General features: G+C 72.6%; 50 protein-coding genes, 1 tRNA gene and 1 riboswitch. Of the genes, 23 read left to right on the forward strand and 28 right to left on the reverse strand.

From position 1 onward, the window contains the following. From AB0G11_RS36240 to AB0G11_RS36280, 9 genes are all read right to left on the reverse strand, one after another. Positions 1-1,658: [protein-PII] uridylyltransferase (locus AB0G11_RS36240; RefSeq protein ID WP_357591246.1), on the reverse strand; the 1,658-nt coding region annotated here is incomplete at its 3' end. Beyond that, complete coding sequence (locus tag AB0G11_RS36245; RefSeq protein ID WP_093259464.1) at positions 1,655-1,993, reverse strand: P-II family nitrogen regulator; 339 nt, start codon at positions 1,991-1,993, stop codon at positions 1,655-1,657. The genes AB0G11_RS36240 and AB0G11_RS36245, both read right to left, overlap by 4 nt. Next, positions 1,990-3,324, reverse strand: coding sequence for an ammonium transporter (locus AB0G11_RS36250; protein WP_357591247.1), 1,335 nt, complete (start codon positions 3,322-3,324; stop codon positions 1,990-1,992). The genes AB0G11_RS36245 and AB0G11_RS36250 overlap by 4 nt, the downstream gene beginning before the upstream one ends. A gap of 169 nt (positions 3,325-3,493) precedes the next feature. Continuing rightward, positions 3,494-4,267 carry an MOSC domain-containing protein gene (locus AB0G11_RS36255; RefSeq protein WP_246647119.1) on the reverse strand — a complete coding sequence of 258 codons (774 nt, stop codon included), beginning with the start codon at positions 4,265-4,267 and terminating at the stop codon, positions 3,494-3,496. A gap of 32 nt (positions 4,268-4,299) precedes the next feature. Continuing rightward, entirely contained in the window at positions 4,300-5,241 is a 942-nt protein-coding gene (locus AB0G11_RS36260; RefSeq protein WP_219519642.1) for a sigma-70 family RNA polymerase sigma factor, read from the reverse strand. Between the two features lie 106 nt (positions 5,242-5,347). Next, positions 5,348-6,493, reverse strand: a complete 1,146-nt coding sequence (gene hutI, locus AB0G11_RS36265) for an imidazolonepropionase (RefSeq protein WP_219519645.1) — start codon at positions 6,491-6,493, stop codon at positions 5,348-5,350. Positions 6,494-6,587: 94 nt separating this feature from the next. After that, on the reverse strand, positions 6,588-7,910 hold the full coding sequence (locus AB0G11_RS36270) for a formimidoylglutamate deiminase (RefSeq protein ID WP_357591248.1): 1,323 nt from the start codon (positions 7,908-7,910) through the stop codon (positions 6,588-6,590). Further along, on the reverse strand, positions 7,901-9,385 hold the full coding sequence (locus AB0G11_RS36275) for an allantoate amidohydrolase (RefSeq protein WP_357591249.1): 1,485 nt from the start codon (positions 9,383-9,385) through the stop codon (positions 7,901-7,903). Before AB0G11_RS36275 ends, AB0G11_RS36270 begins: the two co-directional genes overlap by 10 nt. Before the next feature lie 34 nt (positions 9,386-9,419). After that, on the reverse strand, positions 9,420-10,106 hold the full coding sequence (locus AB0G11_RS36280) for an SDR family oxidoreductase (RefSeq protein WP_219510419.1): 687 nt from the start codon (positions 10,104-10,106) through the stop codon (positions 9,420-9,422). Positions 10,107-10,160: 54 nt separating this feature from the next. Here AB0G11_RS36280 and AB0G11_RS36285 point away from each other — a divergent pair, with 54 nt between their 5' ends. Genes AB0G11_RS36285 through AB0G11_RS36295 form a run of 3 tightly spaced genes read left to right on the forward strand, consistent with a single transcriptional unit; the run spans position 10,161 to position 12,408 of the window. Continuing rightward, positions 10,161-10,700 carry a PadR family transcriptional regulator gene (locus tag AB0G11_RS36285; protein WP_219510418.1) on the forward strand — a complete coding sequence of 180 codons (540 nt, stop codon included), beginning with the start codon at positions 10,161-10,163 and terminating at the stop codon, positions 10,698-10,700. Between the two features lie 8 nt (positions 10,701-10,708). Next, entirely contained in the window at positions 10,709-11,662 is a 954-nt protein-coding gene (locus AB0G11_RS36290) for an ATP-binding cassette domain-containing protein (protein WP_357591250.1), read from the forward strand. Beyond that, on the forward strand, positions 11,659-12,408 hold the full coding sequence (locus tag AB0G11_RS36295; protein WP_357591251.1) for an ABC transporter permease: 750 nt from the start codon (positions 11,659-11,661) through the stop codon (positions 12,406-12,408). The genes AB0G11_RS36290 and AB0G11_RS36295 overlap by 4 nt, the downstream gene beginning before the upstream one ends. Here AB0G11_RS36295 and AB0G11_RS36300 read toward each other — a convergent pair. The 6 genes from AB0G11_RS36300 to AB0G11_RS36325 form a co-directional block, all read right to left on the reverse strand. After that, positions 12,388-13,221 carry a MurR/RpiR family transcriptional regulator gene (locus AB0G11_RS36300; protein ID WP_357591252.1) on the reverse strand — a complete coding sequence of 278 codons (834 nt, stop codon included), beginning with the start codon at positions 13,219-13,221 and terminating at the stop codon, positions 12,388-12,390. The genes AB0G11_RS36295 and AB0G11_RS36300 overlap by 21 nt on opposite strands. Positions 13,222-13,271: 50 nt before the next feature. Next, complete coding sequence (gene hutU, locus AB0G11_RS36305) at positions 13,272-14,936, reverse strand: urocanate hydratase (protein WP_357591253.1); 1,665 nt, start codon at positions 14,934-14,936, stop codon at positions 13,272-13,274. A 54-nt stretch (positions 14,937-14,990) separates the two neighbouring features. Then, positions 14,991-16,697, reverse strand: coding sequence for an ABC transporter ATP-binding protein (locus tag AB0G11_RS36310; RefSeq protein WP_357591254.1), 1,707 nt, complete (start codon positions 16,695-16,697; stop codon positions 14,991-14,993). A gap of 250 nt (positions 16,698-16,947) precedes the next feature. Then, positions 16,948-17,262: a hypothetical protein gene (locus tag AB0G11_RS36315; protein ID WP_357591255.1), complete on the reverse strand. Its 315-nt coding sequence runs from the start codon at positions 17,260-17,262 to the stop codon at positions 16,948-16,950. A gap of 11 nt (positions 17,263-17,273) precedes the next feature. Then, positions 17,274-18,029: a hypothetical protein gene (locus tag AB0G11_RS36320; protein WP_219510412.1), complete on the reverse strand. Its 756-nt coding sequence runs from the start codon at positions 18,027-18,029 to the stop codon at positions 17,274-17,276. A gap of 45 nt (positions 18,030-18,074) precedes the next feature. Continuing rightward, positions 18,075-18,803, reverse strand: coding sequence for an FCD domain-containing protein (locus AB0G11_RS36325; protein ID WP_246646142.1), 729 nt, complete (start codon positions 18,801-18,803; stop codon positions 18,075-18,077). A gap of 75 nt (positions 18,804-18,878) precedes the next feature. Here AB0G11_RS36325 and AB0G11_RS36330 point away from each other — a divergent pair, with 75 nt between their 5' ends. The 7 genes from AB0G11_RS36330 (at position 18,879) to AB0G11_RS36360 (ending at position 27,917) form a co-directional block, all read left to right on the forward strand. Next, positions 18,879-20,249 (forward strand): glutamine synthetase family protein, encoded by a 1,371-nt coding sequence (locus tag AB0G11_RS36330; protein ID WP_357591256.1) that lies wholly within the window; start codon positions 18,879-18,881, stop codon positions 20,247-20,249. 2 nt (positions 20,250-20,251) lie between these two features. Continuing rightward, a complete protein-coding gene (locus AB0G11_RS36335; RefSeq protein ID WP_357591257.1) occupies positions 20,252-21,595 on the forward strand; it encodes an aldehyde dehydrogenase family protein in 1,344 nt (447 codons plus the stop codon). A 3-nt stretch (positions 21,596-21,598) separates the two neighbouring features. Continuing rightward, a complete protein-coding gene (locus tag AB0G11_RS36340; protein ID WP_219510409.1) occupies positions 21,599-22,363 on the forward strand; it encodes a 3-oxoacyl-ACP reductase in 765 nt (254 codons plus the stop codon). Beyond that, a complete protein-coding gene (locus tag AB0G11_RS36345) occupies positions 22,360-23,052 on the forward strand; it encodes a gamma-glutamyl-gamma-aminobutyrate hydrolase family protein (protein ID WP_357591258.1) in 693 nt (230 codons plus the stop codon). Before AB0G11_RS36340 ends, AB0G11_RS36345 begins: the two co-directional genes overlap by 4 nt. A 42-nt stretch (positions 23,053-23,094) precedes the next feature. Further along, the gene (locus tag AB0G11_RS36350) at positions 23,095-24,066 is read left to right on the forward strand and encodes a LysR family transcriptional regulator (RefSeq protein ID WP_308126019.1); all 972 of its coding nucleotides are present in this window, start codon (positions 23,095-23,097) and stop codon (positions 24,064-24,066) included. A 100-nt stretch (positions 24,067-24,166) separates the two neighbouring features. Then, positions 24,167-26,479 (forward strand): M4 family metallopeptidase, encoded by a 2,313-nt coding sequence (locus tag AB0G11_RS36355; protein ID WP_357591259.1) that lies wholly within the window; start codon positions 24,167-24,169, stop codon positions 26,477-26,479. Between the two features lie 76 nt (positions 26,480-26,555). Next, a complete protein-coding gene (locus tag AB0G11_RS36360; RefSeq protein WP_357591260.1) occupies positions 26,556-27,917 on the forward strand; it encodes a M28 family peptidase in 1,362 nt (453 codons plus the stop codon). Positions 27,918-27,978: 61 nt separating this feature from the next. Here the strand turns inward: AB0G11_RS36360 and AB0G11_RS36365 are convergent, their stop codons facing one another. Next, positions 27,979-28,812, reverse strand: a complete 834-nt coding sequence (locus AB0G11_RS36365) for a hypothetical protein (protein WP_357591261.1) — start codon at positions 28,810-28,812, stop codon at positions 27,979-27,981. Positions 28,813-28,904: 92 nt separating this feature from the next. Continuing rightward, positions 28,905-29,002: riboswitch (glycine riboswitch) on the forward strand. Positions 29,003-29,132: 130 nt separating this feature from the next. Between AB0G11_RS36365 and gcvT the strand changes: the two genes are divergently transcribed. Genes gcvT through AB0G11_RS36380 form a run of 3 tightly spaced genes read left to right on the forward strand, consistent with a single transcriptional unit; the run spans position 29,133 to position 32,033 of the window. Next, positions 29,133-30,218 (forward strand): glycine cleavage system aminomethyltransferase GcvT, encoded by a 1,086-nt coding sequence (gene gcvT, locus AB0G11_RS36370; RefSeq protein WP_357591262.1) that lies wholly within the window; start codon positions 29,133-29,135, stop codon positions 30,216-30,218. Next, positions 30,215-30,604: a glycine cleavage system protein GcvH gene (gene gcvH, locus AB0G11_RS36375; RefSeq protein ID WP_219510403.1), complete on the forward strand. Its 390-nt coding sequence runs from the start codon at positions 30,215-30,217 to the stop codon at positions 30,602-30,604. Before gcvT ends, gcvH begins: the two co-directional genes overlap by 4 nt. A 52-nt stretch (positions 30,605-30,656) precedes the next feature. Next, positions 30,657-32,033, forward strand: a complete 1,377-nt coding sequence (locus tag AB0G11_RS36380) for an L-serine ammonia-lyase (RefSeq protein WP_219510402.1) — start codon at positions 30,657-30,659, stop codon at positions 32,031-32,033. A gap of 24 nt (positions 32,034-32,057) precedes the next feature. Here the strand turns inward: AB0G11_RS36380 and AB0G11_RS36385 are convergent, their stop codons facing one another. After that, on the reverse strand, positions 32,058-32,561 hold the full coding sequence (locus AB0G11_RS36385; RefSeq protein WP_219510401.1) for a hypothetical protein: 504 nt from the start codon (positions 32,559-32,561) through the stop codon (positions 32,058-32,060). Next, on the reverse strand, positions 32,558-33,157 hold the full coding sequence (locus AB0G11_RS36390) for a DUF6286 domain-containing protein (protein ID WP_219510400.1): 600 nt from the start codon (positions 33,155-33,157) through the stop codon (positions 32,558-32,560). Before AB0G11_RS36390 ends, AB0G11_RS36385 begins: the two co-directional genes overlap by 4 nt. Before the next feature lie 165 nt (positions 33,158-33,322). Here AB0G11_RS36390 and AB0G11_RS36395 point away from each other — a divergent pair, with 165 nt between their 5' ends. Then, positions 33,323-34,516, forward strand: coding sequence for an amino acid deaminase/aldolase (locus AB0G11_RS36395; RefSeq protein ID WP_357591263.1), 1,194 nt, complete (start codon positions 33,323-33,325; stop codon positions 34,514-34,516). Positions 34,517-34,568: 52 nt separating this feature from the next. Here the strand turns inward: AB0G11_RS36395 and AB0G11_RS36400 are convergent, their stop codons facing one another. Continuing rightward, a complete protein-coding gene (locus AB0G11_RS36400; RefSeq protein WP_219510398.1) occupies positions 34,569-34,895 on the reverse strand; it encodes a DUF3618 domain-containing protein in 327 nt (108 codons plus the stop codon). Between the two features lie 125 nt (positions 34,896-35,020). Between AB0G11_RS36400 and bcp the strand changes: the two genes are divergently transcribed. After that, positions 35,021-35,494 carry a thioredoxin-dependent thiol peroxidase gene (gene bcp, locus AB0G11_RS36405; RefSeq protein ID WP_219510397.1) on the forward strand — a complete coding sequence of 158 codons (474 nt, stop codon included), beginning with the start codon at positions 35,021-35,023 and terminating at the stop codon, positions 35,492-35,494. 141 nt (positions 35,495-35,635) lie between these two features. Continuing rightward, positions 35,636-35,720 (forward strand) — tRNA-Leu (locus AB0G11_RS36410). 119 nt (positions 35,721-35,839) lie between these two features. Here AB0G11_RS36410 and AB0G11_RS36415 read toward each other — a convergent pair. Next, a complete protein-coding gene (locus AB0G11_RS36415) occupies positions 35,840-36,769 on the reverse strand; it encodes a 2-hydroxyacid dehydrogenase (protein ID WP_357591264.1) in 930 nt (309 codons plus the stop codon). 334 nt (positions 36,770-37,103) lie between these two features. On the opposite strand from AB0G11_RS36415, the gene AB0G11_RS36420 reads away from it, so the two are divergent. The 4 genes from AB0G11_RS36420 (at position 37,104) to AB0G11_RS36435 (ending at position 42,248) form a co-directional block, all read left to right on the forward strand. Next, positions 37,104-38,234 (forward strand): histidine kinase, encoded by a 1,131-nt coding sequence (locus AB0G11_RS36420; protein ID WP_219510426.1) that lies wholly within the window; start codon positions 37,104-37,106, stop codon positions 38,232-38,234. A gap of 12 nt (positions 38,235-38,246) precedes the next feature. After that, positions 38,247-38,897 (forward strand): response regulator transcription factor, encoded by a 651-nt coding sequence (locus tag AB0G11_RS36425; RefSeq protein ID WP_219510395.1) that lies wholly within the window; start codon positions 38,247-38,249, stop codon positions 38,895-38,897. Between the two features lie 107 nt (positions 38,898-39,004). Further along, positions 39,005-39,757 carry an ABC transporter ATP-binding protein gene (locus AB0G11_RS36430; protein ID WP_308126017.1) on the forward strand — a complete coding sequence of 251 codons (753 nt, stop codon included), beginning with the start codon at positions 39,005-39,007 and terminating at the stop codon, positions 39,755-39,757. Position 39,758: 1 nt separating this feature from the next. Next, positions 39,759-42,248 (forward strand): FtsX-like permease family protein, encoded by a 2,490-nt coding sequence (locus tag AB0G11_RS36435; protein WP_357591265.1) that lies wholly within the window; start codon positions 39,759-39,761, stop codon positions 42,246-42,248. Between the two features lie 153 nt (positions 42,249-42,401). On the opposite strand, the gene AB0G11_RS36440 is transcribed toward AB0G11_RS36435, so the two are convergent. The 5 genes from AB0G11_RS36440 to rph form a co-directional block, all read right to left on the reverse strand. Beyond that, a complete protein-coding gene (locus AB0G11_RS36440; RefSeq protein ID WP_357591305.1) occupies positions 42,402-42,665 on the reverse strand; it encodes a hypothetical protein in 264 nt (87 codons plus the stop codon). A gap of 2 nt (positions 42,666-42,667) precedes the next feature. Continuing rightward, the gene (locus tag AB0G11_RS36445) at positions 42,668-43,249 is read right to left on the reverse strand and encodes a toxin glutamine deamidase domain-containing protein (RefSeq protein WP_219510390.1); all 582 of its coding nucleotides are present in this window, start codon (positions 43,247-43,249) and stop codon (positions 42,668-42,670) included. A gap of 2,040 nt (positions 43,250-45,289) precedes the next feature. Beyond that, positions 45,290-46,876, reverse strand: coding sequence for a molybdopterin-dependent oxidoreductase (locus AB0G11_RS36450; RefSeq protein WP_357591266.1), 1,587 nt, complete (start codon positions 46,874-46,876; stop codon positions 45,290-45,292). 47 nt (positions 46,877-46,923) lie between these two features. Continuing rightward, a complete protein-coding gene (gene rdgB, locus AB0G11_RS36455; protein WP_219510388.1) occupies positions 46,924-47,514 on the reverse strand; it encodes an RdgB/HAM1 family non-canonical purine NTP pyrophosphatase in 591 nt (196 codons plus the stop codon). Further along, complete coding sequence (rph, locus tag AB0G11_RS36460) at positions 47,511-48,230, reverse strand: ribonuclease PH (protein ID WP_219510387.1); 720 nt, start codon at positions 48,228-48,230, stop codon at positions 47,511-47,513. The genes rdgB and rph overlap by 4 nt, the downstream gene beginning before the upstream one ends. A 68-nt stretch (positions 48,231-48,298) precedes the next feature. On the opposite strand from rph, the gene AB0G11_RS36465 reads away from it, so the two are divergent. Further along, a complete protein-coding gene (locus AB0G11_RS36465) occupies positions 48,299-49,537 on the forward strand; it encodes an MFS transporter (RefSeq protein WP_281427275.1) in 1,239 nt (412 codons plus the stop codon). On the opposite strand, the gene AB0G11_RS36470 is transcribed toward AB0G11_RS36465, so the two are convergent. The 3 genes from AB0G11_RS36470 to AB0G11_RS36480 are packed head-to-tail and all read right to left on the reverse strand — an operon-like array spanning position 49,522 to position 51,946. Then, entirely contained in the window at positions 49,522-50,274 is a 753-nt protein-coding gene (locus AB0G11_RS36470; RefSeq protein ID WP_219510385.1) for an MBL fold metallo-hydrolase, read from the reverse strand. The genes AB0G11_RS36465 and AB0G11_RS36470 overlap by 16 nt on opposite strands. Continuing rightward, positions 50,228-51,094, reverse strand: a complete 867-nt coding sequence (gene murI, locus AB0G11_RS36475) for a glutamate racemase (RefSeq protein ID WP_219510422.1) — start codon at positions 51,092-51,094, stop codon at positions 50,228-50,230. Before murI ends, AB0G11_RS36470 begins: the two co-directional genes overlap by 47 nt. Positions 51,095-51,154: 60 nt before the next feature. Further along, the gene (locus tag AB0G11_RS36480) at positions 51,155-51,946 is read right to left on the reverse strand and encodes a thioesterase family protein (RefSeq protein ID WP_357591267.1); all 792 of its coding nucleotides are present in this window, start codon (positions 51,944-51,946) and stop codon (positions 51,155-51,157) included. 109 nt (positions 51,947-52,055) lie between these two features. On the opposite strand from AB0G11_RS36480, the gene AB0G11_RS36485 reads away from it, so the two are divergent. Next, positions 52,056-52,382: a hypothetical protein gene (locus tag AB0G11_RS36485; protein WP_219510383.1), complete on the forward strand. Its 327-nt coding sequence runs from the start codon at positions 52,056-52,058 to the stop codon at positions 52,380-52,382. A gap of 86 nt (positions 52,383-52,468) precedes the next feature. Continuing rightward, positions 52,469-54,391 carry a DUF3352 domain-containing protein gene (locus tag AB0G11_RS36490; RefSeq protein WP_357591268.1) on the forward strand — a complete coding sequence of 641 codons (1,923 nt, stop codon included), beginning with the start codon at positions 52,469-52,471 and terminating at the stop codon, positions 54,389-54,391. The last annotated feature ends 80 nt before the right edge of the window (positions 54,392-54,471 follow it).

The raw sequence follows: 54,471 nt of genomic DNA on the forward strand, positions 1-54,471 counted from the left end.
GCCAGCGCCGCCTGCTCGGGCGAGAGCGTGGGCGGCTGCGGCGGCGGCGAGCCCGCCAGCACCGAGCGCACCCGGCGCACGAGGTCGGCGACGAGCCCGGCCTTCCAGGCGTTCCAGGCGGCGGGGCCGGTCGCGGCGCCGTCGGCGACGGCCAGCGCGGCCAGCAGGTCCAGCACGTCGCGCGAGCCGACGGTGGCGGCGACCTTTTCGATCGTGACCGGGTCGTCCAGGTCGCGGCGGGTGGCCGTCTCGGGCAGCAGCAGGTGGTGGCGCACCACGGTGGCCAGCACGTCCACGTCGGCCGGGGGCAGGCCGATGCGCGCGCCGAGGTCGCGCACCACGACCTCGCCCGTGACCGAGTGGTCGCCCGGCCAGCCCTTGCCGATGTCGTGGAAGAGCGCGGAGATCAGCAACAGGTCGGGCCGCGAGACCTCGCGGGTGTGGCCGGCCGCGTTCGCGGCGGCCTCGATCAGGTGCCGGTCGACGGTGAAACGGTGGATCGGATGGCGCTGCGGCCGGTGCCGTACGCGCTCCCAGTCAGGAAGCAGTCTGACAAGGATGCCCGCCTGGTCGAGCTCCTCCCACACGGGCACGGCGGCGCGCCCGGCGCCGAGGATCGACACCAGCGCGTCACGCGCCTCCTCCGGCCACGGCACCGGCATCGGAGGCGACTGAGCTGCGAGAACGGACACCGTGGCGGGCGCCAGCGGCAGCCCCGCCCCGGCCGCCGCGGCGGCGGCCCGCAGCACCAGCACCGGGTCCTTGCGCGGCGACACCCCCCGGGCGAGCACCACCTCCCCACCGTGCTCCACCACCCCGTCGGCCAGCGGACGCCGCCCGCGCGGCACCGGGCCTGACAGCAGCCTGTCAACGGAACGCCAGGTGCCGTCGAAGGCGTGCGAGATCGTCCGGCCCGCCTCCGCGAGCCTGCGCATGAGCGCCTCCGCGTCGAGCAGGCCCAGCAGCCCCGCCACCGCGTCCTGCTCCTGCAGCACCAGCCGGTCCGCGCCGCGCGCGGTGACCACGTGCAGCGCGTGCCTGACGTCCAGGATGAACTCGTACGCCTCCCGCGCCCGCGGGCCGGGGGCCGAGGCCACCCACGCCGCCGCCACCGCCTGCATCGCCTGCACGTCGCGCAGCCCGCCCCGGCCGTCCTTGAGATCGGGTTCGAGGAGGAAGGCCAGCTCGCCGCTGACCTTGGCCCGCTGGTCGGCCGACTCGCGCAGCTCGGCGAGCCGCCGCCGCGAGTCGGCCCGCCACTCGGCCAGCACGCCCTCCCTGGCCCGGCGCGTCAGCTCCGGGTCGCCGGCCACGTGCCGGGCCTGGATGAGGCCCAGCACGGCCTTGAGGTCCTGCCTGGCCACCGAGACGGCCTCGTCCACCGTGCGCACCGAGTGGTCGAGCCCGGCGGCCGAGTCCCAGATCGGGTACCAGATCCGGTCGGCGATCCTGGCCACGTCCGGCCGGCCGTCGTGCAGCAGGACCAGGTCGAGGTCGCTGCCCGGGGCCAGCTCGCCGCGGCCCAGACTGCCGACGGCGACGAGGGAGACGCGCTCCCCGTCGCTCGCCGTGCGGAAGAGATCCCTGAGCCAGCGGTCGGTGTCCGCGGCCCGCTCCTTGCGGGCCGCGGCGTAGGACCGCGCCTCTCCCCTCGTCACAGGGCTTCCGGCCCCCGCTCCCCGGTGCGCACCCGGACCACCGTGTCCACCGGGACGGACCAGACCTTGCCGTCGCCGATCTTGCCCGTCTGGGCCGCCTTGACGATGACGTCGATGACGTCCTCGGCGTCGTCCTCCTCGGCCAGCACCTCCAGCCGGACCTTGGGCACCAGGTCGACCTGGTACTCGGCGCCCCGGTAGACCTCGGTGTGGCCGCGCTGGCGGCCGTAGCCGCTCGCCTCGCTGACCGTCATGCCCTTGATGCCGAACTGCTCCAGGGCCGCTTTCACGTCATCGAGCTTGAAGGGCTTGATGACGGCTGTGATGAGCCTCATGCTTCCACCTTCTTGGGGGCCGGCTTATTGGGGGCAGGGGTGACGGTGACGGGGCCGTTGGGGGAGGTCACGCCCGAGGCGTAGACGGTGCCGAGGTCGTAGCCGGTCTCGGCGTGGCTGGTGACGTCGATGCCGGTCACCTCGTCCTCGGGCTTGACGCGGAAGCCCATCGTCTTGTCGATGACCTTGGCGATGACCCAGGTGACGGCGAACGAGTAGGCGCCGACCACGACCGGGCCGAGCACCTGCAGCCCGAGCTGGCCGAGGCCGCCGCCGTAGAACAGGCCCTTGCTCTGCTGCGGCAGGAACGGGTAGGCGGCCACGAAGCCGAGCGCCACCGCGCCCACGACGCCGCCCACGAGGTGCACGCCGACCACGTCGAGCGAGTCGTCGAAGCCGAGCCGGTACTTCAGGCCGACCGCGTAGGCGCAGGCCGCGCCGGCGAGCAGGCCGATGAGCATGGCCGCCCACGGGTCGACGAAGCCGCACGCCGGGGTGATGGCGACGAGCCCGGCGACCGCGCCGGAGGCGACGCCCAGGCTGGTGGCGTGGCCGTCGCGCAGCTTCTCCACCACGAGCCAGGCGCCCGCCGCGACGGCGGTGGCGATCTGCGTGTTCATGAACGCCAGCGCGGCCGTGCCGTCGACCGCCAGCTCCGAGCCCGCGTTGAAGCCGAACCAGCCGAACCACAGCAGGCCCGCGCCGAGCAGCACCAGCGTCAGGTTGTGCGGCCGCATCGGCTCCTTGCGCCAGCCCTGCCGCTTGCCGATCACCAGGGCGAGCGCGAGCGCGGCGGCTCCGGCGTTGATGTGGACGACGGTGCCGCCCGCGAAGTCCTCGATGCCCATCGCGTTGAGCCAGCCGCCGGTGCCCCACACCCAGTGCGCGACCGGGACGTACACGATCGTCGCCCACACCACGGTGAACAGCACCCAGGCGCCGAACTTGGCCCGGTCCGCGATCGCGCCGCTGATCAGGGCGACCGTGATGATGGCGAACGTCAGCTGGAAGGCCGCGAACAGCAGGCTCGGCATGCCCGTGCCGTCGTCCTTGGTCGCGGTGTCGACCAGGCTCTGCAGGCCGAGCGCGTCGAACCCGCCGACGAGGTTGTTGAGCGCGGGGCTCGGGTTCTCGGTGAAGGCCAGCGAGTAGCCGAACAGCACCCAGATGACGGTGACGGTGATGATCGCGGCGAACGACATCATCATCATGTTCAGGACGCTCTTGGCCCTGGTCATACCACCGTAGAAGAACGCGAGGCCGGGAGTCATCAACAGCACCAGCGCGGTGGCCGCGAGCATCCAGGCCGTGGTGCCGGTATCGATCTGCACGGCGACCCTCCTTAAATGTGACGTGTCGCCACAGCGTGTTCGCCGCCGGTTTCGGCCCTCCACCTGGTGTGTTTCGCATGGGTGAATCTCGCCGCGCCGGTGTTTCACCCGCGTTTCGGACAGTTCACGCGGCCCGTTGCGGTCCTATGAGCCCCGCCCGCAAGGGGCTTCAGCGGGCCAGGCGCACCGGATCGCCCTGCGCGATCGTGCCGGGGCGCAGCACGCGCGCGTACACGCCCGCGCACGGCTGGGGGCCGGTGCCGAGCACGTCCACCCGGTTGTGCCGGGCCGGGGTGCGCAGCGCGTCGGTGTCGCGCCCCAGCTCGCCGTGGGCCAGCGTCGGCACCGCGCAGCGCGGCGTCGGCGCGATGACGCCGAGCACCAGCTCGTCGCCCACCGCCAGCTCCGCGCCCACCCAGGCGTTCTCCGGGAACCCGGGCTCGGGCGTCGTGATCACCAGGTTCGGCCGGTAGCGGGCCGCCTCGACCACCCCGCGGGGCCCCAGCTCGCCGATCCTGGCCAGCGCCGACGTGGTGATCAGATGGACGGGCGCGAAGTCGAAGAACGTGCCCTCGGGCGCCGCCCCGCCCAGCCCGCCGACCGTGAACGGCACCTCCGCGTCGACGCCCCGGTCCAGCACCTCGTCCGGCACCGACCGCTCCAGCTCGGCGCCCTCGGGCGGCGTGTCCACCAGCCGGACCTCGCGGCCCAGCAGCTCCGACAGCTCCGCGTCACCGGGCGCCGCGCCGCCGCACAGCGTCAGCAGCCCGCGCCACAGCCTCGGGTTCTTGGCACTGGCGATCTTCCCGGTCGCCACGTCGAGCACGGCCTTCACCCGGTCACCGGCCAGCCCGCGCTCGCTCACGCTGCTGGCCGCGACCTCCTCGCCCAGCATCGACTTGACCGGATAACGGAACAGGGACGCGATCTCACCAATCTGCATGCCCGGAATCCTAGGTACCCGGTGCGGCGAGCTCAGGCGGCGGCGTCGGCCATCCGCCGCAGCCGCGCCAGCGCGTCACGCTCGATGCGCCGCGCCCGGTCACGGCCGATGCCGTAGCGCTCCCCCACCTCGGTCAGCGTGTGCTCGCGCCCGTCGACCAGCCCGTAACGCCACCGCAGCATCTCGCTCGCGTCACCCTCCAGCCCGGTCAGCCACTGGTCCAGCCGCTCGCGCTCCAGGATGTCGATCGCCTGCTGCTCCGGATCCGCCCACGTCTCGTCGGCGATCATGTCGCCCAGCTCGGTCTCGTCCTCGTCACCCACGCCGAGCTGCAACGACACCGGGTCGGACGCCCAGCGGCGCAGCTCGCGCACCCGCTCGATGGGCAGCTCCAGCACCGCCGCGAGATCCTCGTCGGTCGGCTCCACGTCGAACTCGGCCAGCATGTCGCGCCGCACCCGCATCAGCCGCGTCATCTGCTCACCGGCGTGCGTCGGCAGCCGCACCGGCCGCGCCTGCTCGTGAATCGCCCGGCCCACCGACTGCCGGATCCACCACGTGGCATAGGTGGAGAACTTGTAACCCCGCTTGTAGTCGAACTTCTCCACCGCCCGGACCAGCCCGAGGTTGCCCTCCTGGACCAGGTCGATGAGCGGCATCCCGCGCCCCGAATACTTGCGGGCCACCGCCACCACCAGGCGCAGGTTCGCCTGGATGAACTCGTCCTTCGCCCGCTGGCCGGAGACGGCCAGCCGCTCCAGCTCCTCGTCCGCCGCGTCCCCGATCCGCGGCTCCGCGCCCCCGCTGTCGAGCAGCACCTCGGCGAAGAGGCCCGCCTCGATCCGCTTGGCGAGCTCCACCTCTTGCTCCGCCGTGAGCAGCGGGACCCTGCCGATCTCCGCCAGGTAGGTCCCCAGCAGATCGCGGTCGGCGACCGCCTGCTCCTGCGCGCGACTCCCCGTAGGCCTTGCCATCCCCAGGCACCTCGTTCCGCAGCTGCGTTCTATATCCGGCCAACGTCCGGCCAGGGGCAAAGATTCCCTAAAGGACTACGACCAGCGGACGGTTCTGGATGTCCTCCTAAAGGAGGAGGCCGTCCTGGAACACCTGGTGAACAAGGGGAACGCCGGGCCGGTAAGCCAGATGAACGTAGGAGGGCGCGTCGAGGATGACGAGGTCGGCACGCGCGCCGGGACCCAGCCAGCCTACGTCCGTCCGCCGCAGCGCGCGCGCCCCGCCCACCGTCGCGGCCCGCACCGCCTCCAGCGGCGTCATCCCCATCTCCCGCACCGCCAGCGCCACGCAGAACGGCATCGACGAGGTGAACGACGAGCCCGGGTTGCAGTCGGTCGCCAGCGCCACCGTCACCCCCGCGTCGATCAGCCGCCTGGCGTCCGGGTACGGCGAGCGCGTGGAGAACTCCGCCCCCGGCAGCAGCGTCGCCACCGTCTCCGAGGCGGCGAGCGCGTCGACGTCGGCGGCGCTCAGATGCGTGCAGTGGTCGGCCGAGGCCGCGCCCAGCTCGCACGCCAGCCGCACCCCCGGCCCCTCGCCGAGCTGGTTGGCGTGCACCCTGGCCTGCAGCCCCGCCTTCAGTCCGGCCCTGAGGATCTCCGCCGACTGCTCGCCGTCGAAGGCGCCGCGCTCGCAGAAGACGTCCACCCACTTCGCGTACGGGGCGCAGGCCGCCAGCATGTCACCCGTGACCAGCCGGACGTAGTCGTCGGCGTCCACGCCCGCCGGCACCACGTGCGCGCCGAGGAACGTGGTCTCGTCGGTCAGCGACGTGGCGATCTCCAGCGAGCGCCGCTCGTCCTCCACGGACAGGCCGTAACCGCTCTTGATCTCCACGGTCGTCGTGCCCTGCGCCAGCATCTCGGCGACCAGCGCGGCGGCCCGCGTGGCCAGCTCCGCGTCGCCCGCCGCCCGGGTGGCCTCGACCGTCGTCCTGATGCCGCCGCCCGTGTAGCGCTCCCCCGACATGCGGGCCCGGAACTCGGCGGTGCGGTCGCCTCCGAACACCAGATGCGCGTGACTGTCCACGAACCCCGGAATCACCGCCCTGCCCCCGGCGTCCACCCGCCGATCGGCCGCCGGGGCCCGCCCCGCCGGTCCCGCCCAGGCGACCAGGCCGTCCTCCAGCACGAGCGCCGCCCCGGCGACCTCCTCCCGCTCCGGATCCCCCGTGTAGAGCAACCCGATCCCGTCGATCACCGTCGTCGTCATCGCACCCGTCCCGCCCTCGTCGCCGTCATCGTCACCGTCATGCCGTCATGCCGTCATGCCGTCATCGCCGTCCCGCGCGGGTCGTCCCGCGCGGTCATCTCACGCGGCCGATCGCGTCGGCCAGCATCGCGCCGACGTCCCCCAGCTCGTGGCGGCCATCGGACACCACCCGGCGGCCCCCGGAGATCACCGAGCGCACGTCCGCCGCCGTCGCCGCGAACACCACCGCCTCCAGCCCGCCCGCACCCGCCGTACGCACCGAGTCCAGGCCCACCGTCACCAGATCCGCCCACGCCCCCGGCACCAGCAGCCCCGCCTCCGGGAACCCCAGCGACGCGTGCCCCGCCGCCGTCGCCGCGCCCAGCAGCTCGGCGGCGCTCCAATGGCCGCGCCGCTCCGTCGCCAGCCGCTCGTCCAGCTCGACCGCCCGCGCCTCCTCGAACAGGTCCACGACCGCGTGACTGTCGGACCCCAGCGTCACCGGCGCCCCCCGGTCGTACACCCTCCTCGCCGGCCCGATCCCGTCGGCCAGATCCCGCTCCGTCGTCGGGCACATGCACACGTGCGTCCCCGACTGCCCGAGCAGCTCCACGTCCACCTCCGACAGATGGGTGGCGTGCACCGCCGTCGAACGCGGGCCCAGCGCCCCCTGCTCGTGCAGCACCTGCACGGGGGTCGCCGCGTACGTCTCCACGCAGGCGGCGTTCTCCGCCCGCTGCTCCGACACGTGCGCGTGCAGCGGAGCGGCGTGCCGGTGCGAGAACTCCACCACCACCGGCATCTGCTCCGGCGGCACCGCCCGCACCGAATGGATCGCCGCGCCGATCTCCACGTCCGGCTGGCCCTCGTACGCGGCGGCCAGCTCCTCCGCCCGCACCGCCCACCCGTCCGCGTCACCGTCGCCGAACCGCAACTGCGCCCCCGCCAGCGCCCGCCCCGGCCCGCCCGCCACATAACAGGCGTCGATCAGCGCGATCCGCAGCCCCGCCTCCCGCGCCGCCTGCACCAGCGCGTGCCCCATCGTGTTCGGATCGATGTACGGCGTGCCGCCCGGGCCGTGGTGCAGGTAGTGGAACTCCCCCACACTCGTGATCCCTGCCAGCGCCATCTCGGCGTAGACCGCCCGGGCCAGCGCCAGATACGCGTCCGGATCCAGCCGCGCGGCCACCTCGTACATCTGGTCGCGCCACGTCCAGAAATCCCCCTTGCCGCCCTGTGTCACACCCCGCATCGCCCGGTGGAAGGCGTGCGAATGCGCGTTGGCCAGGCCCGGGATCGTCAACCCCGGCAGCCGGTGCGCGCCCCCGGGCTCACCCCGGCGCACCCCGACGATCCGGGCGCCCTCCACCTCGACCAGCACCCCGGCCGCCACGCCGTCGGGCAGCCAGGCCTGCTCGCACCAGTAGGTCAGCGGCACAGCTCCTCCAGCACGTTCGCGAGTGCGGCGACTCCCGCCTCGCAGTCTGCCTGCTCGGCATGCTCATCCGGGGCATGGGACACGCCGGTGGGGTTGCGCACGAACAACATCGCGCTCGGCACCCCGGCCGCCGCCAGGATCCCCGCGTCATGCCCGGCCCCGGTCGCCAGCACCGGCACCTCACCCCCCACTGCCCGCCCCACCCGCTCCCGCAACCCCACATCGAACCCGACCAGCGGCGTCCAGGACTCCTCCCGCACCACCACCCCACCCCGCAAGCCCGACCCCTCACCCGGAGCCAAACCGCCCTCCTCGAAGCCCCGACGCTTCACCGAACCCACGTAACCCCCCGAGGAGCCCGCACCGCCGTACGGGGCTGCGGCCTCCCCCGAGGAGGAGCCACCCACCGAAGCCACCCCACCCTCCGGGACCGCACCGCCCTGGGAGGCCGCGCCCCCCGTGGAGGCCGCGCCGTACGGGGCCGGGGCCTGGCCCCGGACCGAGTTGCCCGGCGGGGGCTGGGGGCTGGGGGAACCGGCTGGGGTGCGGGGTTCGGGGGGTTGGGGGGCGGCGGGGTGAACGGGCGGGGCGGTGAGGTGGTGGAGGTCGGCCACGAGGGCGCGGACGTCGGCCTCGGCGGGCCCGCGGGCGTCGAGCCAGGCGGACACGAGCCCCGGGACGGCGTTGGCGTTGTTGGGGGAGACGAGCACCTTGCCCACGGTGGCGACGACGCCGCGGCGGGCGGCGTGCTCACGGGCGGCGAGGACGAGGCGGGCCAGCGCGAGCATGGGGTCGTGCCGGTCGGCGAGCCGGGTGGTGCCGGCGTGGTTGGCCTGGCCGCGCAGGTCGAAGCGCCACCGCCCGTGGGGCCAGATGCCGCTGGCGACGCCGACGGGCCGGCCGTGCTCGACGAGCCCCTTGCCCTGTTCGACGTGGAGTTCGACGAAGACGCCGATGGCGCGCAGGGTCTCGGGGTCGGGGCCGAGGGCGCGGGGGTCGCGTCCGAGGCGGGTGAGGACGTCGGCGAGGGTGTCGCCGTGGTCGTCGGTGAGCCCGAGCGCCCGTTCGGGGGTGAGCGCGCCGGTGAGGAGCCGGGATCCGACGCAGGGGACGCCGAATCGGGCGCCTTCCTCGTCGGTGAAGCAGACGACGCCGAGGGGCCGGCGGGGCTGGAAGCCGCGGCGGCGCAGCAGGTCGATGGCGGCGAAGGCGGACACGACGCCGAGCGGCCCGTCGTAGGCGCCGCCCTGGCGGACGGAGTCGAGGTGGCTGCCGGTGACGACGCCGGGCTCGCGGGCGGGGTCGCCCCACCAGGCCCACAGGTTGCCGTTGCGGTCTTCGCGCAGGTCGAGCCCGCGGCGCGTGGCCTCGCCGGCGAACCATTCGCGCAGTTCCTGGTCGGCGTGCGACCAGGCGTCCCGTACGTAGCCTCCGGTGGCGGGGTCGCGGCCCACGCGCGCGAGATCTTCAAGCATGGACCCACTGTAGTGAATGGATCCATTCAGGCGGTCAGGTGAGGGGTCCCGCGCTCGGCCGGAGGGTGAGTTCGGTGAGGTGCGCGTCGGGCCCGGCGGTGCAGGCGGCGTGGATGGCGCGGGCGACGCTCTGCGCGGTGAGGTACTTCTCGGGCTCGTACGCCCCGCGTTCCTGCTCGCGTACGCCGCGCTGCATGTCGGTGTCGATCCGCCCGGGGTAGACGGTGGTGACGCGCAGCTCGGGCTCTTCGAGGCGGAGCGCGTCGGCGAACGAGCGCAGCGCGAACTTGCTGGCCGAGTAGGCGGCCCAGCCGGGGTTGGCGCGCTGGCCGGCGCCGGAGTTGACGCAGATCACGTGGCCTCGGGCACGGCGCAGGGCGGGCAGGAGGAGCCGGGTGAGCTCGGCGACCGCGAACAGGTTGAGCTCCATGGTCTCGCGCCACACGGAGGCGGGCAGGTCGCCGATGCGGCCGAGCCGGGTGAGGCCGGCGCTGTGGACGAGCACGTCGAGCCGGTCGATCCCGGCGACGTCGGCTTCGGTGACGGAGGTCAGCTCGACCGGCCAGGCCCGCGCGCCGGGCAGCTCGGCGGCCAGCGCCGAGAGCGCGTCGCGGTCGCGGCCGCCGAGGATGACGTGGTGGGTCGGGGCGAAGGCCCGGGCCACGGCCGCGCCCACCCCGCGTGAGGCCCCGGTGACCAGGGCCGTCGGTCGTTCGCTCATGACGGGAAGCCTCTCACGCTTGACAGGCATTCAAATTTGAATACAAACTTGAGTGTGTCCACAGCATCCACGACCCGCATCCTCATCCTCGGCACCCTCCTCGACGGCCCGCTCAACGGCTATCAGGTGCGCAGGCACCTGGAGACGTGGGGCACCGACACCTGGGCCAACGTCAAGTTCGGCTCGATCTACCACGGCCTCGGCAAGATGGCCGACGAGGGCCTGCTGGAGGTGGTCGAGGGCGGCAAGGGCGGTTCCACGGTCTATCAGCTGACGGAGGACGGCCGGTTCGAGTTCCACCGGCTGCTGATGCAGACCTGGCACGAGCTCCAGCCGATCGTCGACCCGTTCCAGGTGGCGGTCACGTATCTCGACCGGCTCGAGAAGTCCCAGATCCTGGCCGCCATGGAGAACAGGATCGAGCAGCTCAAGCTGGGCATCGCGACGACCGAGCGGGCGCTCGGCGCCAAGCAGCGTTACGGCGCCCCCCGCCACATCGACGAGAACCTCAAGCTCAACATCGGCACGCTGCGCGCGCAGCTCGAATGGTGCCAGCAGGCGATGCGGAAGGTGGAAGACGACGAGCTTCCCTAGGGAGAAGCATGATCATTCAGGCACATGGGTTAAAGAAGACCTTCACCACCAAGAGCCGCAAAGGACCCCAGACGGTCGAGGCCGTCCGAGGCGTGGACCTGGAGGTGAAGGCCGGCGAGATCTACGGCGTGCTCGGCCCCAACGGCGCCGGCAAGACCACGACGATCCGGATGCTCGCCACGCTGATCAGGCCCGACGCGGGCACCGCCACGATCACCGGCCACGACCTGCTCAGGGAGCCGGCGATGGTCCGGCGCAACCTCGGCTACGTGAGCCAGAACGGCGGCGTCGAGGAGCAGAACACCGCGCGGACGCAGATCGTCTTCGCGGCCAGGCTGTACGGGGTGCCGCAGCCGGAGAAGGCGACCGCCGCGGTGCTGGAGCGGTTCGGCCTGGCGGAGATCGCCGACCGGCCGGGCCGTACCCTCTCCGGAGGCCAGAAGCGGCGCGTGTCGATCGCCCTCGGCCTGGTCCACACGCCGCCGCTGCTGTTCCTGGACGAGCCGACCACCGGCCTCGACCCGCAGAACCGCGCCAACCTGTGGGACCGCATCAGGGAGTTGCGCGACGGCGGCACCAGCGTGCTGCTCAGCACCCACTACCTGGAGGAGGCCGACGCGCTCTGCGACCGGCTGGCGATCGTCGACCACGGCGTGGTCGTCGCCGACGGCACCCCGGCGGAGCTGAAGCGCGAGGTGTCCGGCGACGTGGTGACGCTCAGGCTGGCCGAGCCGGAGCGGGCCGCCGGCACGCTGGCGCCGCTGGCCAAGGACACCCGCGTGGACGACGACGTGCTGCGCGTGTACGTGGACGACGGCGAGCACACGCTGCCGGTGCTGCTGCGCACGCTGGAGGAGCAGCGGCTGGGCATCACGTCCGTCTCGCTCGACCGGGCGACGCTCGACGACGTCTTCCTGGCCAAGACGGGCCGGTCCCTGCGTGACACGGGGGTGGCCGCGTGATCAGGGACACCGCGCTCTTCCTGGGCCACGAGATGCGCGGCACGCTGCGCAACCCGATCTGGCCGCTGTTCGGCATCATGCAGCCGGTGATGTACCTGCTGCTGTTCGGCCCGCTGTACGCGGGCATGGGGGCCGGGGGCGACCTCGGCCGGGCGCTGACCTCGTTCGCGCCGGGCATGCTGGTCATCACGGCGCTGTTCAGCTCAATGGGCGTCGCGTACGGGACGATCTACGAGATGCGCAGCGGCGTGCTGGAGCGGATCGCGGTCACGCCGGCGTGGCGGCCGGCGATCGTGCTCGGCCGGATGCTGCGCGACGTGGCCGTGCTGATGGCGCAGTCGCTCGTGGTGATCCTCATCGCGGTGCTCATGGGCCTGCGCATCGGCGTGGCCGGGCTGCTGCTCATGCTGCTGCTGCTCGGCGTCACGGGGCTGTTCTCCTCCGGCGTGGCGTACGGGCTGGCGTTCGGCTTGAAGGACGAGAACGCGATGGGGCAGATCATGCAGTTCTTCGCGCTGCCGCTGATGCTGCTGTCGGGCGCGCTGCTGCCGATGGCGCTGGGCCCCGACTGGCTGGAGCGGGTCGCCTGGTTCACGCCCTTCTACCATCCGGTCGAGGCCGGCCGGGCGCTGTTCGCCGGTGACCTGACGGACCTGTCGATCCCGCTGGCGTTCGCCGTGATGCTGGGCCTGGCGGCGCTGACCGTCACCTGGTCGGTGCGCTCGCTACGGCGGATCGCCGGTTAGGAACGTGCCGGTCTCGTCCGTCATCCGCTCGTACTCCTCCAGCCGCGCCTGGGTGCGCAGCGGCGCGGCGTCGGCCATGGCCTCCACCAGGGCCATCGCCAGGGCGAGCGGGGCGGCGTGCGAGTCGAACACGAGCCGGTCGCCGACGGGCGCGTCGAGCACCACCTCGGCGGGGAAGTCGGCCCGGTCGCAGATCGCCGCCACCCGGTAGCCGAGCTTCCCGGCGTACTCCAGCGCCTGCATGACCTCGGCCGGGTAGCGCGGCAGCACGACGGCCACCAGCCATTCGGCGCCGGCCCGGCGCGCCGCGTGCAGCCCGTCGGCCAGCTCGGACCCGCCGTGGGTGAGCAGCCGGACGTCGGGGTGGATGCGCCGGGTGTAGTAGGCGAACGTGGTGGCGAGCCCCGCCGAGACCCGCAGCCCGAGCACGGGCAGCGGCTCGGCGGCGGCCAGCGACGCGCCGAGCTCCTTGAGCGGCAGGCTGCCGAGCCGGTCACGGACCAGCGACAGGTTGCGGATCTCCCGGTCGATGGCCCCCTTGATCAGGCTCTCCTGCGGCCGTTCGGCGGGGGCGCCGAGCACCAGCGGGCGCAGCGCCTGCCGCAGCTCCGGGTAGCCGGCGAACCCCAGCACCATCGCGAACCTGGTCACCGACGGCTGGCTCACGCCCGACCGTTCGGCCAGCTCGACGCTGGACAGGAAGATCGCCTCTTCGAGGTGCTCCGACAGGTAGTGGGCGATCCTGCGCTGCACCGGTGACAGCCTCCGGCCGTCGAGCAGCCCGTCCAGCCCGCCGTGGTATGCGCCCGTCACGCCTCCTCCAACACCGCGGCCACGGCAATCTCATCCCGTAACGGGAAAACTCACTTTCCCGCCTCGGGACGCTCGCGCATGGGGATGCGGACGCCCCGCTCGTCGGCCACCGCGGCCGCCTCCTCGTAACCGGCGTCGACGTGACGCATGACGCCGGTGCCGGGGTCGTTGGTGAGGACGCGGTTGAGCTTCTCCCCCGCGAGCGCGGTGCCGTCGGCGACGGTGACCTGCCCGGCGTGGATGGAGCGGCCGATGCCGACGCCGCCGCCGTGGTGGATGGACACCCAGGAGGCGCCTGACGCGGTGTTGAGCATGGCGTTGAGCAGCGGCCAGTCGGCGATCGCGTCGGAGCCGTCGGCCATCGCCTCGGTCTCGCGGTACGGGGAGGCGACCGAGCCGCTGTCGAGGTGGTCGCGCCCGATCACGACGGGCGCGCTGAGCTCGCCGGAGGCGACCATGTCGTTGAACCGCTCGCCGGCCCGGTCGCGCTCGCCGTAGCCGAGCCAGCAGATGCGCGCCGGCAGCCCCTGGAAGTGGACCTTCTCCCCCGCCTTCCTGATCCACCGGGCCAGCGGCTCGTTCTCGGGGAACAGCTCCAGGATGGCGCGGTCGGTGGCGGCGATGTCGGCCGGGTCGCCGCTCAGCGCCGCCCACCGGAACGGCCCCTTGCCCTCGCAGAACAGCGGCCTGATGTACGCGGGCACGAACCCGGGGAAGTCGAAGGCCCGCTCGTAGCCGGCCAGCTTGGCCTCGCCCCTGATGGAGTTGCCGTAGTCGAACACCTCGGCCCCGGCGTCCTGGAAGCCGACCATGGCCTCGACGTGCCGGGCCATCGACTCGCGGGCCCGGCCGGTGAAGCCCGCCGGGTCCTTGTCGCGCTCGCCGGCCATGTCCTCGAAGGCCACGCCGGACGGCAGGTACATCAGCGGGTCGTGGGCGGAGGTCTGGTCGGTCACGATGTCGATCTCGGCGCCCCGGGCCAGCAGGTCGGGCAGGGCGTCGGCGGCGTTGGCGACCACGCCGATCGACAGCGGGCGGCGCGCGTCGCGGGCCTCGTACGCCAGCTCCAGCGCCTCGTCGAGGGAGCCGGCGCGGACGTCGAGGTAGCGGTGCTCGATGCGGCGCTCGACCGAGCGCGGGTCGCAGTCGACGCAGATGGCCACGCCGCCGTTCATGGTGACGGCCAGCGGCTGGGCGCCGCCCATGCCGCCGAGCCCGGCCGTCAGCGTGATCGTGCCGGCCAGCGAGCCGCCGAACCGCTTGGCCGCGACGGCCGCGAACGTCTCGTAGGTGCCCTGGAGGATGCCCTGGGTGCCGATGTAGATCCAGGAGCCGGCCGTCATCTGCCCGTACATGGTCAGCCCGGCCGCCTCCAGCCGCCGGAACTCCTCCCAGTTGGCCCAGTCGGGCACCAGGTTGGAGTTGGCGATGAGGACGCGGGGCGCCCACTCGTGGGTGCGGAAGACGCCGACCGGGCGGCCGGACTGCACGAGCAGCGTCTCGTCGCCCTCCAGCGTGGTGAGGGTCCTGACCAGCGCGTCGAACGAGGGCCAGTCACGCGCCGCCCGCCCCGAGCCGCCGTAGACGACCAGCTCCTCAGGATGCTCGGCGACCTCGGGGTCGAGGTTGTTCTGGAGCATGCGGAGGGCGGCCTCCTGCGGCCAGCCCTTGGCGGTGAGCGTGGCGCCTCGCGGCGCGCGGACGGTGCGGCCCATGGTGACCCTCCTGAATGAACACATTCACCTTTGTCACCCGAAGAGTACAACGGCTCAGGTCACGAGGAACTGGGTGGCCGCGAGCTCCCGGTAGAGGCCGTCCTGTCCGACCAGCTCGTCGTGGGTGCCGACCGCGCGGACGCCGCCGCCCTCCATGACCACGATCCGGTCGGCGTTCGTCACGGTGGACAGCCGGTGCGCGATGACGAGCACGGTCGTCTCGGTCGCCACCTCGGCGATGACCTCGCGCAGCCGCAGCTCGTTGACCGCGTCGAGCTGGGAGGTGGCCTCGTCGAGCAGCAGCAGCCGGGGCTTGCGCAGCAGCGCGCGGGCGATCGCGACCCGCTGCCGCTCGCCGCCGGACAGCAGCACGCCGCGGTGGCCGACGGCGGTGTCGAGCCCGTCGGGCAGCCGGGCCACCAGGTCGTCGAGCCGGGTGCGGGCGACGGCGCGGAGCAGCTCCTCCTCGGTCGCGTCGGTGGCGGCGAACATCAGGTTCTCGCGCAGCGTGCCGGCCAGCACGGGGGCGTCCTGCTCGACGTAGCCGAGCGCGGCCCGCAGCTCGGCCAGCGGCCAGTCGCGGATCTCCCGGCCGTCCAGCGTGATCGTCCCGCCCTGGTGCTCGTAGAAGCGTTCGAGCAGGGCGAACACGGTGGACTTGCCCGCGCCGGACGGGCCGACGAGCGCGGTGAGGCCGCCGGGCGGCACCTCGAACGTGACGCCGTCGTGCACGACCGGCCGGTCCTCGCCGTACGAGAAGACGACGCCGTCGAAGCGGACGCCGAGCGGGCGCGCGTCGCTCGCCGGGACGGCGCCGACGGGCTCGCCGGGCAGGTCCTCGATCTCGCGGATGCGCTTCATCGCGGCCAGGCCCTGCTGGAGCTGGACGGCGCCCTCGACGAGCTGGCCGATCGGCGCCACCAGGTAGAACAGGTAGAGCAGGAACGCGATCAGCGAGGAGACCTCCAGCGTGCCCGCGGCGACGCGGGCGCCGCCGACGGCGAGCACGGCCAGGAAGGCGATCTGCACGGCCATCCAGGTGGCGACCCCGGCGAGCGAGGTCCAGCCCGCGACCTGGAGACCGCGATCACGGGCGCGTTCGGCGGCCTCGGCGACGACGCCGATCTCCCGCTCCTCGGCGCCGCTGGCCTTGACCGTGCGGTAGGACTGCAGCGCCCGGTCCAGGACCGCGCCCATCTCGCCCACGGCCTCCTGCGCGTCCTTCTGGGCCCGCTGGATCTTCGGCATGACCAGCCCGGTCAGCCCGCCGATCACCACGATCACGAGCAGCGTGACGAGCAGCAGCACGCCGTCCATCGTGGCCATCATGACGATGGCGCCGACCAGCATGAACACCGAGCTGACCGAGTCGACCACGCCGTTGGTCAGCACCGCGCGCAGCAGCGTCGTGTCGCCGGTCACCCGCGACAGCAGGTCGCCGGGCTTGAGCCGGTCGACGTCGGCGACCCGCAGGCGCAGCATCCGGTCGACCAGCCTGCGCCGGGCGCCCAGCACGATGCCCTCGCCGGTGCGCTCCATCAGATAGCTGCCACCGGCCGACACGACGGCTCCGACCAGCACCGCGACGGTCAGCCCGATGAGCGGCCCGGCCATGGAGGCGTTCTCGCCGAACGCGTCGACCACGTACTTGGCCAGCAGCGGCATCGCGAGGCCCGCCGCCGAGCCGATCAGGCCCAGCACCCCGCCCACGACCAGGATGCCCCTGTGCGGTCGCAGGTAAGCGAGCAACTCCTTGATCACGCGATCTCCTCTCGCGACATATCCCGAAAAAACCCAACGAACGACGGAACGGAATCCGCACCGGTCAACCTAAATTGACGACCAAAGTATGTCAACTTTGATTGACGACTCCTCCCTGAGGAGGAGAACACCCCCCACGGGAACGCGCGCGCCCGGGACCGAGGAGAGGCGGGGACGGGGGCAGGGCAGAGGGCGGGGCCGAGGAGAGGCGGGGGCGGGGGGCGGAGCCGAGGAGGGGCGGGGCGGTGATCTAGTCGAGGGCGGGGGTGTCGGGCCAGTCGTGGTCGGCGTCCCCGTCGTCGGCCCGCCGCAGCTTGACGTCCTCCACCCAGGCCGCGGCGAACCGCCGGACCGCCGGCCCGTCGCCGTGCGGCGCGTACTCGTCGTCGGGGATGAACTCGGCGTACTCCAGCCGCATGATCAGCTCGTCCAGGCCGAACGAGGCGTCGTGCGCCCGCGCGTGCGCCTCGAACTCGCGGAAGCTCCAGCGCCCGGCGAGCGCGGCCACGGCGGCCAGGTCTTCGGCGAGCCCGCGGTCGTGCAGCGCCAGCACCAGGGCCCCCACGCCGCCGGGGGTCACGGGAGGCGGCGGGCGCGGCGGGTGGACGGGAGGTCGTGGCGGCCCGAGAGGAACTCCTGGAAGGCGATCTTGGCCCGGATGACGGGACGCCGCCAGCGCTCCTCGCGCCGGATCGCCCTGGCGAGCTTGCGCGGCGAGCGCCCGGCGAAGAACCAGTGCGCCCACGGCGAGCCGGGCCGGGCCAGCCGGACGACGCCGACCGCGAGCAGGATGGGCACGAACATGCCCACCATCCCGGTCCAGATCTTGCCCTTGAGCAGGGTGATGACGACCATGGCCAGGTGGGCGGCGATCAGCGGGACGGGGCTGATCGGCAGCGCGTAGTCCCAGACGAGGGGCCGCAGGCCGGTCAGGAGCAGGCCGGTGATCCCGACGGCGATGAAGACCGCGTCGACCGAGGTGCGGCCCTCCTCCTCCCAGTAGACGTCGTGCAGGTGCAGGATCAGCGCGAACTCGTCGAGCACGAGCGCCGAGCCCATGCCGAAGACGGAGGCGGCCACGGCGTAGCCGGTCTGGGAGCCGCCGGAGACGATCAGCCCGGCGACGCCGCCCACCAGCATGAGGATGACGCCGAAGACCACGTGGTGGATGTGCATCTCGCCCACGTTGACGTTGCGGAACCAGCCGATCTTGGCCCGGATGAGCCGGACGTTGATGCGGGTGGCGATGAACGTGACGATGAGCGCGACGAAGAAGCAGAACAGCGGAAGCCGTCCTGTCGCGATGATGCTGTGCTCGAACCAGTTCGCCATGACCTTGAAAGAGACTCTACGAGCTCTGCCCGAGTGGAGTGTCCGTCAGGAGAGGAACGCCCGGAGAAGCGCGGCGGTGCCCTCCAGGTGTTCGGCGACCGCCCGGCGGGCCGCGTCCGGGTCGCCGGCGACGACGGCGGCCACGATGGCGCGGTGCTGCGTGGCGGCGTGGTCGAGGTTGACCTGGAGCATCGGGATGGCGTTGAGCAGGTCGGAGACGCGCAGCCGGGCGTCGGCGCAGGCGGCGGCCAGCAGCGGGGAGCCGGTCAGCTCGGCGATCGACAGGTGGAAGGCGGTGTCGAGGCGCCGGTAGTCCTCCAGCGAGGCCGCGTTCAGGTCGGCCAGCCGGCGTTCCAGCACGGCACGGCGGTCGGCGGTGAGCGGGGTCCCGGCGAGCACCTGGGCGGCGCCGCACTCGACGGCCATGCGGAAGGTGAGCGCGTCGGTCAGGTCGGCGGTGCCCATGTCGGCGACGACGCGGCGCAGGTCGCCGTCGGCGGGCCGGGGCGGCACGTAGGTGACGAACGCCCCGCCGTAACGGCCGCGCCGCACGTCGAGGTAGCCGGCCTCCTGGAGGGCGCGGATGGCCTCGCGCAGCGTGACGCGGCTGATGCCGAGCCGGACCGCCAGCTCGCGCTCGGGCGGCAGTTTCTCGCCCGGGGCGACCACGCCGAGTTTGATCGCCTGCAGGAGCCGTTCCACGGTCTCCTCGAAGGCGTTGCCGGCCCGCACCGGGCGCAGCACCGTCATCAAACGCGCCGACTCGTCCAACATGTCCTCAGGTCTTGACAGATGATCCCGCTATACACATCAATGGTCTGAGACTAGCCCAATCAACGGGAAAGCGGGATGGGCGTGAACGAGCGGGCCGGGTTCCTCGCCGTTGGCGAGCTGCGGGACGAGGTGGCCGCGGGGCGGATCGACACGGTCCTGCTCGCCGTCGCCGACATGCAGGGCAGGCTCCAGGGCAAGCGGCTGTCGGCCCGCTACTTCCTGGACGAGGTGCTCCACCACGGCTCCGAGGGCTGCAACTACCTGCTCGCCGTGGACGTCGACATGAACACCGTCGCCGGCTACGCAATGTCGTCCTGGGAGCGCGGCTACGGCGACTTCGTGATGAGGCCCGACCTGTCGACGCTCAGGCGCGTCCCCTGGCAGGAGGGCACCGCCATGCTGATGGCGGACCTGGCCTGGGAGGGCGGCGCCGACGTGACGGCCTCGCCGCGCCAGATCCTGCGCGCGCAGCTCGCCCGCCTGGCCGAGCGCGGCCTGTGCTCCCAGGTGGGCACCGAGCTGGAGTTCGTCGTCTACGACGACACCTACGAGGACGCGTGGCGGCGCGCCTACCGCGATCTGACGCCCGCCAACCTCTACAACGTCGACTACTCCCTGCTCGGCACCGCCCGCGTGGAGCCGCTGCTGCGCCGCATCAGGCTCGGCATGGAGGGCGCCGGCCTGTACGTCGAGTCGGCCAAGGGCGAGTGCAACCTGGGCCAGCACGAGATCGCCTTCCGCTACGCCGAGGCGCTCGTCACCTGCGACAACCACGCCATCTACAAGAACGGCGCCAAGGAGATCGCCGCCCAGGAGGGCAAGGCGATCACGTTCATGGCCAAGCCGAACCAGCGCGAGGGCAACTCCTGCCACATCCACCTGTCGCTGCGCGGCCTTGACGGCGAGCTCGTCATGGCGGGCGAGGGCCCGCACGGGCTGTCGCCGCTCGGCCGCGCGTTCGTCGCCGGTCAGCTCGCCTGCCTGCGCGAGCTCACCCTCATGTACGCGCCCAACGTCAACTCCTACAAGCGCTTCGTGCCCGGCAGCTTCGCGCCCACGGCCGTCAAGTGGGGTGTGGACAACCGGACCTGCGCGCTGCGCCTGGTGGGCCACGGGCCGTCGCTGCGGATCGAGAACCGGGTGCCGGGCGGCGACGTGAACCCGTACCTGGCGGTGGCGGCGATGGTGGCGGCGGGGCTGCACGGGATCGACGGCGGGCTGGAGCTGGAGGAGGCGTTCGAGGGCAACGCCTACGCCTCCGGCGCGCAGACGGTGCCCGCCACGCTGCGGGACGCGCTGGCGCTGTTCGAGGGGTCCAAGCCGGCCAGGGAGGCGTTCGGCGAGGACGTGGTGGCGCACTACGCGAACAACGCCCGGGTGGAGCTGGCCGCCTTCGACGCGGCGGTGACCGATTGGGAGCTGTTCCGAGGTTTCGAGCGGATGTGAGCATGCGGATCATCAATCCGGCGACCGAAGAGGTCGTCGCCGAGGTCGAGTTCGCCGGGGCCGCCGAGGTGGACCTGGCCGTGGAGCGTGCCAGGAAGGCGCAGGCGGCCTGGCGCGAGGTCGCGCCGGGAGACCGGGCGCGGCTGCTGCGCGCGTTCGCGGACGTGGTGGACGCGCACGCCGTGGAGCTGGCGCTGCTGGAGGTGGCCAACTCCGGCCACCCGATCGGCAACGCCCGCTGGGAGGCGGGGGCCGTCCGCGACGTGCTGCACTTCTACGCCGCCGCGCCGGAGCGCAACCACGGCAAGCAGATCCCGGTGGCGGGCGGCGTGGACGTGACGTTCCAGGAGCCGCTGGGCGTGGTGGGCGTGATCGTGCCGTGGAACTTCCCGATGCTGATCATGAGCTGGGGCGTCGCCCCGGCGCTGGCGGCGGGCAACACGGTGATCGTCAAGCCGGCCGAGTGGACGCCGCTGACGGCGCTGCGGCTGGCCGAGCTGGCGCTGGCGGCGGGGCTGCCCGAGGGCGTGCTCCAGGTGCTGCCGGGGGCGGGCGAGGTCGCGGGCGCCCGGCTGGTCGAGCACCCGGACGTGGCCAAGATCGTGTTCACCGGCTCGACCGAGGTGGGCAAGGAGATCGCCGCCAAGGCGGCGCACCACGTCAAGCGCCTCACGCTGGAGCTGGGCGGCAAGTCCGCGAACATCATCTTCGCGGACGCCGACCTGGAGAAGGCCGCCGCCGCCGCGCCGTACGCCGTCTTCGACAACTCCGGCCAGGACTGCTGCGCCCGCTCCCGCGTCCTGGTCCAGGCCGAGGTGTACGACGAGTTCCTGGAGCGCCTGTCACGGGCCGTGCTGGCCGTGCGCGTGGGCGACCCGCTCGACCCGGCCACCGAGATGGGCCCGCTCATCAGCGCCGAGCATCTGGCCAGGGTCAGCGGCTTCGTCGAGGCCGAGCCGTACCTTCAGGGCTCCTGCCCGCAGGGCAAGGGCTTCTGGTTCCCGCCGACGGTGCTGACGCCGGCGGTGACGGACCGGGCGTTCACCGAGGAGATCTTCGGCCCGGTGGTGTCGGTCGTCCCGTTCGCCGACGAGGCCGAGGCGGTGCGCGTCGCCAACGACACCCGTTACGGCCTGAGCGGCTCCATCTGGACCCGCGACGTGGGCCGGGCGCTGCGCGTGGCCAGGGCCGTCGAGGCGGGCACACTGTCGGTGAACTCCAACTCGTCCGTACGCCACTGGACCCCGTTCGGCGGCTTCAAGCAGTCGGGGCTGGGCCGCGAGCTGGGCCCCGACGCCCTGGCGGCCTTCACCGAGACCAAGAACGTCTTCATATCCACGGAGTAGCGCATGCAGCGTTTGCAGGACCGCGTCGCCGTCATCACCGGGGCGGGCAGCGGCATCGGCCTGGCCACCGCGCGCCGGTTCGCCCAGGAGGGCGCCCGCGTGGTGTGCGCCGACATCGACGAGGAGGCGGGCGTCAAGGCCGCGGCCGAGGTCGGCGGCCTGTTCGTCAAGGCGGACGTGACCAGCGAGGAGGACGTCGAGCGGCTGTTCCGCACGGCGTTCGAGACCTACGGCAGCGTGGACGTCGCGTTCAACAACGCGGGCATCTCGCCGCCGGACGACGACTCCATCCTGGAGACCGGCCTCGACGCCTGGCGGCGGGTCCAGGAGGTCAACCTGACCAGCGTCTACCTGTGCTGCAAGCACGCCCTGGAGTACATGCGCCGCCAGGGCAAGGGCTCGATCATCAACACGGCCTCGTTCGTCGCGGTGATGGGCTCGGCCACCTCGCAGATCTCCTACACCGCCTCCAAGGGCGGGGTGCTGTCGATGTCGCGCGAGCTCGGCGTCCAGTTCGCCCGCGAGGGCATCCGGGTCAACGCGCTGTGCCCGGGGCCGGTCAACACGCCGCTGCTCCAGGAGCTGTTCGCCAAGGACCCGGAGCGCGCCCAGCGCCGCCTGGTGCACGTGCCGATCGGGCGCTTCGCCGAGGCGTCGGAGATCGCGGCCGCGGTGGCGTTCCTGGCCAGCGACGACGCCTCGTTCATCACCGCGTCACAGTTCCTGGTCGACGGCGGCATCTCCGGCGCGTACGTGACGCCGCTGTGAGCCGTCCGGTCATCGGCGTCACCTGCTACGTCGAGCCCGCGCGCTACACGGTGTGGGAGACGACGGCGGCGCTGCTGCCGTACGCGTACGTGGAGCAGGTCGTGCGGGCGGGCGGCCAGCCGGTCGTGCTGCCGCCCGCCGGCGCGCCCGCCGGGCTGGTCGCGCGGCTGGACGGGCTGATCGTGGCGGGCGGCGGCGACATCGCCCCGGCACGCTACGGCGCGCCGCAGGACGAGCGGACGGGATACGTACGGGAGTTCCGCGACGAGGCGGAGTTCGCGCTGCTGGCGGCGGCGCTGGACGCCGGGCTGCCGTTCCTGGGCGTGTGCCGGGGGCTCCAGGTGCTGAACGTGGCGCTCGGCGGCACGCTCCACCAGCATCTGCCTGATGTCGTCGGGCACACCGGCCACTCCCCCGCGCCGGGCGCGTTCGGGTGGTCGCCGGTCCGGCCGGTGGCGGGCAGCCGGGTGGCGAAGGCGCTCGGCGACGGCCCGGTGGACGTGCCGCACTATCACCACCAGGCCGTGGACCGCCTGGCGGCCGGGCTGGCGGTGACGGCCACGGCGGACGACGGCACGGTCGAGGCCGTCGAGCTGGACTCCCGTCCGTTCGCCGTGGCGGTCCAGTGGCATCCGGAGGCGGCCACGGGATGCGAGCTGTTCGAGGCTCTGGTCGCGGCCTGTCCCTGATTGGGCCTTACTGGAAAGCTTCTTTACTTTTAAGCTCGAAGCGTGGAACTCGAGGTGCGCCACCTCCGGGTGCTGTGCGCGATCGCCGACACCGGCAGCATTTCCCGCGCCGCCGGCGCCCTGGGGATGTCCCAGCCCGCCCTGGCCGCCCAGCTCCAGCGGATCGAACGACGCCTCGGCGGCACGCTGTTCGAGCGCGGGCCGGACGGCGCGACGCCCACCCCGCTCGGCGCGTGGCTGCTGGTCAGGTCGCGGTCGCTGCTGCCCGCCTTCGAGGAACTGGAACGCGACACCCTGCGCCGCGCCGAGGCCGCCGGGCACGCCCGCATCCGGGTCGGCTGCGCGCCCACCCGGCTGGCGATCTACGTGGCCAAGAGCCTGCGCACGCTGCTCCCCGACGCCGACGTCAGCCTGCGCACCGAGCAGTCGCTGGACCCGCTGCCCGGCCTGCTGGCCGCCGAGCGGATCGAGCTGGCCACGCTGGACGACTACCCGGGGCACGAGCTGTCGCCGCCGCAGGGCGCGGTCTACGCGGTGGTCGCCACCGAGCCGCTGTTCGTGGGCCTGGCGCACGACCACCCGCTGGCCGCGCAGGAGGAGGTGGAGCTGGCCGACCTGGCGGACGCCGACTGGGCGCTGCCGCCGCTGATCGAGGCGGGCCCGCGCGAGCACTTCTGGGCCGCCTGCGCCGAGCGCGGCTTCGAGCCCCGCATGTCCTACGGCGTCAACCTCGACGTGGCGCTCGACCTGATCTCCGAGGACCGGTGCGTCGGCCTCTTCCAGGCGACCGCGCCGCCCCGGGGCCGGGTCACGCTGCGCCCGCTGGCCGGGACCCCGCTGCGCTTCCGGCACCTGCTGGGCTGGTCGGCCCGCGGCCCGCTCGCCGCGACCGCGGCCGACCTGGTCCAGGCCGTGCGGAAGACGTACTGGGCGGAGTCGGTGCGGGCGCCCGCCTATCGGGCCTGGTTGAAGCGCCACGGGCCACTTGATCATGGCCATAGCGTGACGTTATAGGAAAATGTTGGGTACCAGTTTTCGTACTGGCGGTGGCATGGTTTGAGTGACCCCAGCCGGCCGGGGCTCTTCCACTCCACACCCCCGTAGGAGCCAGAGAGTGAACCCCAGACTCAGGTTGGGGGCTGCCGCCACGCTCGCGTTAGCCCTGATCACCAGCACGCTCGCGGGCGCCACCAGCGCCCAGGCGATGCAGGTGGCCGATCCCCCCGGTCCGGACGAACGCCGCAACGCGCTCACCACCGCGACCAGCCTCATGCTCGCCGAGCCAGCGGCGCTCAAGGCGGCGGCGCAGGACGAGTTCACGCTCTCGTCCGCCGTCACCGGCGTGCGCGGCCTGCAGTTCCTCACCTACTCCCGGACCCACCAGGGCCTGCCCGTCTACGGCGGCGACGTCGTCGTGGGCACCGACGAGTCCGGCGCGGTCGTCAACACGGTCACCACCGGCCAGCGCGCCACCATCGACGTGAGCGTCAAGGCGCGCGTCACCGCGGCCGCCGCGGCCGTCGCCGCCAGGAAGCACCTCGGCACCGAGGCGGCCAGCGTCGCCACGCCGAAGCTCGTCGTGCACGCCGCCACCGCGACGCCCAAGCTCACCTGGGAGGTCGTCGTCACCGCCGCCGACCGCCCGAGCATCCTCCACGTGTTCGTGGACGCGCGCACCGGCAAGGTCGTCGACTCCTGGGACGAGGTCAGGGCGGGCACCGGCAACGGCCACCACGTCGGCACCGTCTCCATCGACACCACGCCGTCCTACACGATGCGCGACCCGAACCGTCCCGGCGTGCAGTGCGGCGGGCAGAACGGCCAGCCGTTCACCAAGACCACCGACACCTGGGGCAACGGCAGCGGCACCAACATGGAGACCGCCTGCGTGGACGCCCTCTACGGCGCCCAGAAGCAGTGGGACATGATGCGCGAGTGGCTCGGCCGCAACGGCGTCAACGGCTCGGGCGGCGGCTACCCGGCGCGCGTGGGCCTGTCGGCGGTCAACGCCTACTGGTACGGCTCCTACGCCAACTTCGGCCGCAACCAGGCCGGCAGCTCCCAGCTCACCTCCATCGACGTGGTCGCCCACGAGTTCGGGCACGGCGTCTTCCAGTTCTCCGGCGGCGGCGGCGCCGGCAGCGGCAACGAGGCCGGCGGCCTGAACGAGTCGACCGGCGACATCTTCGGCGCCCTGACCGAGGCGTACGCGAACAACGCCAGCGACCCGGCCGACTACCTGGTCGGCGAGAAGGTCAACCTGGCCGGCAACGGCCCGATCCGCAACATGTACAACCCGCAGGCGCTCAACCACCCCAACTGCTACAGCGCCCAGATCCCGAACACCGAGGTGCACGCCGCGGCCGGGCCCCAGAACCACTGGTTCTACCTGGTCGCCGAGGGCACCAACCCGGCGGGCAAGCCCGCCAGCACCCGCTGTGACGGCGGCGGCGCGATCACCGGCATCGGCATCCGCAAGGCCGGCGAGATCTTCATGACCGGCCTCAACGCCAAGACGCAGCCGTGGACGCACGCCAAGGCCCGCGTCGCCACGCTGAACGCCGCCAGGACGCTCTACACCGGCTGCGCCGAGTACAACGTCGTCAAGGCCGCCTGGGACGGCATCAACGTCCGCCCGCAGGCCGGCGAGCAGCCCTGCAACCAGGGCAACGAGTTCTCGATGACGCTGAACCCCGCCTCCGGCAGCACGCAGCCGGGCGGCACGGCCACCACGACCGTCAGCACGACCGTGACCAGCGGCTCGGCGCAGTCGATCACGCTGCGGGCGAGCGGCCTGCCCTCGGGCGTCACCGCCTCCTTCAGCCCGGCCACCATCCAGGCCGGCCAGAGCTCCACGCTCACGCTGACCACCTCCGCCAACAGCCCGCAGGGCGCCCACGCGATCACCGTGACGGCCGACGGCGCCGACGTGGACCGGACCGCGACCTACAACCTGCAGCTCGGCGAGGTCGCCGACGACTTCTCCGTCACCGTGACCCCGTCCTCGGCGTCGGTGCAGCCGGGCAGCTCCGCCACGACCACGCTGGCCACCCAGATCACCTCGGGCGACGCGCAGAGCGTCGCGCTGACGGCGAGCGGCGCGCCCGCCGGCGTCACCGTGACCTTCAGCCCGCAGACGATCAACTCCGGCCAGTCGTCCACGGTCACGGTCGCCACCACGGCGAACGTCACGCCGGGCACGTACCCGATCACGCTGAACGCCGACGGCGTCAGCGTCGACCGCACGGCCACGTTCACCCTGACGGTGGGCAGTGACCAGGGCGGCGACGCCTGGGCTCCGTGGACCCCGTACGCGGCCGGTGACGTCGTCACCCACCAGGGTTCCAGCTACCGATGCCTCCAGGCGCACACCAGCCTCCCCGGCTGGGAGCCGAACCTGGTGCCTGCTCTCTGGCAGCGGATCTGACCCCTCAAGACCGGGCGGCCACGCCGGGGTGGCCGCCCCCCTTTTCTCAGACAGGCGGGACACCGTGAAACTCACCATGGGCGCAGTCGCGACGCTCGCGCTGACGCTGACCTTCTTACAGCCGCAGACGGCGAACGCCGTCGCGGAGACCGCCCCGGACATCCCGATCTCCAACGTGACGGCGCATCTGGCCCAGTTCCAGCAGATCGCCAACGCCAACGGAGGCAATCGGGCCTCGGGCCGGCCGGGCTTCACCGCCTCGCTGAATTACATCAGGGGCAAGCTCGACGCGGCCGGGTACACCACCCGGGTGCAGAGCTTCAGCGGCGGCAGCAATCTGATCGCCGATTGGCGAGGCGGTCCGGCCGGCCCGGTTCTCATGCTCGGCGCGCACCTCGACGGCGTCAGCGCCGGAGCGGCCATCAACGACAACGCCTCGGGCTCCGGGGCGCTGCTGGAGGTCGCGCTCACGCTGGCCGCCAGGAACCCGACGCTCACCAAGCACGTGCGTTTCGGCTGGTGGGGCGCGGAGGAGCAGGGCCTCGTCGGCTCCCGCTACTACGTGCAGAACGGCGGCGCCCAGGGCGTCGAGGCGTACCTGAACTTCGACATGATCTCCTCCAGGAACGCCGGCTACTTCGTCTACGACGACGACGCCACGCTGCGGCAGGCGTTCACCGAGTACTTCACCTCGATCGGCGTCCAGCCGGACCCCGACCGCGAAGGTGACGGGCGCAGCGACCACGCCTCGTTCAAGAACGCCGGGGTGCGGGTCGGCGGCCTGGCCACCGGAGCGGGCGCGATCAAGACGGCGGCCCAGGCGGCCAAGTGGGGCGGCACCGCGAACGCGCCGTTCGACAGCTGCTACCACCGGGCGTGCGACACCTACCCGGCCAACGTCAACACCACCGCGCTCGACCGCAACACCGACGCCATCGCGCACGCGCTGTGGAAGCTCGCGGTCGGCTCGGAGAACCCACCCGCCGACGACTACACGATCTCGGTGAACCCGGCGTCGGCGTCGGTCGACCCGGGCGGCACGGCCACCACGACCGTGAGCACCCAGGTCAGCTCCGGGCAGGCGCAGAGCGTCACGCTCTCGGCGAGCGGCGCGCCCGCCGGCGTCAGCGTCACGTTCAGCCCGGCGACGATCACCGCGGGCCAGTCGTCCACGGTCACGATCGCCACCACCGCCGGCACCGCGCCGGGCACCTACCCGATCAGCGTCAACGGCGACGGGGCGAGCGCCGACCGGTCGGCCTCGTTCTCGCTCACCGTGGCCGGCGACACGGGCGGCGGCACCTGGGTGGCGTACACCTCGTACGCGGCCGGGGACGTCGTCACCTACCAGGGCGCCAGCTACAGGTGCCTGCAGGCGCACACCAGCCTGCCGGGCTGGGAGCCGTCCAACGTGCCCGCGCTGTGGGCGCGCGTCTGATCACTCCTGGACACCGCGTGCGGGCCGCCTCTGCCATGACCGGCCCGCACGCGGCCACCACCTAACCGGCCGGCTTCAGGACGTCCTCCACCACGACGGCGTCCCCGTAGGCGGCCGCCAGGCGCTCGCGCTGCTCGGGGGTGGCCAGCCACATGGTGGCCTCCACCCGGTTGCGCGTCTCGCTGGTGGCGGCCTCCAGCACGCCCTTCTCGTCCATGACCCGCTCCTGGATCCCGTAGAGCTCGGCCCGCGTCCGCTTCGCGCCGGTGACGCAGAGCGCGCCGCCCCACACCTCCCGGATCCACGCCTCCCGGCCTGACAGGTCGCCGGTGAAGGCCAGGTTCAGCACGACGTCGCGGGCGTGGTCCTCGCCCTCCTCCGGCGGGTCCGGGTCGAGCCGGTCGATCCACGCCCCGGCGAACTCCTTGGCCGATCCGGCCCTGGCGATGGCCTCGTTCATGGCGTCCGGCGTCGTCCTGGCCGGGTCGACCGGCTTCCAGCCGCCCTCGGGCGCGGGGCACGGCGTCCCGATGCGGTCCGGCCGGTCCGCTCCCCCTTCGGCAGGGCGCGGCGGCTCGGTGAGCGTGAGCCGCTCACCGTCCCAGGTGCCGGTGACCACGTACAGGCCCCAGCGGGTGCTCGCGGCCGACTCGTGGCGGACCTTGCTCCAGTCCCAGCCCACCACGTCGGGGCCGCCGCACTGTGGCGGCATCGACTCCAGCAGCGCGCGGCACATCTGCGGGCCGTGCGTCCCGTCCTCCAGCACGGTCACCGTCGCCGTGTAGCGCGGGGGCGGCCCGGTGGGCCCGGTGGCCCCGGTGGGCCCGGCGGGCGCGGCGCCGCCCTGGGCGCCGCAGGCCGCCAGGCCCACCGCCAGCGCGAGGAACGCGGTCATCCGTCTCATACCTCTACGACGGGTACGGCGTCCGCCCGGTTCAGGGCGCGACAACACCGCCGTCACCCCACTAGGCTTGCGGACATCACCGACGAAACCGTGCGGGAGAGCGCCCTGACAGCCGGTCAGGGCCCCTGAAGGAGCAAGCCCTCCCCGCGAACCTCTCAAGGCAAAGGACCGCACGGCCGAGGTGACCTCTGGAAAGCAGGCCGGTGGGCCTCGCCGAAGGTGAAAGTCCGGCAAAACCCGGGCGAAGCTCTCAGGCATCGATGACAGAGGGGGAGGATGCTGGCATCCGACTCTGCCCTGAGGTGCGACCCATGTCCCGACCGACACCGCTGCGAGACGTCCACGAGGCTCTCGGCGCCACGCTCACCGACTTCGCCGGCTGGCTGATGCCGCTGCGCTACGGCAGCGAGTCCGCCGAGCACAACGCGGTCCGCCAGGCAGCCGGGCTGTTCGACCTCTCCCACATGGGCGAGATCTTCGTGACCGGCCCCCAGGCCGCCGAGGCGCTGGACTACGCGCTCGTGGGCCACCTGTCGGCGCTGGCGACGGGCCGGGCCCGCTACACCATGATCGTGGACGAGCGCGGCGGCGTGCTCGACGACCTCATCGTCTACCGGCTCGGGGACGAGGAGTTCATGGTCGTGGCCAACGCCTCCAACTACCCGAAGGTCGACGCGGAGCTGAAGAACCGCGCCAAGTCGTACGACGCGGTGGTCGAGGACCGCTCCGAGCAGTACGCGCTGATCGCGGTGCAGGGCCCGCGCGCGCAGGAGATCCTCGCCACGCTCACCGACGCCGACCTGGCCGGGCTCAACTACTACGCCGGCCTGCCCGGCGTCGTCGACGGGCGCCAGGCGCTCATCGCCCGCACCGGCTACACCGGCGAGGACGGCTTCGAGCTGTTCGTGGCCAACGAGGACGCCGTGCCGCTCTGGCACGCCCTGACGTCGGCCGGGGCGCCGTACGGGATCAAGCCCGCCGGTCTGTCCAGCCGCGACACGCTCCGCCTGGAGGCGGGCATGCCCCTGTACGGCAACGAGTTGAGCGCGGAGCTGACCCCGTTCGACGCGGGGCTGGGCAGGGTGGTGAAATTCGACAAGCCGGGCGACTTCGTCGGCAGGTCGGCGCTGGAGGCGGTCAAGGACACCGCTCCCGCGCGCCGGCTCGTCGGCCTGGTCGCGCGGGGCCGCCGGGTGCCCCGCCACGGGTACCCGGTCACCAAGGACGGTGCCGTCGTCGGCGAGGTCACCAGCGGGGCGCCTTCCCAGACCCTGGGCAAGCCCATCGCGCTGGCGTACGTCGACACCGGGGTCAGTGAAGGTCTGGCCGTGGACATCCGGGGCAGCCAAGAACCTGTGGACCTGGTTGAGCTGCCCTTCTACAGGAGGAACAAGTGAGCAACATCCCTGACGACCTGAGCTACACCAAGGAGCACGAGTGGGTTGCCGGGATCGACGACGGGATCACCGTCACGATCGGCATCACGGCGTTCGCCGCCGAGGCTCTGGGTGACGTCGTCTTCGTGCAGCTCCCCGACGCCGGGTCGGTCATCGAGGCGGGCGACTCGGTCGGCGAGGTCGAGTCGACCAAGTCCGTGAGCGAGATCTACAGCCCGGTCGGCGGCGAGGTCGTCGAGATCAACCAGGCCCTGGTGGACGACCCGTCGCTGGCCAACAGCGACCCCTACGGCGACGGCTGGATGTTCCGGGTGCGCGTGGACGGCGACCCGAAGGACCTGCTGACGCCCGAGGAATACACCGCCCTCACCTCGGGCGACTCCTGACAGCACCGCCGGGGCCCGGTAGCGGGCCCCGGCCCTCCCGAAAGGCGCGTCAATGGCGATCAGCGTCTTCGACCTCTTCAAGGTCGGCATCGGCCCGTCCAGCTCCCACACGGGCGGCCCGATGGCGGCCGCGCACAAGTTCGCGCGCGGCCTGAACGACGACGGCCTGCTGGAGCGCACCGCGCGCGTCGAGGCCATCCTGTACGGCTCGCTCGGCCTCACCGGCAAGGGCCACGGCAGCGACAAGGCCGTCCTGCTCGGCCTGTCGGGCGAGAAGCCCGAGCTGGTGGACGTCGACAGCATCGACGAGCGGCTGGCCGCCATGCGCGACTCCGGCACCGTCACGCTGTACGGGGTCCGCGAGATCCCCTTCGTCGTGGGCCAGGACCTCGTCTTCGAGCGGAAGATCTCGCTGCCCGAGCACCCGAACGGCATGCGCTTCACCGCGTTCGACGAGTCGGGCGCCAAGCTGCGGGAGAAGGTCTACTTCTCCGTCGGCGGCGGCTTCGTCGTGGACGAGAAGGCCACCGGGGCCGACCGCATCAAGCCCGACGACACCGTGCTGCCCTACCCGTTCACCACGGCGGAGGAGCTGCTCAAGCACTGCTCCAACACCGGCCTGTCGATCTCCGCGCTCATGCTGGAGAACGAGAAGGCGTTCGGCCGCTCCGAGGCCGAGATCCGCGCCGGCATCCTGCACCTGTGGCAGGTCATGTCCGACTGCGTCCAGCGGGGCATCTCGCAGGAGGGCGTGCTGCCCGGCGGCCTGAAGGTCAAGCGCCGGGCCAACCGCCTGCACCGGCGGCTGCAGACCGAGTCGGCCGAGCGCGACCCGCTCCAGGCGATGGACTGGGTCTCCCTGTTCGCGCTGGCCGTCAACGAGGAGAACGCGGCCGGCGGCCGCATCGTCACCGCCCCGACCAACGGCGCGGCCGGCATCATCCCCGCCGTGCTGACCTACTACTCCCGCTTCACCCCCAACGCCGACGACGAGGGCGTGGTCCGCTTCCTCCTCACGGCCGCCGCGATCGGCGTGCTGTTCAAGGAGAACGCCTCCATCTCCGGGGCCGAGGTCGGCTGCCAGGGCGAGGTGGGCTCGGCCTGCTCGATGGCCTCCGCCGGCCTCACCGAGGTGCTGGGCGGCACCCCGGAGCAGGTGGAGAACGCGGCCGAGATCGGCATCGAGCACAACCTGGGCCTGACCTGCGACCCCATCGGCGGGCTGGTGCAGATCCCGTGCATCGAGCGCAACGCGGTGGCCTCCATCAAGGCCATCACCGCCGCCCGCATCGCGCTGCGCGGCGACGGACGCCACCACGTGTCGCTGGACAAGGCCATCAAGACCATGCGCGACACCGGGCGGGACATGCTCGACAAGTACAAGGAGACCTCGCGCGGCGGCCTCGCGGTCAACGTCATCGAGTGCTGAGCGCGTGATGACCGGCGCGGTCGTTCAGCGCCGGACGTGGATGCGGACGACGGCGCCGAGGTCGTCGTCGCGCACCTCGCGGCGGATGCGGCTGACGATCTCGCGGTCCAGCTTGGCCACGACCGCGCCGACGTCCGTGGCGGCCGGGCAGGTCAGGCCGATGCGCAGCCTGGCCCCCTCGCCGACGACCCGCACCCCCGCCCTGGCCAGGCCGTCGACGTCCTTGAGCCCCACGCAGAGCATCGCCGTCCCGGTGCCCGACCGGGAGCCGTAGCGCCCCCAGCCCAGGCTCAGCAGCAGCCAGCGCAGCGTGACCAGGGCGAGCACCAGCAGCACCAGCGCCACCACCCACAGCGCCCACGGCTGCTCGGCCAGCGCCCGCGCGGTGCGCTCCGGCAGCACCTTGGCCTTCGGCGGCAGCCCCGCCAGCTTGTCGTGGCCGCGCAGCCAGGCGTAGCCGCCCGCCACGAGCAGCACCGCGCCGACGACGGCCAGGCCGATCCGGTTGCCCGCGTACTGCCGCATCACAGCCCCCTCCTGCGCAGCCGCACCACGACCTCGCCCGCGGCCAGCGTGCCCACGCCCGCCAGGCGGTCGCCCACCGCGTTGCCGACCTGCCTGAGCATCGTGCCCGAGCTCTCCCCCTCGGTCACGACGGTGACCTCGATGCGCCGCCTGCGCAGCCGTACCTGGGCCCGGCGCACGCCGTCCACCTCCTGGGCGACGGCCCGCAGCGTACGGCGCAGGCCCGAGCGGGTGATGCCGATGACGATCAGCGGGTCGGTGGTCTCCACCGGGACCAGCCGGGAGCGGCCGGGCAGCAGCGCGAGCAGCAGCAGCACCGCACCCGTGCCCGCCAGCGCCACCGCGACGGCGTCCAGCTCGCTCCAGGAAGAGGCGGACGCCAGCTCGGCGGCCTCGTTGACCGGCACCCAGCCGAGCGGCCGGCCCATCAGCGACGCCACCACCTCGGCGCAGGTCAGCCCGAGCGCGGCCGTCAGCACCAGGGCCACGGCCACCGCGGCGGGCGTGCGCGCGGGTCTGAGCACCCGGTTGGACCTGCGGAGCGGGGTGTCCTGCGCGGCGACGGCCGCACCGGGCAGGATCTGCTGGAGCGTGGTCATCACAACGACCAGAGGTACACGGGTCCCCGACCGGCTCGACCGCGCCCCCGCCGCCCGTTTGCAGGATCATTACGGGCCCGGCGATCAATGGGCGGATATGCCGTGGTTGCCCGCCGGGGGCGCGCACCCCTGCCGTGCCCGTTTTACCTGGATTACGCTGCCGGTATGGATGACCGCCAGCGCTACGACCGGGCCACGGCCGCTCTTGAGCCGCCGTTCGCGATCCTCGACCTGGAGGCGCTGCGCGCCAACGCCCGCAGCCTGGTGCGGCGGGCCGCCGGCAAGCCGATCCGCGTCGCCACCAAGTCGGTGCGCTCGCGGGCGGTGCTGGAGCGGGTGCTGGCCCTGGACGGGTTCCGCGGGCTGATGGCCTTCACGCTGCCCGAGGCGCTGTGGCTGGCGGAGCAGGGGTTCGGCGACATCCTGGTGGCCTATCCGACGGCCGACCGGCGGGCGCTGGCCGCGCTGGCGGGCTCGGCGGAGGCCGCGGCGGCGATCACGCTGACGGTGGACTCGACGGAGCATCTGGCGTTCATGGACCATGCGGTGGCGGGTGTCCACCCGCGCCACGAGATCCGGATATGTATGGACATCGACGCCGGATTTGTGGCCTTTGGTGGGAAATTTCGGGCGGGGGCGCTCCGCTCCCCCATCCGCGAGCCCGACCAGGCCGCCGACCTGGCCGCCGCCATCGCCAAACGCCCCGGCTACCGTCTGACCGGGCTGCTCGCGTACGAGGCCCAGATCGCCGGCGTCGGCGACGCCCCCCAGGCCCGCGCCGCGTACGCCCGGCTCGTCAAGGCCATGCAGACCCTGTCGGCCCGCGAGCTCGTCGTGCGCCGCGGCCGCATCGTCAACGCCGTGCGCCAGGTCGCCGACCTGGAGTTCGTCAACGGCGGCGGCACCGGCTCCATCGAGCGCACCGTACGCGAGAAGGCCGTCACCGAGGTCGCCGCCGGGTCCGGGCTCTTCCATCCCCGGCTGTTCGACTTCTACAGCCGCTTCAGCGGCCACCCGGCGGCCCTGTTCGCGCTCCCCGTCGTGCGGCGGCCCGCGCGCGACATCGTCACCGTGCTCGGCGGCGGCTATCTCGCCTCCGGCGCCCCCGGCCCCAGCCGCCTGCCGCAGCCCTACCTGCCCGCCGGCCTGCGCTACGCGCCCGACGAGGGCGCGGGCGAGGTGCAGACCCCGCTCATCGGCGCGCCCGCCGAGGACCTGCGCACCGGCGACCGCGTCTGGTTCCGGCACGCCAAGTCGGGCGAGCTGTGCGAGCGCTTCGACGCCCTCCACCTCGTCGAGGGCGACACGCTCACCGAGACCGTCCCCACCTACAGAGGCGAGGGCCGCACCTTCCTCTAGAGGCCCCTAGAGACGGGTCACCGGCGGCGACGCCGGAGCCCCTAGGGACGGGTCACCGGCGGCGACGCCGCCACAGGACCACCGCCGCGCCGATCACCAGCGCCGCGCCCACGCCGATCAGCACCGGCGCCAGGCTCGGCGCCTCGTCGTCCCACAGCCGGTCGGGGTCGTCACCGAACTCCACCGGCCGAGGCGACATCCCCAGCGCGTCGCTGACCGAAGCCGCGAGGCTCCCCGCCCGGGACTTCACATCCGCCACCGTGCGCTCGGCCACACGCTTCGGGCTCACCCGGTCGGCGATCGCGTCGACCGTCTGCGCCAGCTCCGCCCGCGTCCGCGCGATGCGCCGCTCCAGCTCATCGGGATCGGTGTCAGCCATGACTCTCCTCTCGGCCGCGCTCCTGCCCGTGCCCTCACATGTCCTGATCAGTCTGTCAGGTCCGCACGCCGTACGGCACGGCGGGCGGCCAGGTAGGTTTTCCTGGAGAAACTCCTGGAGGACCCATGACCGAGACCAGGCTCGCCCCCGGCGACGCCGCCCCCGAGTTCGCGCTGCCCGCCGCCGGCGGCGACGAGATCTCCCTCGACGCCTACAGAGGCAAGCGGGTGATCCTCTATTTCTACCCCGCCGCGATGACTCCCGGGTGCACCAAGCAGGCGTGCGACTTCCGCGACAGCCTCGCCCAGCTCACCGCCGACGGCTTCGTCGTCCTCGGCGTGTCGAAGGACAAGCCGGAGAAGCTCGCCAAGTTCGCCGAACGCGACGCGCTCACCTTCCCGCTCCTGTCCGACCCGGGGCTGGAAATCCACAAGGCGTACGGCGCGTACGGCACCAAGAAGCTCTACGGCAAGGAAGTCGTGGGCGTCATCCGCTCCACGTTCGTCATCGACGCCGACGGCAAGATCGAGCAGGCCCTCTACAACGTGAAGGCCACCGGGCACGTGGCGAGCCTGAAGAAGAAGCTCGGCCTCTCCTGACCACTCCCCGCGGGCTCCGATCCGGGAGCCCGCCCGGGGTGAATTGACACGCACCGCGCCTTGTCCGTGCCGGTAGGTGACGTGGCACCGGTGCGTGGCCGGAGCGCTAAACTACTCACGGCCCGCCTTTGGCGGGATTGCGCGGGCGTGGCGAAATCAGGCATACGCGGCAGGTTTAGGTCCTGTTGGTGGAGACACTGTGGGGGTTCGAGTCCCCCCGCCCGCACATCAATGACACCGTCCGGCAATTGGCCGATATGTGTTCGCCCGGAATTGCGATGCGCCGAAACCCGGCCGGTTATTCGGCGCGGCGGCACCCCGAAATACGGACGCGAAGAATTGGCGTCAGCCGACCAGATTCGCGGGTTGCTCACCCCGGGCGAATTGGGCGAGCTGGTCGGCCGCGACCTGCCACGAGCGTTCGTCCGCCTGCGGGACCGTGCCCGCGACGTGCGGGGTGATGATGACGCCCGGCGTGTGCCACAGCGGGTGGTCGCCGGGCAGCGGCTCGGGGTCGGTGACGTCGAGGACGGCGCGCAGCCGCCCGGAGCGGGTTTCGCCGAGCAGCGCGTCGGTGTCGACGACGGGGCCGCGGGCGGCGTTGACGAGGACGGCGCCGTCGCGCATGCGGCCGAGGAACCGCTTGTCGGCCAGGTGGTGGGTGGCCGGGGTGTGCGGGAGCATGAGCGCCACCACGTCGTGGGCGGGCAGCAGGCCCGGCAGGTCGTCCAGGGCACGCACGCCGTCACGGGCGCGGCGGGCCACCATCGTGACGCGGGCGCCGAACGGCTCCAGCCGGACGCGGAGCTGCGTGCCGAGGTCACCGGCGCCGAGCACGAGCACGCGCTTGCCCGCCAGCGACTCGGCCATGCGGGGACGCCAGCGGGCGGCGGCCTGGTCGGCGGCGAAGCCCGGCAGGTCCCTGTAGAGGGACAGGAGGGCGGCGACGGCCCATTCGGCGACCGCCGCGCCGTGGGCGCCCCGGGCGCTGGACAGGGCGACGTGGGCGGGCAGGCGGCCCTGCCACTGGTCGGTGCCGGCGCTGAGCGTCTGGACGAGGCGCAGCTCGGGCAGCTCGCCGATCAGGGCCAGCACGCGGTCGACCGGGCGCGAGGGCACCACCATCGCGCGGGCCTCGGCGGCTCCCGGCGGCAACGGGGCCCCGACGTCGTACAGGAGGGGCCGCAGGCCGGTGACGGCGGACAGGGCCGCGCGGCCGCGCTCTTCGGGCACCAGGACGACGAGGTCCTGCGGACGGTTGCGGTGCGCTGACATGCGGGTCCCCGGTCTCGGATCTTTCGGCCGGGGGAGACTCTAGCCCAGCGGCCCGCAAGCGGATCGGGTCGCGCGGAGCTTCCTCGTCTCCGCGCGACCCGGCTTCGCGATCATGATCGCCATCACGATCTCTCCCTTTACTCACCCCAGAGGGTGCTCCCGACGACTACTTTGCCTGCCGGGCCGTAAGACCCGCGTAAGACCGGAGCCGTGTAAGACCAGGGTCGTAGGCGTACTTCACTCTCAAGGCTGAGCCGCCCCACTCCCGGGTTTACGTATCGTGATGGTTGTGTTCGGCAGGGTACGGGCGTGGTCGAGGCGCCATGTGAAGCTGATGGACGCCCTGCGGGTGGCTCCTCTCGCGCTGCTGTGCCTGCTGCCCGTCGTGCCCTACCTGACCTACGCGCCCGACGGGTCGCTGCCGCCGCTCAACGCGCCCGTCTACGCGGTGCTGACGCTGGCGCTGCTGCTGCCGTTGCTGTGGCGGCGGCGTCCGCTGGCGGTGTTCGCCGTGGTGTCGCTGGTCAGCTTCGCGCAGTGGGCGGCCCAGATCGAGGTGCTGCCGGCCAACATGGCGGTGCTGGTGGCGCTGTGGTCGGTGGTCTACCAGTGCGCGTTCCGGTGGGCGCTGGCGGCGCTGATGGTGGCCGAGCTGGGCGTGTTCCTGGCGCTGGTGCAGTGGGACACGCCGACGCTGGGCATGTTCACCACCAGCACGATCTTCGTGATGGCGCTCTGGCTGACCGGCCTGTACGCGAGCACGCGCCGCCGCTACCTGGAGGGCCTGGAGGAGCGCGCCGAACGCGCCGAGCGCGAGCGCGACCAGCAGGCCCGGATGGCGGCCGCCGCCGAGCGGGCCAGGATCGCCAGGGAGCTGCACGACGTGGTGGCGCACAACGTGAGCGTCATGGTCGTGCAGGCCGACGGCGCGGGCTACGCCATCGACAGCGACCCCGAGCAGGCGCGGCAGGCCGTACGGACGATCTCCAGGACCGGCCGGGAGGCGCTGGCCGAGATGCGCCGGCTCGTCGGCGTGCTGCGGCAGGACGACGGCGGCACCGACTACACGCCGCAGCCCGGCCTGGCGCAGCTCGACGAGCTGGTCCGGGCGGCGGGCGTGCCCGCGCGGCTGCGGGTCACGGGCCGGCGCACCGAGCTGACCGAGGGCAAGCAGCTGGCGGTCTACCGGATCGTCCAGGAGGCCCTGACCAACGCGCTCAAGCACGGCGGGCCGGGCGTCCGCGCGCAGGTCGAGCTGCGCTACAGCGGCCCCGAGCTGGTCGTGCGGGTGACCGACGACGGGCGCGGCGCGGCCGCCCCGGCCACCGAGACGGGCGGCCACGGGCTGGTGGGTATGCGGGAGCGGGTCACGATGTACGGCGGCGCGGTCACGGCCGGGCCGCGCGCGGGTGGCGGGTTCGAAGTGCTGGCGCGGCTGCCTACGGCCGAGTCGAAAGCGGCTTAGGGGGAGCGTCGGATGATACGGGTCATGCTGGTCGACGACCAGCAGTTGCTGCGGGCCGGGTTCCGCATGGTGCTGGGCGCGCAGCCCGGCATCGAGGTGGTGGCCGAGGCGGGCGACGGCCAGCAGGCGATCGAGGTGCTGCGCACGGTCGAGGTGGACGTCGTCCTGATGGACGTGCGGATGCCGCGCATGGACGGCGTCGAGGCGATCAAGCACATCACCGGCCCGAAGGTGCTGGTGCTGACCACGTTCGACCTCGACGAGTACGCGTTCGCGGCGATCAGGGCGGGCGCGTCGGGGTTCCTGCTGAAGGACGTGCCGACGGCGGAGCTGGTGACGGCGATCCGGTCGGTGCACGCGGGCGAGGCCGTGATGGCGCCGACGACGCTGAAGCGGATGCTCGACCGGTTCGCCACGTTCCTGCCGGCGGAGGAGCCCGCGGCGGCGACGGAGCTGACGCCGCGCGAGCGCGAGGTGCTGCTCATGGTGGCGCGCGGCCGCTCCAACCTGGAGATCGCCGCCGAGCTGGAGGTGGCGGAGGCGACGGTCAAGACGCACCTGGGCCGGGTGCTGGCCAAGCTGGGGCTGCGCGACCGGGCGCAGGTGGTCGTCTACGCCTACGAGGCCGGGCTCGTGGTGCCCTCGCATCGGCCGAACGGCTGACCCGGGTCATCCAGGGTCCTACACGAAGTCCGTCCTCAAGGCCCAGGTCCGGCGGGTTTCGCGCCCCTAGCGTGAGTCGCGTTGTTTTCGCACGACGAGGAGTGAACGTGACTCTCACCGAGACCCCGCGCCAGGCGCCGCCGGCAGTGGTGGCAAAGGGGCTGTCCAAGGTGTACGGCCAGGGCGACGCCCGGGTGCACGCCCTGCGCGAGGTGGACGTGGCCTTCGCCACCGGCGCCTTCACCGCGATCATGGGCCCGTCCGGATCCGGCAAGTCCACGCTGATGCACTGCCTGGCCGGTCTCGACAGCGCGACCGCGGGCACCGTGCACATCGGTGACGTGGAGCTGACCGGGCTCGGCGACAAGCAGCTCACGCTGCTGCGCCGGGAGCGGATCGGCTTCATCTTCCAGGCGTTCAACCTGCTGCCGACGCTGACCGCCGAGGAGAACATCCGGCTGCCGCTGGAGATCGCCGACCGGCAGGCCGACCAGGTGCTGTTCGACCGGGTCATCGAGACCGTCGGGCTGAAGGACCGGCTGCGCCACCGGCCCAACGAGCTGTCCGGCGGCCAGCAGCAGCGCGTGGCCGTGGCCAGGGCGCTCATCAGCAAGCCGCAGGTGATCTTCGCCGACGAGCCGACCGGCAACCTCGACTCGCGCAGCGGCGCCGAGGTGCTGTCGTTCCTGCGCACGTCGGTGCGCGAGCTGGGCCAGACGATCGTCATGGTCACGCACGACCCGATGGCCGCCTCGTACGCCGACCGGGTGGTGTTCCTGCGGGACGGCTCGCTGGTCACCGAGATCACCTCGCCGACGCCGCAGTCGGTGCTCGACACGCTGATGAAGCTGGAGGCGTGAGGTGCTGAAGACCGCCAGGGCGGGGCTGCGCGCGCACAAGGTGCGGCTGCTGCTCACCTCGCTCGCGATCATGCTGGGGGTCGCGTTCATCACCGGCACCTTCGTGCTGAACGACACGGTCCAGGCCGGGTTCGAGGAGCGCGTCACGGCCGACGCCGGCAAGGTCGCGGTGGCCGTGCTGCCCGGCAAGCCGGACAAGGGCATCGCGCCGGAGACGCTGGAACGGGTGCGCGCCGTCCCCGGCGTCCAGGAGGCGCACGGGCTGGTCCGCGGCAGCGCGCCGCTGCTCGGCAAGGACGGCAAGGCCGTCGGCAGCCTGCCCACGACGGCGATCTCCGTCGTGCCGGGCGTGCTGGCCCGCACCTCCATCGTGAGCGGCACCGGGCCCGGCAGCGACGACCAGGCGGCCGTGCTCGACGAGAACACCGCCAAGGCCGAGGGCTTCCAGGTCGGCGACACGATCACGGTGCTCGACGCCAAGCAGCGCGAGCACACGTTCAGGCTCGTCGGGCTGTTCGACCCGGGCGTGGACCAGGAGCTGGCCTTCACCGGGGCGCTCGGGTTCACCACGGCGACGGCGCAGCGGATGACCGGCGAGCGGGAGTTCGCCGAGATCGACGTCGCGGGGGCCGACCCCGTCGCGCTGAAGCGGGCCGTCGCCTCGGCCGCCGGCGCCGGGCTCGTCGTCAAGACCGGCGACGAGCTGGCCTCCGACCTGGCCAAGTCCGCCGGGCTGCAGATCGAGATGCTCACCCTCGGGCTGCTGATGTTCGGGTTCGTGGCGATGCTGGTGGCGACGCTGGTCATCTACAACACCTTCAACATCCTCGTCGCGCAGCGGACCCGGGAGATGGCGCTGCTGCGGTGCATCGGGGCGACGCGCGGCCAGGTGTTCGGCTCGGTGCTCGTCGAGTCGGCGGTGGTCGGGCTGATCGCGTCGGTGCTCGGGCTGGCCGCCGGCTACGGCCTGAGCGCGATCACGCTGGCCGTGCTGCGCGCGGTGGACGCGCCGCTGCCCACCGAGGCGGCGATGCGGCTGACCCCGGCCACGATCGGCATCGGCCTGGCCGTCGGCCTGGTGGTCACGGTCGGCGCCGCGGTGCTGCCCGCCCGTACCGCCACCCGGGTCGCGCCGATCGCGGCGCTGCGCACGCAGACCGAGGAGCAGACGTTCCGGGCTGGGATGCTGCGCGTGGCGTTCGCCGCGCTGTTCCTGCTGGGCGGCGTCGGGCTGGCCGCGGTCGGCGCGCTGGTGATGACGCCCGGCGAGCAGATCTCGCTGCTCGTCGTCATGGGCGGCGGCGTGCTGACCTTCCTGGGCGTGCTCATCATCGGGCCGCTGCTGGTCAGGCCGCTGAGCGCGCTGGTCGGCTGGCTCCCGGCCCGGCTGTTCGGGGTGCCCGGCAAGCTGGCCGTGGACAACTCCGGGCGCAACCCCAAGCGGGCGGCCACCACGACCGTGGCGCTGACCATCGGCGTGACGCTGATGACGCTCATCTCGGTGATCACCGCGTCGACCCGGGCCACCGTGACGGTCAAGCTCGACGACCAGTTCCCCGTCGACTACCAGCTCACCTCCCAGTCGCGCGAGTCCAGCATCCCGCGCTCCATCGCCGACGAGCTGCGGGCCGCGCCCGAGCTGTCGGGCGTGGTGCAGATCCGCGACACGATGAGCACGTCAGGCGACGTCAAGGTCCAGGTGGGCGCCTTCCAGGGGCCGCTCAAGCCTGAGGTGACGTCCGGCTCGATCGGCGCGATCGGGCCCGGCACGGCCGCCATCGCCGACTACGCCGCCACCGACCTGGGCGTCAAGGTCGGCGACACCGTCCCCGTCAAGGCCAAGCGGTCCGGCACGGTCAACCTGCGGGTGGTCGCCGTCTTCCCGGGAAGCGACTCGCCGCTGCCCACGATCACGATGTCCGCGCCGCAGTTCGACGAGGTGTTCGGGGCGGTGCCCGACAGCACCGTCGTGCTCAACATCGCCGACGGCGTGACCGCGGAACGGGCCCGCGCCGTGGTCGACGCCGCGGCGGCCGGCCACCCGACCGTCCAGGTGATGAGCTCGACCGAGATCCGCGGCGAGTTCGACCAGACGCTCGACATGGTGCTCATGATCATCACGGGGCTGCTCGGGCTGGCGATCCTCATCTCGCTGCTCGGCATCGCCAACACGCTCTCCCTGTCGGTCCACGAGCGGACCAGGGAATCGGCGCTGCTGCGGGCGCTCGGGCTCACCAGGCCGCAGTTGCGGCGGATGCTCTCCGTGGAGGCGCTGGTGCTCGGGCTGATCGGGGCGCTGGTGGGCGTGGTGCTGGGCATGTCGTTCGGCTGGGCCGCGGTGCGGGCGATGCTGTCGGGGGCCGTCTTCTCGGCGTCGCCGTGGCAGATCGCGCTGTTCGTGGTCGTGTCAGGGCTGGCCGGGGTGCTGGCGGCGGTCGTGCCGGCTCGGCGCGCCGCCCGGGCGTCGATCGTCGGGTCGCTCGCCACCTGACGCCGGGGAATTGGATAAATGCGGATAGAGATGGATAAAAGCCGCTAAATCCGGATAGGGCACTTGTAGGTCGGGCGTCCATGGGGGCGGCGCCCGGCCTCACCCGTCCCGCGCCGCCCTGGGCCCTGGGCCGTCAGCCGAGCCCCTGGGCCGTCACCGGGGCCGATGCCCCGGCCACAGCTCCGCCACCGACTCCGGATCGAGCAGCGGCCGGGCCACCACCTCGCCCGTGGCCCGGTCGATCACCACACAGCCCCCGCCCACCGCGTCGGGCAGCCGCGCCGGATCGTCAGGCTCCAGATCCCGCACCCACGCCACGTACCCCTCGGCGAACGCGTGAATGCCCACCGACAGCGCCTCCCCCGCCGGGCGCACCCCGTTGAAGTACTCCTCCGCCAGCGCCCTGGCCTGGTCCATGTTCACCGCGGCTGCCCCTGCCTGTCGAGAATCACGCAGAACACCCCCGTCACCGTCAGGTACGGCGGCTCCACCGCCATGTGCCCCCGCTGCGCGTCGATCCAGATCACCTCACCGTGGGAGTTCACCGCGTTCCACGCGTGCGTCCCGCCGCCCGGCCAGCGCACCACGATCACCGCCGACGCGCCGTGCCCCGCCTCCAGCAGCCGCCGCGCCACCATCGGGTACGCGTGCCGCCCCTGCCCCGCATGCTGGAACCGCTGGCCGACCCAGCGCTCCATCCGCGCCGTGCTCCCCGCCTCACCGGTCAGCAACGGCCGCCCCACCCGGTCGTACTCGGGCATCCTCGGCGCCGACGCCGCCGGCTCCCCATGCCACGTGGACAGCACGGCCAGCGCGCAGTCGGCGGCATTCGACACGCGGAACGGATCATCCGCCGGGCCGCCGCCGTTGATCAGCCGCACCCACGTGCCGCGCGGATCCGGGAACCGCGTCCCCATCGTCACCGCCGCCGCCAGATCCCGCTCCACCTGCGGATCCGGCGGCACCAGCCCACCCGGCACCCCGTACGGCCTGCTGTCCACGAGCTTCGGCGGCCGATGCGGCCAGTCGAACCAGTCGTACTCCGCCGTCCCCCGCCGCCCCTCCCCCGCGAGAACCGCAGCCCCCCTGCCCTCACCGGCGCTTCGCCCCGGCCCAGAGTGACGAGCACCCGCCTGCGTAACGGACTGCGCCGCCTCGCCCGGCCATACAGCGGCGCGCGCCTGCGCCTCACCCGGCCGCGCACCGGTACCCGCCGCCGCCTCCCCGGACCGACGGGCCGGGTCCTCAAACCCCGGTCCTGGCCGTACAGCAGATCGCGCGGACGTATCGCCCAGCCACGTGGCAGGAGGAGCCGCCGCCGCTCCCCCAGCCCGGTGCGCCGCCCCCTCGGACCGCTCGCCCGGTCGCGCGGGCGGATCGCCCGGGCGGACGGCGGGTGGCTCTCCTGGCCACGTGGAGGAGGGGGGACTGTCCGGCCACCTGGCAGCGGACGCTTCGCCGGGCCAGGTCGTCGGGCGGGACTCCGGCGGCTCCTCGCGTCGAGCGGCCGGCCTCGTGGGCGGCTCGTTGGGGTGCGTGGCCGGTTCGGACGGCAGGTGGCCCGGCCAGGCGGGCAGTTGGCCGAGCTCCTGTGGGGAGCGGGGTCGCTTCGACGACGGCGCGGGGCCGTTCGGCGCGGCCCTCCCGGCCTGCGGAGAGGCGGCGCCGTTCGACGAGGCGCCGGTGCCGTTCGAGGACGGGACAGTGCCGTTCGGTGGGGCGGTGGTCCCGTGTGGCGGGGTGGTGCCGTGTGGCGGGGTGGTGCCGTGTGGCGGGGTGGTGCCGTGTGGTGAGGCGGTGGTGCCATTCGGTGGGGCGGGCGTGCCTGGCCATGCCGAGCAGCCCGGCATCGCGCCCGTCGCAGCGCCGTTCGCCGCACCGGGCATCCCTCCGCCTGCCGCCGCGCCGTTCGGTGTGCCGTTCGAGCGCCCGTGCGGTGAGCCCGGCATGACGGTGCCGAGCGACGGGCCGGGCCAGGTGTGCTGGGCGTGGTGGGCCCCGGACGGCGGGGCGTTCTGGGTTTCGGACGGCGGGCTCTGGCCGGCGCTCGGCGGCCGGCTCTGCGGGAAGGAGCCGTTCGGGTGGGAGGCCGGGGCCGACGACCCTGGGGTGCGCGACTCCCCGGTCAGCCACCGGCCGTCGTACGGGGTGCCGCCGGGCGCGGGGCCCGTGCCGTTGGGTGCGGGTGGCTTGCCACCGGGCGCGCGTTCCCCGCCCTCCGGTGAGGGTGAGCCTTTCCGCAGGTCGAAGGGCGCGCTCGGGCGCGGCTGGGCCGGGTCCGGCCGGGTGCCGCCCCCGGCTCCCGTGGAGGTGGCGTCGGACCAGATGGTGTCGGCCCACGCGACCTCCTGCCGAGGGGCCTCGGTACGGGCCGCGTCACCCGGAGCGACGTCACCCCGAGCGCGGGCACCTCCAGAACGGTCACCTCCAGCGCGGCCGTCTCCGAGGTGGCCACCCCGGACGTCGCCGCCTTGGGTGCGGCTGTCCCGGGCTTCGCCGCCGTATGGGCGCCACGCGTCCCAGGGATCGCCACCCTGGGCATCGTCGCCTCGGGCGCGGTCACGCCGTGCTTCACCGCCCCATGTGCGGCCACCCCAGGCGGTGGCACCTCGCGCGCGCTCACCCGAAGCGTCGTCGCCCGGGGCGGCGCCGCCCCGGGCACGGTCCCGCTGAGCGTCGTCGCTCGGGACAGCGCTGCCTCGGGTGCGGTCGGGGTGGGCGTTGGCGTGGGTTGGGGGTGGTTGGGTGGGATTGGGGGATGGGGAGTTGGGCTCTGGCTGGGTGGAGTCGGGCGGGCCTGGGTCGGCGGCGCGCTCGTATTCGAGCCATCGGACACCGTCAGCGACCACGGGGTTGTACTGCCCCTCGGGAAGGACCCACCGGACGCCGGACTTGCGGTCGCGGAACACGTCCTGCCTCCTGTCATGCTCGACGACCGATCGTAGGGCTGGTCGCCGCGGATGAGGGGCCAAAGTCAGGAAGATTGTCGGCCATGACTACCCATCTGACCTGCGCAAACGCGGACGTATCGGGACGGGTCGTCAGGCGGTGTGGACGGTGACGGTGTGCAGGCCGGTGGCGCCGTCGGGGGTGATGGGGCGGCGTTCGGCGGTCTGGGTGCGCCCGGCGGCGTCGGTGGCGCGTACCTCGATGGTGTGGTCGCCCGGGGTGGCGTCCCAGTCGAGGACCCACTGCCGCCAGGTGTCGGGGCCGGGGACGGCGGCGAGCCGGGCCTGCTGCCAGACGCCGCCGTCGACGCGGACCTCGACGGCGTCGACGCCGGTGTGCTGGGCCCAGGCGACGCCCGCGATCGTGGTGCGGCCGGCGGGCAGCGTTGCGCCCGGCTTGGGAAGGTCGATGCGCGATTGGGTCTTGATGGGCCCCTTGGCCGCCCAGCCACGCGGCGTCCAGTACGCCTCGTCCGTGTCGAACCGGGTCACCTTGAGGTCGACCACCCATTTGGTCGCGGACACGTATCCGTACAGGCCGGGCACCACCTGACGTACAGGGAAGCCGTGGTCGACGGGCAGCGGTTCGCCGTTCATGGCGACGGCGAACAGGGCGTCGCGGCCGTCCATGACGACGTCGAGCGGGGTGCCGCAGGTGAACCCGTCGGCGGAGGTGGACAGCAGCATGTCGGCATCGGAGCGGAGGCCGGCTTCGCGCAGCAGGTCGGCCATGCGGGCGCCGAGCCAGCGGGCGTTGCCCGCGTAGGGGCCGCCGACCTCGTTGGAGACGCAGGTGAGGGTGATGTCGGCCTCGGTCAGCGGCCTTCTCAGCAGGTCCTCGTACGTGATCTCGATGGGCCGGTCGACGAGCCCGTGGACGCGCAGGGTCCAGGTGGCGGGGTCCACCTGGGGGACGATCAGCGCGGTGTCCACCCTGTAGAAGTCGGCATTTTTCGTGATGAAGGGGGTGAGTCCGTTGAGCTTGAAGTCGGTCCCCGGCGGCAGCGGCGGCGCGGGGGTCGCCGGAGCGGGCAGGGCGAGGGCGACCCGGGCGGCGTCCACGGCCCGGCGGCTGCCGAGCCCGTGCCCGAGCAGCGTCCCTGCGCCCGCGGCGACCACGCCCCCGGCGGCGCCGGTCAGCAGCCGCCGCCGGTCGAACGCGTACGGCCCCCCTCCGCCCGCCCGCATCACGGCGGGCAGCTCAGGCGCGACAGAGGACACTGCGGAGGACACTGCAGAGGGCGTGGCGCGGCCGATCAGCCAGGACAGCGTCCACATGCCCGCCACGACGCCCACCACGGTCGGCAGCGTGTCGACCGCGCCCGCCCCGGGCCGGGTGAGGACCGCAGCCAGCCCCACGGCGCCGAACGCCACCAGCCCGGCCAGCCCCCGCCCGACGCCGTCCCGGGCGAGCACGCCGAGCCCGGCCGCGACCAGGGCGAGCACGACGAGCACCCCGCCGAGCAGGACGACCCTGTCGTACACGCCGAACGCGGCGACGGCGAACTCCTTGAGCGCCGCCGGCGACAGGTCCACGACGGCGTCGCCCACCGCGACCACCGGGGAGGCGTCGCCGCCGACGACCCCCGCCACGAGCTGGGCGGCGCCGAGCGCCACGCCCCCTGCCACGATGCCCGCCAGCGCGCCCGCCCAGGCCGGGATGACCGAATTCCTCTGCACATGAACGACGCTACGCCGCCCGGCGGCCGAGGGTTCTTACGCGGTGGTTACGCCGAGAGCAGTTCGCGGACGATCGGCGCGAGGGCGCGGAAGGCGCGGCCCCGGTGGCTGATGGCGTCCTTCTCCTCGGGTGACAGCTCGGCGGTGGTGCGCGTGTCGCCGTCGGGCACGAGGATCGGGTCGTAGCCGAACCCGTTGGTGCCCCGGGGCGTGGTGACGAGGCGGCCGGGCAGCGTGCCCTCGGCGACCCGCCACTCCCCCGACGGCAGCGCGAGCGCGGCCACGCAGGCGAAGTGCGCGGTCAGCTTGTCGGCGGGCACGTCGGACACCTGGGCGAGCAGCAGCCGCAGGTTGGCCTCGTCGTCGCCGTGGCGGCCGGCCCAGCGGGCGGACAGCACGCCGGGCATGCCGTTGAGCACGTCGACGCAGAGGCCGGAGTCGTCGGCGACGGCGGGCAGCCCGGCGGCCTGGGCCACGGCGTGCGCCTTGAGCAGGGCGTTCTCCTCGAACGTGACGCCGGTCTCGGCGACGTCGCCGATCGAGGGGAACTCCTCCAGCCCGACGATGTCGAAGCCGGCCAGGATGCGGCGCAGCTCGGCGATCTTCCCCGGGTTGCGCGTGGCGAGAACGATCTTCATGAGCTCAGCGCCTCCTGCTGGATCAGGGTCAGCTCCTCGCAGCCGGCCACGGCCAGGTCGAGGAGCTGGTCGAGCACGGCCCGGTCGAACGGCGCGCCCTCGGCGGTGCCCTGCACCTCGACGAAGCTGCCCTCGCCGGTCATGACGACGTTCATGTCGGTCTCGGCGGCGACGTCCTCGACGTAGCAGAGGTCGAGCATCGGCACCGAGCCGACCACGCCGACGGAGACGGCGGAGACGGAGCCGATCAGCGGGTCGCCGGGGCACATCTTGCGCTCGCGCATCCACGCGACGGCGTCGGCGAGCGCCACGTACGCGCCGGTGATGGCGGCGGTGCGGGTGCCGCCGTCGGCCTGGAGCACGTCGCAGTCGAGCACGATGGAGTTCTCGCCGAGCGCCTTGTAGTCGACGCAGGCGCGCAGCGAGCGGCCGATGAGCCGGGAGATCTCGTGGGTGCGCCCGCCGATCTTGCCGCGGACCGACTCGCGGTCGTTGCGGGTGTTGGTGGCGCGCGGCAGCATCGCGTACTCGGCGGTCACCCAGCCCTGCCCGCTGCCTCGCCGCCACCGGGGCACGCTGTCCTGGACGGAGGCGGCGCAGAGGACCCGCGTGCCGCCGAACTCCACCAGCACCGAACCCTCGGCGTGAGAAAGCCACCGTCTTGTGATGTTGATGGAACGGAGCTGGTCAGAATTGCGGCCATCCTGTCGAGACATGCAGATCACCCTATCTCCGCGCCACCACGCTCTTGACCGACGGTGTCCGACACAGGGATCCTGACGCAATGACAACGGGGGTGTTGCGTAGCCCTGACTTTCTCCGCTTCTTGAGCTCGCACGTCGCCAACGAAATGGGCGCCAACATCTCGCGTGTGGCGCTCCCTCTGGTCGCCGTGCTGACGTTGCACGCCTCCCCTCTCTCCTTGGGAGTCCTGTCGGCGTTACAGAGCGCGGCCTTCCTGCTGATCGGCCTGCCCGCGGGGGTGTGGGTCGACCGGATGCGGAAGCGCCGCGTGATGATGGCCGCCGACCTGGCCAGGTGCCTGCTGCTGGCGAGCATCCCGGCGGCGAGCGCGCTGGGCCTGCTGTCGATGGCGATGCTGTGCGTGGTGGCGCTGCTGGTGAGCGTGGCCGGGGTGTTCAACGACGTATCCGACCTGAGCTACCTGCCGGAGCTGGTGACGAAGGACCGGCTGGCCGACGGCAACGCCAAACTCGAAGTGGTCCGCTCCGGCGGCGCGCTGGCCGGTCCCGGCCTCGGCGGCGTGCTCGTGCAGCTGCTCGGCGCGCCGCTCACGCTGCTCGCCACGGCGGCGGCCTCGCTCTCCTCGGTGCTCTTCCTGGGCACGATCAGGACTCCCGACCACCCTCCGGCGAGCACCGCCGACCGGGGCATGCTGTCCGGCATCCGGGAGGGGTTCGCGTTCGCCTGGCGTGACCGGCTGCTGCGCACGTTCATGACGACCACCGCGCTGACGAATCTGTGCCTGAGCGCGGTGCTCGGCCTGTCGGTGCTGTTCCTGGCGGACGTGGTGCTGCTGCCGCCCGGCCTGGTCGGCGCGCTGCTCATGTCGGGCGCCGTGGGCGGGCTGATCGGCGGGCTGATCGGCGGGCCGCTGTTCAGGAGGTACGGGACGGCCCGGGTGTCGTGGCTGGCCCTGGCCGTCACCTCGCCGTTCGGCCTGCTGCTGCCGATGACGGAGGCCGACTGGCGGGCCTCGTTCTTCGCGATCACCTCGGTCGCGCTGTCGCTGGGCGCGATCCTCTACAACGTGGGCGAGCTGACCTACCGCCAGACCGTCGCGCCGGAGCATCTGCTGGGCCGGGTCAACGCGACGGTCAGGTTCGTCGTGTGGGGCACGATGCCGCTCGGCGCGCTGCTGGGCGGCATCGTGGCGCAGCAGATCGGCGTGCGCGAGGCGTTGTGGGTGTTCATGGCGGGCAGGCTGGTGTCGTTCCTGCCGCTGGTGTTCTCTCCGCTGGTGCGGATGCGCGACTTCTCCGAGCCTCAGCTCAGGTCGTAGCAGGCTCCGCTGCGGGCCAGCTCGACGGGCCCGCCGAAGCCGCCGCGGGCGGCGTCGTCGAGCACGGTGGCCTCGTCGTTCCAGGGCACCAGGTGGGTGAGCACGAGCCGGCCGGCTCCGGCCCTGGCGGCGTGCTCGGCGGCCTGGCGACCGGACATGTGCAGGCCCTCGGGCAGGTCGGGGGCGTCGAGCAGGGACGCCTCGCAGAGCATCAGGTCGGCGTCGGCGGCCAGCTTGACGACCTCGTCGCACTCGCCGGTGTCGCCGGAGTAGGCGACGCTGCCGCCGCCGCTCTCCACGCGGAACCCGTACGCCTCGACGGGGTGGGCGACGCGGGCGGCGGTCACCCGGAACGGGCCGACCTCGAAGCTGCCGGGCGCGAGCGGCGAGAAGTCGTAGCTGGACTCCAGGCCGGGCTCCTCGGGCATGCCGTAGGCGGCGGCCAGCCGGCGCGGCGCGTCGGCCGGCGCGTGGACGGGCACCCGGGGGTAGGGCGCGGCCGGGCCGTAGGTGCGCACGACGTGGTACGGGCACAGGTCGAGGCAGTGGTCGGCGTGCAGGTGCGTCAGGCAGATCGCGTCGACGTCGTACAGGCCGATGTGGCGCTGCAGCGCGCCCAGCGCCCCGCTGCCGAAGTCGAGCAGCAGCCTGAAGCCCTCGTCCTCGATGAGATAGCAGGACGCGGGGCTGTCAGGGCCGGGAAAGCTTCCCGAGCAGCCGACTATGGTCACCTTCATGTGGGCCTCCCTCGTAGGTGGTACCCCCCACTGGTGCGACTTCGACCGCGTCGATCTCCGGGCCCAGGAAGCGGCGCCCGAGCCGGGCGAAGAGCAGCGAGTCACCGGTCGCGCGGAAGCGGTGCCGGGGGGTGGCCTCGCTCCCGGCCGCCAGGCCGCGGTCGTGCAGGATGCGGTAGACGTCCTTGGCCGTCTCGTCGGCGCTGGACACGAGCGTGACGCCGTCGCCGGCGACGTAGGAGATCGCGCCGGTGAGGAGCGGGTAGTGGGTGCAGCCGAGGATGAGCGTGTCGCACCCGGCGGCCTGGATCGGCTCCAGGTAGCCGCGGACCACGTCGATGAGCTCCTGGCTCATGGTCTCGCCGCGCTCGACGTACTCGACCAGGCGCGGGGCGGCCACGCCGGTGAGCAGCACGTCGGGCGCCGCGGTGAAGGCGTCGTGGTAGGCCATCGAGTCGATGGTGGCGCGGGTGGCGATGACCCCGACCCTGCCGGTGCGGGTGGCGCGGACGGCGCGGCGGGTGGCGGGCTGGATCACCTCGACGACGGGCACGTCGTAGCGTTCGCGGGCGTCGCGCAGGACCGCGGCGCTGGCGCTGTTGCAGGCGATGACGAGCATCTTGACGTCGTGCTCGACGAGGTGGTCCATCACCTCCAGGGCGTACGCGCGCACCTCGGCGAGCGGCTTGGGCCCGTAGGGCTGGCGGGCCGTGTCGGCCACGTAGGTGATGGACTCGTGAGGCAGCTGGTCGATGATCGCCCGGGCGACCGTCAGGCCGCCGACCCCGCTGTCGAAGATCCCAATACTCGCGTCCGGCACGCTTCGAGGGTAGGCGACCTGCGGCGTCTTCACCGCGTAAGAATGCTCACACCGGGTGTGTCATCCTCGGCCGACGCGGGCGAGCTGGCGTGACTGGGCGACCAGGCGGCCGGCCGAGTCCCACACCTCGACCTCCTCGTCGAACCAGCCGTCGGAGATGAGGCGGCCGCCGCCGATCAGCGTGAGCAGGCCGGGGGCGGGCAGCGCGCGCAGGTGCCAGGTGAGGTCCACGGTGGGGGCCCAGCCGCGCAGCCCGGCGCTGAACACCACGGGCGGCAGCGCGTCGACGGCCAGCGCGAGCACGAACGGGTCGGGGTCCTGCGGCTCGGCCATGCGGAAGTAGGCGCGCGACTCGGGCCTGCCGGTGGGGCCGCCGTTCAGCCAGGCGATGGTGGGCGGGTCGAAGCTCAGCTCCACCTGGGCGTTGAGCGTCATGTTGGACTCGGGCTTGGGATTGGGCAGCTTGACGCACTCCTCAAGCGGAGGCATGACGTGTCCGGGTTTGTCACTGTAGAGCGGGTCGGCGCCGGTGAGCGTGGCCGTGGTGACCAGGCTCTCGATCTGCGGCACGCCGTCCTGGACGAGCGTGGCCCGGGTGAACGCGGCGGTCCGGCCGGCCTTGAGCCGCTCGACGCGGACCTGCGCGGGCCCCGGCGCCGGGGACCGGTGGAACTGCGAGGTGGTGCTCACCGGGTGCTCGAACGGCGAGTCGTCCACCACGGCGCGCAGCACCACGGCCATGAGGTAGCCGCCGTTGAGCGGCCCGCCGATGGAGTAACCCGGGTCGAGGCAGACGTCGTAGGTGGTCTCGTCGATGCGGATCGCCTGCGTGGCCTCGTCGAACTTGGTCATCAGCCCCTGCCCTCAAAATGGAACTATATTCTAGTAGGCCATACTCTACGGCATCCGTCCATCAGCGCGCCTACCTGCGAAAACGCGACCAGGCTGCGAAAGTTCGATCATGGCTAATGTCACCGAACTCATCGGTCAGTCCGTCTGGGACGCCAACGGGGTGTGGGTCGGTCACGTCGTGGACATCCGCGTGGTGCGCAACCGGGGAGAGTTGCAGCAGGCGAGCACGGTCTACGGGCTCATGGTCTCGGCCCGCCGGGGCCCGGTGCTGCTCCGGCTCACGCGCGACCGGCACGGCCGCGCCTCCTGGCTCTCGCGCGCGGTGGGCCGCGTGGTCTACGCCGGCTGCACGTTCGTGCCCTGGTCCCAGGTCGAGGAGTACGGCGACGGCGAGGTCCACATCAACGCGCTGCGCCGCCAACTGAACAGGGCATAACGGCCTACTTCAGCACATTGCAAGCGGCTGTATAGCAACATCAGCTAACTTCTACGTGGTCATAAGTCCACACTGTGAGTTGAGTGATGTCTGCGAATAATCCCCCACCTGGCCAGGATCCTGACCGGACCACGGCGTACCGCTGGAACGAGCAGCAGCCTGAGCCTCCTCAGGCACACGGCCAGCCATACCCGCCACAGCAGCCGTACCAGCAGCCGCAGCAGCCGCAGTACGGCCAGCCGCAGGACCCGTACGCCCAGCAGGGCTACGGCCAGCAGGGGACTCACGGTCAGCAGCCCGGCTACGGGCAGCAGCAGCCCTACGGCCAGCAGCCCCAGTCCCAGGGCTACGGCCAGCAACAGCAGGGCTATGGCCAGCAGCCGTCCTACGGCCAGCCGCAGGACCCGTACGCCCAGCAGGGCTACGGCGGCCAGCAGCCCGGTTACGGCCAGCAGGGCTACGAGCAGCAGGGTTACGGCCAGTACGGCCAGCAGCCCGGCCAGGGCGGTGGCGGCGGCTGGTCCGGCCAGGGCCCCGAGATGCTCGGCCAGACCCCCGCCGACCCGCCCGCCAAGGGCCGCAAGAACCTGTTCATCGCCATCGCGGCCGCGCTGGCCGTGATCCTGCTCGGCGGCGGCGCCGTGTGGGCCGTGGGCGCGATCGGCGGCGGCGGGACGCAGCCGCACGACGTGCTGCCCGCCGCCTCGATCGCCTACGTCCGCCTCGACCTGGACCCGGCGGCGAACCAGAAGCTTGCGCTGTTCGAGATCGGCAGGAAGTTCACCGTCACCAAGGACACCTTCCAGGGCGAGGACCCACGCCAGGCGCTGTTCGACGCGCTGAAGAAGGACAGCCCCGAGGGCCTGAAGGACGTCGACTGGGCCAAGGACGTCGACCCGTGGCTCGGCAGCCGCGTCGGCGTCGGCATCCTGCCCTCCGGCGGCGAGGACCCCGACTTCGCCGTGGCCGTCCAGGTCAAGGACGAGGAGGCGGCCAGGGCGGGCATCGCCAAGATGATGGGCAAGTCCGAGTACGGCATCGCCTTCCGCGAGGACTACGCGCTCCTGACGGCCAACCAGCAGCTCGCCGACAAGTACGGCGCCGAAGCAGGCAGCCTGGCCGACAACGCCGACTTCAGCGACGACCTGAACGCGATCGGCGAGCAGGGCGTGCTGTCCTTCTGGGGGCACCTGGGCAAGCTGGCCGAGCTGTCGAAGGACACGCTGACGCCCGACCAGAAGCTGCTGATGGAGCAGATCAAGACCGCCAGGTTCGCGGGCGCGCTGCGCTTCGACGGCTCCTACGTCGAGCTGGCGGGCGCGGTGCGCGGCGGCCAGAACCTCACCAACGGCGAGGACCTGACCGGCACCTCCCTGGCCGCGCTGCCCGACAGCACCGTGGGCGCGTTCTCGATGTCCGGCCTCGACAGCCTCATCACGAACAAGTGGGGCGAGATCGAGAAGTCGGCGGCCAAGACGTCCAGCGGCGCCCAGTTCCAGCAGTTCGTCCAGCAGGCCAAGTCCCAGTTCGGGCTCGACCTGCCCGGCGACCTGGCGACCGTGCTGGGCCAGAACCTCACCATCGCGCTCGACGGCGAGGGCCTGGAGTCGCAGCAGTACAAGGCCGGTGTCCGGGTCGCCACCGACGCCGCCAAGGCGCAGGCCATCCTGGACAAGGTCCAGGGGGCGCTCACCGCGCAGGGTCAGCAGGTGAAGATCGCCAAGGTCGCCGGTGACGGCGTCCTCACGGTGGCCACCGACGACGCCTACGCCAAGAAGCTCGCCGAGGACGGCGCGCTCGGCGACAGCGAGACCTTCCAGACCGCGATCCCGGAGGCGGACCAGGCCACGTTCGGCCTGTTCGTCGACCTGGACAAGGTCGAGAAGCTCTACCTGAACAACCTTCAGGGCGAGGAGAAGGCCAACCTGCAGGTGCTGCGCGCGGTGGGGCTCAGCGGCAAGCAGACCGACACCGACGTGTCGTTCTCGCTGCGGGTCCTGTTCAACTGACATCACACGACAAAGAGGGAGGGGCGGTGCCGCCCGGGGGACACAGCACCCGATCGTTTCGGTAGAGCACACGTCGGAAC

It is taken from the genome of Nonomuraea sp. NPDC023979 (genome assembly GCF_040639085.1).
GTDB lineage: Bacteria > Actinomycetota > Actinomycetes > Streptosporangiales > Streptosporangiaceae > Nonomuraea > Nonomuraea ceibae.

What these genes read in the sequence shown, in the direction of transcription:
- AB0G11_RS36320 (WP_219510412.1), bottom strand. Translation starts at nt 18,029, where the DNA reads ATGGCGAACTGGTTCGAGCACAGCATCATCGCGACAGGACGGCTTCCG.
- AB0G11_RS36260 (WP_219519642.1), bottom strand. Translation starts at nt 5,241, where the DNA reads ATGGCAAGGCCTACGGGGAGTCGCGCGCAGGAGCAGGCGGTCGCCGAC.
- AB0G11_RS36425 (WP_219510395.1), top strand. Translation starts at nt 38,247, where the DNA reads ATGATACGGGTCATGCTGGTCGACGACCAGCAGTTGCTGCGGGCCGGG.
- AB0G11_RS36465 (WP_281427275.1), top strand. Translation starts at nt 48,299, where the DNA reads ATGACAACGGGGGTGTTGCGTAGCCCTGACTTTCTCCGCTTCTTGAGC.
- AB0G11_RS36280 (WP_219510419.1), bottom strand. Translation starts at nt 10,106, where the DNA reads ATGAGCGAACGACCGACGGCCCTGGTCACCGGGGCCTCACGCGGGGTG.
- AB0G11_RS36420 (WP_219510426.1), top strand. Translation starts at nt 37,104, where the DNA reads ATGGACGCCCTGCGGGTGGCTCCTCTCGCGCTGCTGTGCCTGCTGCCC.
- hutU (WP_357591253.1), bottom strand. Translation starts at nt 14,936, where the DNA reads ATGGGCCGCACCGTCCGCGCGCCGCGAGGCGCCACGCTCACCGCCAAG.
- AB0G11_RS36415 (WP_357591264.1), bottom strand. Translation starts at nt 36,769, where the DNA reads ATGTCAGCGCACCGCAACCGTCCGCAGGACCTCGTCGTCCTGGTGCCC.
- AB0G11_RS36330 (WP_357591256.1), top strand. Translation starts at nt 18,879, where the DNA reads ATGGGCGTGAACGAGCGGGCCGGGTTCCTCGCCGTTGGCGAGCTGCGG.
- AB0G11_RS36325 (WP_246646142.1), bottom strand. Translation starts at nt 18,803, where the DNA reads ATGTTGGACGAGTCGGCGCGTTTGATGACGGTGCTGCGCCCGGTGCGG.
- gcvT (WP_357591262.1), top strand. Translation starts at nt 29,133, where the DNA reads ATGTCCCGACCGACACCGCTGCGAGACGTCCACGAGGCTCTCGGCGCC.
- AB0G11_RS36335 (WP_357591257.1), top strand. Translation starts at nt 20,252, where the DNA reads ATGCGGATCATCAATCCGGCGACCGAAGAGGTCGTCGCCGAGGTCGAG.
- rph (WP_219510387.1), bottom strand. Translation starts at nt 48,230, where the DNA reads ATGTCTCGACAGGATGGCCGCAATTCTGACCAGCTCCGTTCCATCAAC.
- AB0G11_RS36380 (WP_219510402.1), top strand. Translation starts at nt 30,657, where the DNA reads ATGGCGATCAGCGTCTTCGACCTCTTCAAGGTCGGCATCGGCCCGTCC.
- AB0G11_RS36360 (WP_357591260.1), top strand. Translation starts at nt 26,556, where the DNA reads ATGGGCGCAGTCGCGACGCTCGCGCTGACGCTGACCTTCTTACAGCCG.
- AB0G11_RS36400 (WP_219510398.1), bottom strand. Translation starts at nt 34,895, where the DNA reads ATGGCTGACACCGATCCCGATGAGCTGGAGCGGCGCATCGCGCGGACG.
- hutI (WP_219519645.1), bottom strand. Translation starts at nt 6,493, where the DNA reads ATGACGACGACGGTGATCGACGGGATCGGGTTGCTCTACACGGGGGAT.
- AB0G11_RS36340 (WP_219510409.1), top strand. Translation starts at nt 21,599, where the DNA reads ATGCAGCGTTTGCAGGACCGCGTCGCCGTCATCACCGGGGCGGGCAGC.
- AB0G11_RS36480 (WP_357591267.1), bottom strand. Translation starts at nt 51,946, where the DNA reads ATGACCAAGTTCGACGAGGCCACGCAGGCGATCCGCATCGACGAGACC.
- AB0G11_RS36490 (WP_357591268.1), top strand. Translation starts at nt 52,469, where the DNA reads ATGTCTGCGAATAATCCCCCACCTGGCCAGGATCCTGACCGGACCACG.
- AB0G11_RS36390 (WP_219510400.1), bottom strand. Translation starts at nt 33,157, where the DNA reads ATGACCACGCTCCAGCAGATCCTGCCCGGTGCGGCCGTCGCCGCGCAG.
- AB0G11_RS36245 (WP_093259464.1), bottom strand. Translation starts at nt 1,993, where the DNA reads ATGAGGCTCATCACAGCCGTCATCAAGCCCTTCAAGCTCGATGACGTG.
- AB0G11_RS36255 (WP_246647119.1), bottom strand. Translation starts at nt 4,267, where the DNA reads ATGCAGATTGGTGAGATCGCGTCCCTGTTCCGTTATCCGGTCAAGTCG.
- AB0G11_RS36485 (WP_219510383.1), top strand. Translation starts at nt 52,056, where the DNA reads ATGGCTAATGTCACCGAACTCATCGGTCAGTCCGTCTGGGACGCCAAC.
- AB0G11_RS36470 (WP_219510385.1), bottom strand. Translation starts at nt 50,274, where the DNA reads ATGAAGGTGACCATAGTCGGCTGCTCGGGAAGCTTTCCCGGCCCTGAC.
- bcp (WP_219510397.1), top strand. Translation starts at nt 35,021, where the DNA reads ATGACCGAGACCAGGCTCGCCCCCGGCGACGCCGCCCCCGAGTTCGCG.
- AB0G11_RS36290 (WP_357591250.1), top strand. Translation starts at nt 10,709, where the DNA reads ATGATCATTCAGGCACATGGGTTAAAGAAGACCTTCACCACCAAGAGC.
- AB0G11_RS36440 (WP_357591305.1), bottom strand. Translation starts at nt 42,665, where the DNA reads ATGGACCAGGCCAGGGCGCTGGCGGAGGAGTACTTCAACGGGGTGCGC.
- AB0G11_RS36365 (WP_357591261.1), bottom strand. Translation starts at nt 28,812, where the DNA reads ATGACCGCGTTCCTCGCGCTGGCGGTGGGCCTGGCGGCCTGCGGCGCC.
- AB0G11_RS36275 (WP_357591249.1), bottom strand. Translation starts at nt 9,385, where the DNA reads ATGCTTGAAGATCTCGCGCGCGTGGGCCGCGACCCCGCCACCGGAGGC.
- rdgB (WP_219510388.1), bottom strand. Translation starts at nt 47,514, where the DNA reads ATGAAGATCGTTCTCGCCACGCGCAACCCGGGGAAGATCGCCGAGCTG.
- AB0G11_RS36395 (WP_357591263.1), top strand. Translation starts at nt 33,323, where the DNA reads ATGGATGACCGCCAGCGCTACGACCGGGCCACGGCCGCTCTTGAGCCG.